Below are 57,671 nucleotides of genomic sequence, written 5' to 3' on the forward strand. Positions count from 1 at the left end.
TTATTACACAGGCATGGTGTTAGGGCTGCCTTTGCATTTTGTCTTGATGTCTCTGCTCGCGGAAGAGTTAGTGAAAGGCGTACTGACGACTTACCGTATTCAATCTAAACGTTGGATAAATAATATGGTTGAAGATGACCAATCGGTGACAGCGTAACCAAAAAGACATTAACGAACTCACACCAAAAGGGCTCACCCGTTATGCACGCGTGAGCCCTTTTTATGTGCGGAGAATGCTTGATTAGATGTCCGTAAATCGATGAATGATTTGGTTTGAACTGCCACGCCATTCGAGATTGAGGTCTTTCTTGTCTTGTTCAAACTTACCATCAATCAAAACATCGATGTATTGCACCACTTCCCTTTGCGCGTCATTCAGTTCCGTCAGCGTGTAGCCAGTCCAAACCCAAATGTCTTTACCTGGGCACTCCCCTCTCACCCTTTTCACTATCTTCAAAATATGAGGCACATTAGCAGGATGAAGCGGATCTCCACCCGACAACGACAAGCCACGGCGTTTGATACGCGTGTCGTTTAAGTCAGCGATGATTTTGTCTTCCGCTTCTTGCGTGAAAAGTACACCAGAATCCAAACGTTGCGTCGACTGGTTATAACAGCCACGGCACTGATGCACACAACCCGACACAAACAGCGTGCAGCGCGTACCCGGTCCGTTAACAACGTCAATTGGATAGTATTGGTGGTAATTCATAATGCGTCTCTGTGTTATCGCGAAAGAGAAAATCAACCTGTTTAAAGTTGATTTTCAAAGTGTTAAAACGAGTGGTAGTAAACCTTACAGGTGTTTAACTCGGCGCTTCACTTCTTCTTGCTTACCGAAGTTAAACGGGCGTGCATCTGGGCTACCTAGATAGCCACAGACTCGACGTGTTACTGATACTTTAGTTGAGTCATGGTTACCACAGCTTGGGCAAGTGAAGCCTTTGCTTGTACATTCAAACTCGCCGGTGTAACCACATTCGTAACACTCATCAATCGGAGTGTTGGTTCCGTAGTAAGGAACGCGGGTGTAACTGTAGTCCCACACGTTTTCTAGCGCTTCTACGTTACGTTGCATGTTCGGGAATTCACCGTAACAGATGAAGCCACCGCTTGAGATTTCTGGGTAAGGCATCTCGAAGTCGATCTTGTCGTAAGGGCTAACCTTCTTCTCAACATCCAAGTGGAAGCTGTTGGTGTAGTAACCTTTGTCTGTTACGCCTTCAATCAAACCAAACTCTTTGGTGTCGATGCGGCAGAAACGACTACATAGGTTTTCACTTGGTGTTGCGTACAAGCTAAAGCCATAGCCAGTTTCGTCAGCCCATTGATTCACCGCATCTTTTAGATGCTTGATGATAGCGACCGCTTTTTCACGCAAAACAGCGTCATCATAAACGTGCGCTTCTGTACCGAATAGCGCGTTAATTGTCTCGTGTACACCGATGTAACCAAGAGAAATAGACGCACGACCGTTCTTGAAGATATCTGCGATTGAGTCGTCTGCTTTCAAGCGAACACCACATGCGCCTTCCATGTATAGGATTGGGGCCACGCGTGCTTTCACGTTTTCAAGGCGAGAGATACGTGTCTCTAGTGCTTTACGAGCAAGACGTAGGCGGTCATTTAGAAGCTCGTAGAATTTCTCTTCGCTTCCGTTTGCACGGATAGCGATACGAGGAAGATTCAAGCTCACGACGCCAAGGTTGTTACGACCTTCGTGAATCAGCTCACCGTTTTCTTCGTAAGTACCAAGGAAGCTACGGCAACCCATTGGCGTTTTGAATGAACCCGTTACTTCCACTACTTTGTCGTAGTTAAGAATGTCTGGGTACATACGCTTAGACGCACACTCAAGCGCAAGTTGCTTGATGTCGTAGTTTGGATCTTCTGATTTGTGGTTCAAACCATCTTTGATGCCGAATACAAGTTTAGGGAATACCGCTGTTTTACGGTTCTTGCCTAGACCTGCAATACGATTCTTCAGAATCGATTTCTGGATAAGGCGGGATGCCCAGCTTGTACCAAGACCAAAACCGAACGTAACGAATGGGGTTTGACCGTTCGCTGTGTGCAGCGTGTTTACTTCGTATTCTAGAGATTGGAATGCGTCGTAACACTCTTTCTCAGTGCGCGCTTTTGCGAACTCTTCTGGCTCAGCAATGTTCCACTCTTTTGCAATCTCTAGGTGTTTCTCGTAGCTTGTGATTACGTACGGCTCTAGAACCTCATCAATACGGTTGATGGTTGTACCGCCGTAAATGTGGCTCGCGACTTGAGCAATGATTTGCGCTGTTACCGCTGTTGCAGTCGAAATTGATTTTGGCGTATCAATCTCAGCGTTACCCATTTTAAAACCATGCGTCAGCATGCCTTTAAGATCGATAAGCATACAGTTAAACATTGGGAAGAACGGTGCGTAGTCTAAATCGTGGTAGTGAATGTCACCCACGTCGTGCGCTTGAACCACATCGCGAGGAAGAATGTGCGTCTTCGCGTAGTGTTTCGCTACGATACCAGCCAACAAGTCACGTTGAGTCGGAATTACTTTGCCGTCTTTGTTCGCGTTCTCGTTGATTAGATCCAGATTACTTTCTTCAATCAAACCTTCGATTTCGCGAGTTAGTGCACTTTGCTTCTCACGAGCGATGTCGCGATCGTGGCGATATTCAATGTAAGAACGCGCTAGGGCTTTGTAAGGACCTTGCATGAGTTCATTTTCGACTAAGTCTTGAATCTCATGGATGTGAACTTCATCGTGTTCTCTTAACTGTAACTCGACAGCAAGAGCCACATTAAGAGCATAAATAGCGACATCCTTATCTTTGTTTTCCGCTGCTGCTTCAACTGCTGCTTGGATACGATCCCTGTTGAACGGAGCTCTTGATCCGTCGCGTTTGATTACGATTGGTTTCACTTTGTTCTCCTTACCCGAGCATACTCACAGAGTTATCCATAAACACACTATATGGGGTTATTTTTCATTCTAGTAACACAATATATTGTGGCGTATTTAACGAGAAGCACCACTCGAAAACATTGATTTTGATCAATAAAGATTGGCTAGCGAACAAGAAGAAATCGATCTTATTGGCGTTGATCTCAGTTGCGAAGAAAACCATGAAAATTGCAATATTGGTACTAAATCTACTTGCTATTTTTGGAGGTCTTGTAGGATAAAGGATGGAAAGGAATACGCTAAAAGATAGGAGTGCAACAGGCCAAAATGCGATCACTTTTTGTTACGTTAATATTACTTTTTAGTTCTCTTTCATTTGCTCAAAACTCCATCAATCTAACCAGTTGGAACATAGAGTGGTTATCTATAGATGGTGGAAAAGTGTCGAGAACACCACAAGATTTTGAAAAACTGACCCACTATGTGGATAAAACACAAGCCGACATTCTTGCTTTTCAAGAAGTCGAAAGCGTCGCTGCAATGCAAAAAGCCGTTGGCGATGACTTCACTATTTATCTTTCCGATCGTTCAAACGCCTCCAACCGACACCTTCAGTTTAACGACACCAACCAATACACAGGCTTTGCCGTGCGCAATGGCGTAAGCATATTAGACAAGCCAGACTTCTCTATCACACGAGGCAACAGCAAGCTGCGCTTCGCGAGCTACCTTGTTTTAAATCCAAACCAAGAAAACGAGACTCACCTACTCTCTGTACATCTGAAAGCGGGTTGCAGTGGCGCGTATCGTAATAACCGCGATTGTAAGATAGTGAAACAACAAGGACAGGCACTAGCTAAGTGGATAAAGGCGCGCGAGGACAACAAACAACATTATGTCGTGCTTGGCGACTTTAACCACAGCTTGGGTTATCAAGGAGATTGGTTGTGGGACGTGATATCGGACAATACTAGTGCAAAGCTAGTGACTAAAGACACTAAAGCGGAATGTAAAGTGCGTTCTAATCGTAATCCGAATAAAACCCACCAATTCCGCTCGGTGATAGACCACATTATTGTGAGTGGTGATTTAAAGGCGTCGTCTGGTGTTCAAACCGTTTTCAAAACACAAGATGTACTCGACTATAAACTGAGTGACCATTGCCCGGTTTCTACGACACTCACTTTTTAGCGTTTAAGTACTATTTTTAACGTTGAAGTACTTTCTTTATTGACGAACCACTCTTTTAGCGGTGAATGACCCAGCCAACATTGCCACTATAAAGAGCAGAACTTGTGTGTTGCCAGTGAAAAGGCTGGCAACCGCAGGACCAGGACACACACCCAGTAACCCCCAACCAATACCAAACAGTACAGCACCACCGACTAACTTTTTGTCTATCGCTTTAGAAGTTGGGCATACAATCTCATCACCAAACACAGATTCGCTTCTTGGCTTTATTAATAAAAGATAAGCTGGAACGAACACCGCAAGTGCTCCGCCCATTACAAAGGCTAAGCTTGGATCCCATGCTCCAGTAATATCGAGAAAGCCAATCACTTTTGCCGGTTCAGCCATACCAGAGACCACCATACCAATACCAAAGAGCACACCAGAAAATGCAACAACGGACATTTGCTTAATACTTTTCATTACATGAGTTTTCATAACGGCACTATTCCTCACGATACTAGCAAGACGGTTAACATGGCTGTGGCCATAAAAGTACACGTCGCGACCACAGAACGGATTGAGAAACGCCCTATCCCACAAATGCCATGACCACTAGTACAACCATTGCCGATACGCGTACCGACACCGACTAACAAGCCAGCAACGATAACTAAAACAACAGAACCGCTGTACTGTTCTGGTACATGCCCGCCAAGAACATAAACAGCAAACACGCCACCTAATACCATCGCAATTAAAAAAACAATGCGCCAAACGCGATCTGCGTTCTCAACGGCACCGTTTAAGATCCCACTGATCCCAGCAGTCTTGCCAGTAAATAGCATCAGTGTTATCGCTGATACGCCAACTATTATGCCGCCCAACAGCGACATCCAAGGAACTTCAAACATAGCAACCGCCAAACTAATTACTTACAGAAAACTTGCTTAAAGGCCTCAACCAGCGGACCAACTCTTTCATCAGAAATTGAATAAAATACCTGCTGAGAAACTTTTCTAGCTTTAATAATGTCGTGCTTTCTCAATACGGTGAGATGTTGTGAAAAAGCAGATTGGCTTAATGATGAACCTTCAAAAAGTTCACCGACCCCTTTCTCGCCTTCAATCAGCTTACACATCACGATTAGGCGCTCTGGATGAGCCATAATTTTAAGCAGCTCACTCGCTTCGGTCGCACTTTGTAGCATACTGTCGCCCATTCTTATGCCTCTTCATTACTACATTACATTTTATTAGATATTACTAATTAATATTATTAAGTCAATGCTAATGTAGATTAAATAACATTAGACTTAGCTAATTTATTTAAGTAAGGTGTAGGCGTTTTCGATCATTCAGCAGGAGAAATCCATGAGCAAAATCGTGATTATTGGTGGGGTTGCTGGCGGTGCATCTGCAGCAGCTCGCGCTCGTCGTCTTAGTGAAGACGCAGAAATCATTATGTTTGAACGCGGTCCATTTGTGTCATTAGTCAACTAGATGATGGACGACATTTAAAATAGTTTTACATTGCTCTTATTAACATCTTAAAAACAAACAAAAATTCACTTGTTTTTGAGTGTGTTATTGTTTGTTTTTTACTCGCTAAGTTGGAGTGTCTATATGACCAAAATTCTCATTGTCGGTGGTGTGGCTGGCGGTGCATCAGCAGCAGCCCGCGCTCGTCGTTTAAGTGAAAATGCAGAAATTATTATGTTCGAACGAGGTAGTTTCGTGTCTTTTGCTAACTGTGGCCTTCCCTATCACATCGGTGGCGACATCAAAGATCGCAGTAAATTATTGCTACAAACACCAGAAAGCTTTTTAGCGCGTTTCAACGTTGATGTTCGTGTAATGAATGAAGTGATATCGATAAACCGTCAAGACAAAACAGTGACAGTAAAAAATCTTCTTGATGGCTCAGAATATGAAGAAACATACGACTTCCTATTACTTAGCCCAGGTGCAGGCCCTATCGTTCCACCAATTCCTGGTCTGGATAATCCGTTGACTCACTCACTACGTAATATCCCTGATATGGATCGCATCATTAAAACGATCCAGATGAACAAACCAGAGCACGCCACGGTTGTAGGTGGCGGTTTCATTGGTTTAGAAGTAATGGAAGCCTTCCATCAACTGGGTATTAAAACCACTTTGCTTGAAATGGCAGAGCAAGTCATGACACCTGTTGACCGTGAAATGGCAGGTTTTGCTCACGCAGAAATCCGTGAAAAAGGGATCGACCTTAAATTGGGCGTTGCTCTTGAGTCTGTACAATTTATTCCAAATGAACATGTGGCTAGCGTAGATGCAGGTGAGAGTGAGAAACATCAAGACTTAGAAGGTGAATTGGAGCTTACGCTTAATAACGGTGAAAAACTAACCACCGATATCCTGATTATGGCTATTGGTGTTCGCCCAGAAACTAAATTAGCAAAAGAAGCGGGATTAGAAATTGGGACGCTTGGTGGTATCTACACTAATGAATACATGCAAACCAGCGATCCTTCAATTTACGCTGTTGGTGATGCAGTTGAAGAAAAAGATTTTGTCACTGGCGAGCAGACGCTTGTTCCTCTAGCGGGTCCAGCCAACCGTCAAGGTCGTATAGCAGCCGATAACATGCTTGGTCGTAGCGAGACTTATCAAGGTACACAAGGTACGGCGATTTGTAAGATCTTTGACCTTGCTGTGGCTTCAACGGGTAAAAATGAGAAACAGCTAAAACGCTCAGGCATTGAATACGAAAAAGTTTACGTACACACCGCAAGCCACGCGAGTTACTACCCTGGCGCTGAAATTGTTTCATTCAAAATGTTGTTCGATCCGAAATCAGGCAAGATTTTAGGTGCTCAAGCAGTTGGTAAAGACGGTATCGATAAGCGTATCGACGTTATGGCTGTTGCTCAGCGTGCAGGTATGACGGTTGAACAGCTACAACATCTAGAGTTGACTTACGCGCCCCCTTACGGCAGTGCAAAAGACGTAATAAACCAAGCTGCATTTGTCGCAAATAACATCATCAAAGGGGATGCGACAGCAATTCACTATGATGAAATGGATTCCTTAACCGAAGACCAGGTGCTACTTGATGTACGTAACCCAGGTGAACTTGAAAACGTTGGTTTTATTAAAGATGCAATCAACATTCCTGTCGACCAATTACGTCATCGTATGGACGAACTTCCAAAAGACAAAGAAATCGTGATTTATTGCCAAGTTGGGTTACGTGGTAACGTCGCGTACCGTCAATTAGTGAACTCAGGCTTTAAAGCTCGTAACTTGATTGGCGGTTATAGAACATATAAATTCGCTCATTTATAATTAGAAATGTAGAAAGCCGAGTAAGCCTCGGCTTTCTCTATAATACCAAGCAACACTACAGTTAAAATAGCATACGACTATCTACCAAATTTTACTATAAGTATCGCCCTAATTTACCTACCAGTTATTAAAACTACTCTTTTGATATGTTACCTTGTCACATGCATTTATTTACAATTGTGCAATTAACGACCTATTAATAAATAGGAGATCCACCTCTACTCTGTAAATTCAAGAGATAAAGTTCAAAACAATTAACTTTTTGAACTTAAGCAAGCTATATATTCTATTTGTAAGTTATCATTGAGCAGAGTGCTTAAGTCAGTAAAAAAATCTTGTTAAGCTCAGTTTTTACCAATCCAATTGGATTTACGCAATTTGATTAAATTTCTGATTTGGCCTTCGAGAAAAATAAAAACAAAAAATTAAGAGGAACAAATGCTTACTTTTAATACGTTAAAAGAACGTCACCGTCGTGAGCGAAATAGCTATTCGCAATCACTTTCTACTCGTGTGCATCGCTCTCTAAGTTGGCTAAAGAAAGCGGAAGCATGTGAAGATGATGATTCTACATTTACTTTCCTTTGGATAGCTTTCAACTCAGCTTACGCTCAAGATTTTGAACAAAAAGCAAACTACGGTGAGCGTGGCTTGTACCAAGAGTTTTTATCTCGCCTTGTTGAACTAGATTCTGATAACTTGTTAGCTGAAATTGTCTGGCAAAACTACTCAGGTGTAATACGAGCACTGCTCGATAACGAGTTTATTCTTGAAAGCTATTGGAGCTACCATGCGGGACGCATTAGTGAACAAGAATGGAAAGAAGCTCGCAGTAAAGCTAAGGTCGCAGCTAATACAGCACTTGGGCATAACAACACAGCGTCAGTGCTTTCTATCGTATTCTCACGCCTTTACACGCTGCGTAATCAAATAATTCACGGTGGTGCGACTTATAGCAGCTCTGCGAATAGACAGCAATTAAGAGATTGCACCGTGCTCTTGGAAAAGGTTCTACCAGTTATCATCAAGATTATGATGGATGGTAGTAGTGAGCTATGGGGTGACCCTGTTTATCCGTTTATTACTGAGCAATAATATAGATCGAAGCGACATTCTATGAATGTCGCTTTTCTATTTCTGAACATCCAGCTAAAGCTACAACTTCACGACAGATGGTTTAATAACTTTACCTGTCTTGGTATTAACGTAACCATGAAGCATAATCTGGGTGATAGAGCCACTTGTGTTGTGGCTAGAGCTATGTTTTATGTGACACTGAGTGTCAAACGAGTCCCCAGAGCTAACCTCTTGAAGTGCGAACATAGGATAAGCTAAGGTAAAACGCTTAAATAACAGATTGAATAGCGAAATCACATTAGCTATATCACCATTATTTCCGTTGACTGTTTCACTCTTCGCATAATCCCATAGATTAGAAATATTTTTCTCTTGAATCCCACAAGAAATCAAACCTTGAACTGTTGTATCTTTAAAGATTCCAGATAAAGACTGAAGTGTTTGCTCTGACAATCGGCTATATAACTCGAGAACTTGTAGATCATCACGGAAATTATTTCTGTAATACTCAAGCTTCTGGTTTAACTCGGTCACATCATTCTGTAACTGATTCTTCGTCTCTGCTAGTAGTTTAAGATCAGCCTGTAGTTTCACAACCAACAGATCCTTATCCCCATTTTGTTCAGAAAGTTGCTCAACCCTAACTCCAGCCTTTTCTTTAGCTTCTTTCTCCATACAAAGCAAAGACTTTAACTTATCAATAAATTGTTTCAAGTCTTCGTTCTCACTCTCAACCTTTTGTAGGCTCTCTTTCACACACTCTAATTCAGAATCATCAAAACTGGATACTTGTTCAGTTTCTAACGGTGGCTCTACGCAATCATTTTTTTCAACAACTATCTCACGCACCTTTGCTCGCACTTTTTCATCATCCAGAGCCTTTAATAAGGTTTGAATATTAATATCCATAGCACTTACCTACGTCCGTAATCTCTGGTTTTTTTTCGATAGAAAGCTTGAAGGCTCGTTCCATCTGAGAGTTCCTCCATCTCCGATGTGTCAACGGCTTTTATAGGTGCAGTATATGGAATTGGTGTTTCAATTTGGGGATAACTTGCTACAGCAGCCCCAGGAAAGATTAACTCTTCTGTAAGCCAACCAATTTCTTTTACAGAGTTAACAAAGCTATCTGAAATACTTATATCAGAGTCAACCTGGAAGCTCTTATCGTCCGAAATAATCACTAAAGCTAAGGTTTCATTATCAACGTACTCAATCTTATTCTTGAAAATATCCCAGAAGTTTTCTTGAGGAACAGCCATTTCACCAGCAAATAAAATAGGTTCAAGCTCACCGCCAATCACTCGGTTTGCTTGAACTCGATTCTTCTTTGCCTGAATGATAAAGTCAGACATTTAAAATTTTAACTCCATAACCTTGTCTTCGATTTGTTCAGTCGTAAGCTCAGGCTCAAGTTTTTGATATGCTTCAACTAGGGCGCTGGCATGCTTATGGCTCTCATCAATGCTCAACTCATCTTTTAAATACAAGCTGTAGTCATCAGTATTGAGGTTTTTCTCTTTATACGCCTTAATCGTACCAATAATTTCTTTCGCTTCTAAATCTAGTGCGGCAACTGTTGCCATAAATGATGGACTTACAACAGTATCAAGTTTCTCATTAATACCTTTTAAGGTGATAGAAGCACCAATAGATGATCTCGCCAATTTCTCGGCATCACTAAGGTTGTCGAATTTTTCTTTGTCAATCACCACATCATTTCTTAAGTGGTCGATATATTCACTTATTGAGGCAAAATCATCGGGAGTCTTCTCACTCAGCATTGCTTTCTCACCAAGTTCTTCCATGTTCTCTTCAGGACGGATAATACCTAGAGAAATACCCACATTTTTTACCGCCTCTCCTACTTTTTCAGCCAGGTTGACCCCTAAGCTAGCAATAGATGCCGCAACATTGGCAATCCCTGAGCCTATTTTCGATACAGCATCACCAATTGCACTACAGGCACTACTTACAAAACTGCTCACGCTACTCCAAAAACCCATAATTCCTAGCCTCTCACTTTGATATCTTTTCTGAATTCATCTCGCTGATACATTGAAATGCGAGTTTCGCTATCTTCATTTAAGCATGAGAGGAAGTCATACAATGTACCTTCTCGGGTCTCTTTATCTTTTGCACTACTTGGGTTATAGCAACATAAAGAAATATATTGATACATAAACTCCCAGCCAAACTTCTCCAAACATTGAATAAGTCTGCGTCTATCTTTTTCTTTGCCTAACGTGTCATACCAGGCTTCTGCAATTTCACCATGAAGAAACTTTTCCACGTCATCAGTAGAAGGCTCCTCTTCTAATAGCTCTAAGCCCTGAATTAAACCTGACTTATAATTCTTTGCATAGTAAGCAAGAGCAAGTTGACTAATGTCACTAGGAGACACATCTTTTTCATTGGTCGTACTAACAAGTTCTTTGATCTGAACTTGAAGCGGTTTGCTCATACCTGAACTGGATAATATCACTCGGCCAGGTTCAAGGTTGGATAGAAAGTCTTTCTGTTCATCAGAAAGAGCCATCGTATTACCCACAGCTTCTTTGTCATCTTTTGCGAAAAGCTTATGAATGATCTTTGTGTTGGTATTTTTTAACACTTCTGGTGTGAGTTTATTTGGAATTTGGTCTACGATAATGAGTGATTCACCATACTTACGAACCTCTGCCAACATATCGGCAAACGCTTCAACACCTTGTTTCTTATTCTGGCTATCTCCTGGTTCAAATTTCGATAACAATCGGTGCGCTTCTTCGATCAAAGTAATGTGACGGAACTTCTTTCCTTCACTCTGATACTCATAATAATTAGCTCTAATCGCTTCATTTAAGTTAGCTAGCACAAAACCCATAACAAGCGACTTTTCACTTGGATTGCGAATTTCTTCAAGCTCTAAAATCACATTTTTAGTCGCTAAGTCTTTAAAGTTAATAGAGCGAGGGGTATCTAGCATTAGCCCTTTTGAACCAATAAGTAAACCTTGCAATCTAGCCTTAATGGAGCCTATATAATCTTGTTTCAGCCTGTCATCAAATCCCTGTTCCATAACGACTTGTTCAGTCATAGCAATCAGGTCGCTCAAGGTAGGGAACGCATAAACACCTGGAGCGAACGGATCATCAAATCGCTTGTTCTTAGACGTCGCAATATTCCAACCTTTATTCTCGTAGCTTCTATAGATTGAAGTTTCTATTAACTGAGGTATTGCCGCTTCCATATCAAAAGCAGATTCGATACTTGCTTTGATCATATCAACACGAGAAGTAATGTTTTCGTGCGGAAAAAACTCAAAAGGATTCAACCTGAAGGGGGCAATATTATCGTTACCAAGAGTAAAAATAAGAATGTTTTTGTTCTTCTTGGTTAATACCCGATACTCTGTTTTTGCAGGTTCTATTACCAAGAATGGCATTTTTGCTGACTCAAGTAAACGATGACAAGTCGTTGTCTTACCACTACCCGTAACTCCAGCGATAAAGGTGTGCTTATCAAGCTCTCTCTTGTCTATATTGACATCGATATTTTGATGTAAACCACTTTTCACTAGATTACCTAGATAGAGTTGGTTTTCATTTTCGATCTCTGAACTCACATTCAAACCAAACTCGACTTCTTCTTTCAGTGTTAAGCCGACTATCTCTTTTTGAGGCAAACCTGCAACTACACTCAACTCATTAGTTGACAACCAATTACACAAATAACGATTAAATGGCTTTCTAGAAAAAAGTAAATCTAGTTGCTGTTCATTGCTAATACTTCCATCAAGCGAATCCTTATAATTTTTTTTAAGCATGGGGAATTGGAAATTCTTTACTGCATTTAGCTCATTTGGATTGGCTACGTTCTTAAACGTTAAAGGTGATTTATTTATGTCCTCACCAGAAAATATAGATCGAGCTGTATTCCCAAGTTTTAGTACACTTGCTATCGAGTCAGAAAAAAGGTAAACATTAGATAAATAAAGGCCTTTATTTTTTCCAACCTGTACGCGTTTCAATAATACCTCATCAATATAGGTAAGCCATTCTTGTATTGATTTATCACCATACTCTCGTGACTCGCTTGATGACCTGCCTTTTTGATTTGATGTATTGCTACCCACATTTTTAGCAATTGATTTTGAAGTCGTTGTCCCTTTAGTTTTCGCTTCAGAACCATTTTGATGTTTATGATGGTCAATTTCAGCAGCGCTTCGTGAGGTTTGCTCGCTGCTACCAGTTTTGTTTGTTCCAGTAGTTATTGTTACTGATTTCCCTGTATTCTTAGTAATACTAATTCCGTCATTTTCCCCTGTTGAGGTAGTGTCAGTTGATCCTTCCGACGTGCCTTGAGTCGTTGAAAAATTATCGCCATCCTGAACACTTTTTTTCGATAGAGGCAAAAGCTTGTTGTAAATACTATATAACTGGCTCTCTATCTGATTGATTTCTCGTAGAGATAGAGGATCTGCCATTACCATCAAGCAGAAATTATCACCATTCATAATATCAACTAGGCGGTCAACCCCTTGGAATTGTTCATTATCTTCATGAACACTCGGTACTCCGTCTAACTTTGCTATATGAGCATACGACTCTATGGTGCTTTTTACTACGACACGCTCTACTTTATCTAGGCGCCTTACAACACTACCTCTAAAGTTACCTTCGAGTGAGGGCTTTAGAATTGATTCGCCTATATCATCAACATCAAGAACTAATTCACCTTTGTATTTTTTATCCTTAGCTATACCAAATAAGAAATTGACCTTTTTACCATCACTTAACAGAACATAGATGAATATAACCCCTTCAATGCTGAGTGAACTCAATACATTCTCAAACGCTTCTTTTCTCGGCGAGTCTTCATCAAAGGTGACTTCTTTTATGTGATATAAAGTAAAGTCATGGTCATTAAGCCAGGTTGGTTTCTCTAAGTATTCTCTGGATTCAACTTTATGCTCTGCTGTTCGAATTAGTTCTGCTAACGCTTTGTCTGACATCATAAATCCTTAGCGTAAATCCATTACAGCATCTTCTGCTTCTTCCACACTCATCGTTGGATTGGCAGTCTGATAAGCATTAACGAATACATTACTATGTCGGTGAGTATCCTCAATACTCAAAGAATTACCCAAATACTTTTGAACATCATCTGAATTTAAACCACTTGATTCATAAGATTTCACAAGGGCAATAACGACTGTCGGATCGATATCAAGCTCACTGATAGCGTTTAAGAATGGAATCGAAACATCTGCTTCCAATGCTTGCTCCATACCTTTTACGGCAATTGCAACACCAACAGCTTGACGTGTTATTACATCAACAGCATCAGTGCTAAGGTTTTCTTCATCAATGATTACATCATTTCGCAAATAATCGATGTAATCATTGATCTGTTCGAAATCTTCTGGCGTCTTTTCCGCTGCCATTGCCTTCGCGCCAAGCTCGTCTGCACGTTCGTTAGGTTTTAATACATCAGCCACCAGGCTGATGGCCTCTACTGTATTTACAACTTTCGGCAAGTTTTTACCAACAACTTCAATGACCATCGGGGCATACTTGGCAATCATGGGACCAATGCTAGATGCAATCTTGGTAATTGTTGTAATAATACTTGGGATCAGGGTCGGAGGAACAATCATTCTTTTACCTTATAGCTCAATACGTTGAATTTCGTTTAGGTATTGCTCTTTAACAATATCTGCTTCATTTGCCACGACATACTCGATTGCGGTTGGTGATACTAACTTAATATAAACAAGAGCTTCTTCATTCGTTACATCAAGCTTAACTACTTTCTTTTTAATGCTACTGTCACCTATCGACATCTGACCAGTGCTTGAACTTGGCTGTTCCGTAAAGAAGATTTCAAACGTGTCATAATAAGCATCTATGAAGTCATACCACTGATTTAACTTCATCTCTCTATCGATTAGAGGCTTGAATTTTTTCTTACGACTTTCACCCAGGTAGTATTTGAAGCGAACATCTTCATCTGCAATGTTATGATCGACAACTTTTACGCTGCCACCATCACGAGACTCGATAAGACCAAATGCAACGCCAGTTTTACCCGTAGGCTTCTCAACATCATTCTTATCAGTCCCTAAAGGAGCAAACAACTCAAAACGGCTTTCATCTTCAGATACGCCCATGTCTTGGTGCTGTATAGCTATATGTTTTTTAAATAGAGTATTTACAAAGCTTGACTGACTAGAATTACCAGCAAGGAAAATTTTCACATTATCGATATCTGTTAATGTAAGCCGACTGTTACTAAATGCCAAGCGTAACGCATCAAAGAAATTCTCAACTCCTCGTTCAATACGATCTGACAAGATTTGATTCAGCTCTTCTAAATCAATATCTAGAGCAAAAGCAGAGTGTCGAACACCATTAATATCTGTCAACGTCACTGAAAGCTCACCAGACGCATCGAATGAAAAGTCCTCATGCTCTTCCCAGAATGGACGTAAAGCAATACAAAGTTGCTTGGTGTTCATTCTTGCTTCTTGGGAGTTACTTAGGAGCTGCTCACTGCCTGCAAACGCATCTCTTTCTGGATGTTTTTCAAACTGAATGCCTTTTTCAAGCAGAGCGCTCTTGTTCTTTTTAAATACTTCAAAAGCAAGAAGCTCCAATAGGTTTTCTCCTCCTAAGAACTTGTCACCACCCGCACCAAAGTGTTCAATCACGTAGTCAAAGCGTCTTTTATCTTTGCGATCTGTTGGTTCGCTGTAGATGCCAAAATCAAAGTCTGTCGTGCCACCACCGAAATCAAATACGCCATAAAACACACGCTCATCACCTTCTGGATCAAAACCGTACTGTTGTAAAGCAGTCAATGCATAAGCAGCAGGTTCACTTGCACCTTTAGTCACAGTGACCTGGTTAATCGTTCCTTCGCCAAGTTCAGCAGGAAGCGACTTCTTAAGGCCTTTTTCAAAACTCTCGATAATCTTGTCACGGATTGGCATTTCATACGTGACAGGGAAAGAGAGAATGTAATCCATGAAGATACCGTTATTGAGGTTATTAATATACAAACCTAGGTAATAGGCATAGATTTCAATTGGGTTGAAATCACCATCTTTTAACTCAAGAAATGGAGGTAAATCGATAACCTTTCCATTCTGACCTACGATCTTGAGTTTTCTATTTTTATCACCCGCCCACTGCTTAATTTCATCTAAGAACGTGTTGAATTTGCTTGACTCACTACCTTGCATGGAGTTTTGTGCAGTGTGAGATATTGTTAGATCTTTCCAACGTGTATAAGGTTTGTTTGCTTTAGCGTTATAGGCACTCGTAAAGGACTCTAGATTGATAAACTCCATGATGGTTGGGTTTTCATAGTGATGAGAAGCAATCTCTTTACTAAGGTCACCAGTACCAATACGCATCGGGTGAATATTGATGTTATCTTTCTGATATACAACTACTGTGCTTTTTGTACCGAAGTCAATTGATACCACACCATCATTAATGCTTGTTTTTGGATCTCGTGCAACTAGCTTGGTTGGTAAATCGACGGTAATAGAAGCACTAGTATCTATTTCATCTTGCCACAATGACCAATGACCCAACTCGGTATCATCAAGGATTTTCTTATGGTAAGGGCTAATATCAGCCCGTATTGTATCTTCAATAAGAAGCGAATTAACTACCTTCTGCGTTACTGCCCTACCTATTACTTCATCAGCAATATTTGTATACTTACTGAAAAGGCTCTTATCTCCAAGATGGAATATCTTTAATAGGGTTAGATAATCTTCATTATTTTTAAGCTCTACGAACTTAAAGCCGCGCTTGAGAATCTCAATAAATAGTTCTCTATTAGTCATTGCTTTAACATCAGACGATAGGAATGGAATTGGCATTCCAAACGCACACTCATGGAGCTTATTATGATCACACAGAAAACCCGAGACATGATCATTAAGATCATACAATGCGCGGTTATATTGATATGGCCTACCATTAAATGTTTCAAACGGAACACTACTTAGAGTAGTTAGACTTAACAACTCTTCTTTGTTTGGGATTGACCACTCATTGATTGGATCTAAAATTATGTTGTTTATGTCATCTTCAACATAACTTAATTCTGTCCCTGCATCATAATCCTTAAAGAAAGACGGCTCTGACTTTATAAACCAAAAGCCAAGTACCGACTTATCAAAATATATGTCATTATCTAAACTGACCCAGCGTTCTGCTGACATTTCGTTCTGAACAGACTTGTAGCAGCGATTGAGTAGTTCGAGTATAGGACTAAAAGACTTTGCTTTCTTTAGAAACAGTTCTATATCTCTTTTCAAAATTGCCTGAAATGTTCGATCAGTTTCATCGAATAAACCTAGCTTTTCTGACAGTTCAGGAGTTAATCCCCATTGAGATACAAGTTTAGTATTCATATTTGTTCTCGTTTTAGTTTTTTAAACAGTTAACAGATTAGTTATCGATACTTGTTAAGCACACATCCCAAATATTTTCATTGAAGCCATCTAACCAATGCTGGAGTTGCTTCGAACGAACTACTGTCGCAAACACGTTATAATGTTTGTCTGACTCAGTAATAGTTTGATCTGTGGACAATGGTGTTTCGGTAAGATGGAAACCAGCTTCCTTTGTGATAGAGAACGACAGAGAGCACTTCTCCCCTTCACCAAAACGAAACCTGCCATCAGCATCATACTGACTTAGCTTGAATGTTTTGGGGCGCTCAAATGTGAACGTCGAACTAGCCGCTTTTGTAATTCTATGAATGGCTAAACTACGCTCATTATCATATCCATCAAAACGACAAACAAGGTAAAGTCTATGCCCTTGTTGCGCTAACCCCAAGGGCATCACTATTCCTGACTTATGTTCTTGTCGAGCATTATAGTACTCGATGTTTAATAGACGATTATGATAAAGCGCGTTGCTAATTTCTTGAAAAACACAGGAGTCAATTTTAGGTGGAAGTAAAGGTTGAGTTTCACTAACAACAGCAACTTTTTTTAACCACTGACGCTCCTTACTATTGATTAAGCTAGGATTAAGTTGGTATTTAGCTTCTTGGAAGAACCCATCAAGTGACGAAAGTAAGTTAGCTGGTAGAAGATGCGTCAAATACTCTTGGGACAATGCCAACAGTAGCGCTTCTTGAGGTGTTAGGTTTTGTAACGCCAGACTTTCACTGTTTCTATCCCACCGATAACCATATGGCTTACTACGATCATCGCGCACAATATCAAAATGTTCGCAAAGCATCTCCAACGTCCGTTGGACACTTCGCAAATCACGTACTAAACCTATTTGACACAGTTGTTCATGTAGTTCTTTTGCTGTAGTTTGATGAAATTTAGGAATACGCTTCAAAATTTCAAACGCAATTACTAAAGATTCTTGGGTGCTTGCTCGCTTAGCCATCTGATCCAACTTGTATAGAATATGATGATTCAAAAGATATCCGACTCATTGTGAAGTTCGTGAACACTACGCGTGAAACGGATAAATTTCATACAACACATTGATTTTTTTATTTATAATTCTAAATATTAATACGCTTTTTGTTCTTTTTATGCAACTATGAGTTCGCCACTTCGCCTGGCAATTCAACAAAATGAAGAGTACATCAACTTCTGACATAATGTGTCGTATATAACCTGGCCAGGTCCCCTTAATCTAATTCAGTTAATATCGAGCAATGTGCATATATCCAAAAAAACGCTAAATGAAAAGCAAACCATTGCCATTTTAAAGGGAGCGAAAGAAGGTATTTCAGCCCGAGCGCTTTGCGGCAGGCTTTGAATCTAGGATGGTTTACATACGCTGCACTGGATGCCCTCTGAAGCTCGTCTAAAAGCACTAAAAGAGGAAATGCCAGACTCAAAAAGTTACTGGTTGAGAAACTGCTAGATGCTGAAGCCCCGAAGATTGCTCTCCACCAAAAGTACTGACCGCAGATGACAAGCTCAAGGTTGATAAAGTCCCCCTAAAAGATATCGCCCTTTCTAAGCAGATAGACTGTCTATTCTTCAGTATTCAACACGTATCAATACGTTATTAAACCACAAGCGAATTTACCTCTTGAACTATCATTAGGCGTAATGGTCAACAAACGAAGACAGAAAAAGTTACATGAACGCAAATCAATCAATATCTCGATATGGATTACAATAAGAATCACCTCCACATAGCTCAGGTTTAGATCAGCTCTCTATGCAAATTAAAATCTGTTATTGATACTTCTGTTGGATAATAAGCAAAACAAATACGACACATTACGACGTAGTACTATGTATTCTCAACGCCTGTGTTAAAACTGATGTTGGGTGAATGATGGTATTTGATTCTATTGAGAGACACGAAGACAGAGTTAACTCTCGCTACGAGAAAACACTGCAAGAAACGATTTTTCATTTAGAGCAGAAAAACAAAGAACTTATGCAAAAAATCACGCAACTTGAATCACGACTTAATCATGATTATCTAACAAAGCTTAAGAGCCGTGAAGCTGCCCTGAACGCTATAGATTCGTCTTTGAAAAACAATGAGATTCATACTATAGCAGTAGTATTTATGGATATGGATAATTTAAAATTAATCAATGATTATGGTGGTCATATCTTAGGTGATGAGGCGTTGAAACTCTTTGGTTCAACTTTAAAATTATTAGAAAAGCCTGCACACTGCATATCCCGTCTAGGAGGAGACGAATTTATTGCGATCTTACCAAATTACACAGAAAGTCAAGTACATGAATGGTGCTTGGCACTAGATGAATTACTTAAACAAACCAACCCACTGAGCTTCAATGCACAAAAAATCAAAGTTACAGTTTCAACAGGATATTATTTATACGACAAGCACTCTGATAACCCAACTAAAACCAGTCAGGATATGATTGAACTGGCTGATTCTTCTATGTATGTGTCTAAACGAGAAAAGTTTACAATAAGGAAAAGAACTCCAACAACACAGACGATTCAACATATAAACAAACCAATAACATATTAGGCCTCGGTTAATAAACTTATTATTATCTTATCAAGATAACATTAAAAATTATGATTTTTATACCTATATTCAACCAAAAATTAAACCATAAAATATAGACACCCATAAGAAAAACAATTTAATTTACAAAAAATAAATAGCATACTAAATAGTGCGTGAAAAATATAAATAGCATCTACTTTGTTATTTGAAAATTTAAAACAAATCACCTTTCATCATATTAAACAATCTAAATATTTATATTTATTAGTGCGATAGCTTTTAAAACAACCAACAAATTAAACCCTGGTTATATACAGTGAAGAATAAAAATAAATTATAATTTCATAGTATTTATGGTTATAATATAAGAAAAAAGAAATTAACAAGCGGATACTGCTCTTCCCTATTTGTTCCAAATAGCGAAGCTTGTAGTTTTAGCCTCCTGCTAGTCGGTTGCGCTAACATGCTTCGCAGTTATCGCTAAGTCGCACGCTGTTGCTCTACAGATAATAAAAATAAAATAATAATAAAAAGAGAAATAATAAAATGAAGCTTTCAGAAAAAGAAGACTTAAATAAAATAATAAGAGAAGTAGTAGCTAACACAAAAAGAGAAAATAAAGATAAGCTAATGGCGCTTATCGAGCAAACAGACTACAACTTAGAAGAATTACAATTTATTGTACCGTCTTTACTTCCGCAATTTTCAAACACATCAAAAATTACATTTAGTTCTCATGCGCATTTTTGCAACTTCATAGTAAAAAGTATTTACGCTAAAAATAATGCAGATAGCTTTAACGATGATGTTGTTACTGAATCACTTCGCATCCTCGATGCAGTGAAAAACGGATTCAAAGAAGAGCGCAAAGAAACTAAAGACTTATACAATATTGCATTAAAAACACATATAACAGCAGAACAGCACGAGCGCTTCATCGCTAACAAGAAAAGTTACAACTACCGATCTAACGCCGCTTTTCTTAGAGACGTAGCTTTAAATCAAGTCGAACCACGACCAAACAATAGCGAAGCGTATTCAAACTACTTTAAAGAAACTAAAGAGTTATCAAAAGCACTACAGGTACTTTCAGAAGACATTGAAGATGCTGACAGCGCTAAGATCGCTAAACTAAGTAAATGCATTAAAGAGCTTAAGAAGAGCGTTGACGCTACACGCAAGCTAGCAATAGATTCTCACTCATCAGCAACAGCTAAAATACTAGCTTTTAAATACTTATCTTCGCGTCAGTTAGATGAGATATGCAAACAAAAGATACTAGAAGAAGCTGAATTATAAAGCCTAAATTCCCTCCTTATTTTGAAGGAGGGTTTATCTACCTTTCCTATCCTTTCTCACTAACGATAATAATAAAGAGACAATAAATGGTATTTACAGAATTAGAATGCACAAGAAGTCAACAGACAGCCAGGGACGCACAGAACCTCGTTGAGTACGGCGCTAAACAAAAAGACGCAGACAACCTCGTGAAGTACGGCGCAGGTAAAACAAAACATGCTCCTGCATCAGAAGGACACTCATTCTTCATCTGCGCTAACGAAATCGAATCTATCCCAGTCAGCATGGGAGAACTAGCCACTGGTGCGGACTGGCACGATGCTATCACTGAACTGCAAAGCAGCTATAAGCACAACCCGATAGTCAAGCACCCTTTCCGCCACTTTGTCATCTCTATAGACGAAGGAGAGTACCTCACAGACAAGCAGTGGCGTAAAACAGTAAGAAAGACTATGAATCGTCTTGGTTACAAAAACGCACGCTACATCGCATTTAGACACGAAGATACTGATTCTCAACACGTACACATAACAGCATCAACACAAGATCTGGAAACAAACAAAGTGATATCAAATTGGATGGCTGTAGAAGCTGCTCAAGAAATCATGCGCGAACAAGAAAAAGAGTACGGATTAAGACAGCTAGAAAACTCAGCATCAGTACTAGCAAAAGGCGAAGCAGTCACTTCTGACAAGTACTCTCACTCAGTTAAGTTGATGATGAGACGCTTAGTTGAATCAAGCATTAAAGAGCTACCGATGCTCGTGCAATCCAGAGCAAACATGCTCAAGAAACTAGGTGTAAGCGATGAGCACACCACTAAGTCGAGCTTAGCTCTTTATCAAATAGCACTGCTAAAGAACGGCGTTGAGATAATACTTAAAGAAGACAGAAGCAACGAAAAATTCGTTGGTCTTGTTTACAAATACAATGACTTCATCATACCCGCTTCTAAGCTCAGGAGCGGTAACAAGTTCACTCTCGGCGGCTTGATAAAATCTGGTGTTCTAGTAAGTGATGCAAACATTGTAAGTAGCTATGACAATTCACAATTTGAAAATTTCGAAATCAGAGAAATATTTGAATCGCAAAAAGATTTTGCAGAGCAAAGATTTGAAACAGTAAGAAGAGATGCTGAAGCACATGCCAATAAAGTAAAGAAGCAAGCTGAAGAATGGGATAAGCACATGTTTAACTGCTTCATTATCTCATGCAGAAAGCAGTATCAAAAAGAGATAGAAAATGCGATTGATTTTTGGCTGTACCACGGTAAGCGCATCAACAAACGCAACAAAGCTTTCGTTCACACAATTTACGAACAAGAAAAGGGCATTTACTCTGCATCTAAAACGCTTAGTAAATTCTTCTATCATCTACTACTAATCTTCTTCGAACTGAACAAAAAAAATCACTGGGAATTAAAAATCACCCCAGTTGCTAAACACGAAGACCAAGAGCCAGCAATAGAACAAACCATTGAAAATATAGAAAAAGCGTATAAAAACGAAGGAGTTATTGCTGACAACAAAAAGCAGAACATAAGACGAAACATCAAGAAGAAACCAAAAGATATCGCTGAAAATACATATTAATTTAAAAAAGAGGGCTGAGGCTCTCTTTTTATTTTAACAAAATAAATAACAAATAATTTATTATTTAAAACCACCAAATTAAACAATAATGTTCAATATAGATAATTACATTATGATTGATATTATAAATTTAAATGATATGATTAAAATATAACAATAATAAATATAATAATAAAAAGATAATAATATGAGTATTTTTTAAAAAAATAAATAATGAACTAACTGATAACGTTACAGCTCCTGCGAAACAGAAAAAGTCTCCCCTCCCCCGCTTTCAGAAAAACAAAAGCGGCAAGATGCTTTACATCATTGTTAGAGATCCAGAGCTAACAAATTCGAGCGGCAACGCAACGCATGTAACATTAATAAAGCTACCAATAACAGCTCCTGCATGCCCTCGCTCAATAAAAGACTTAATTGCAAAGTTCGGTACTGAAGAAGCTAAATCAGGAAAGTACGAAATCACTGAGCACAACTTTGAAGAAATCATGTCTCACTTTAAACCAGCCAATTCGCTATACAAGAATTATAGAAAAGAAGAGCTGCATCAAAAGCGAGGTGTTGTTATCAACGAAGAGAAACACTCTCTTTGTGCAATAGCTGCGAAACTGCATGAAGCTGTAGAGATGTTTGACGAGCTAGAGAGTGAAGATGAGATTAATGCTGAAGAAGCGCAAGAGCTGCATCAAGCGCTTTACAGAATGACTTTAAGACTAAATGCAGCGAAGTTCCCTGCTGTTATGTTCAATGACTACGTACTCAGTCTCGGCGACAGCAATAACTTACAAGCTATAAAAGCGAAAAGAAAAAATATTGCATCAATCTCTGATGCATCAAGCTTAAAAAGATTTGCACCCTACGCTAGTACTTTAACGCCTTTCAATTATAAGCCCAAACCGAAAAAAGCAGGAGAAGATGCTCAAAAGCTAATCGCATACTTAGCGAAAGCAGAAGCAAACACAAACTAGAACCAACAGCCCCATCGGGGCTGTTTTCTTATTCTCACACGCTAAAGTTGCCTTTTACCCTTGACTGGGGGTAAAACTAAAACTACCCTCGATAGCGGGTAAATACGAGGAATTGTTATGTTGATAACATCGCCGAAGCAGTTAGCAATACATCTTCGTGATGAAAGAAGACACAAAAAGCTGTCTCAGACTAAAGTTGCTGATCCAGTTGGACTTAAGCAGGACACCGTTTCTAAGTTTGAACTTAATCCAGAAACCACCAGCATTCAGACATTGTTTCGTATCTTATCGTCGCTAAATCTTGAAATGCATATTGTTCAGAAAAGCGAAAGTATCTACCCGAAGTCGTATGATGATGACGGAGAGAAATGGTGAGTCAAGTCATTCCCACGCATGGGAATACACTGAAGTCGGCATGCTTAACGAAATCGAGTGCTGCCGAAACTCTAGCTCACAACTGGACAGAAGTGTGCTAGTGGATTTGCTAATTTAGCATTTAACGGATTATGTGGGGTACTGCAAACCTCTACCTATTGGCCAAATTCACTCATCTACTACTAGCCAAGCATCAGAATGCAACCTTCCCAGCAATAGCGACTTCGTTACGTTTATTGGAAAAAGCACACAATAACAAGTAAATTTTGATGGAGTAACCATCTGATTTACTTCTACTACTTGAGTGAAATTTGCTGTCCTTCTGGTAATATGAAAGAGCCTTTATTAAGAGGTCAAACTAGTCAATCTATAAAGTTCAAGTTGGTTCCTATGCAGAAAAAGTCAGTAACTAAGCCACCACTATATCAAGGCCACGCTCTTTCATTAAATCAACTTACGCCTGAGGACTTTGAAGACTTTACTTATCAATGCTTAATCATCTTGAGCGAGCATATCGGCCTCGAAATGCAAAGTGGCCGTCAGCCTGCTGCTGATCAAGGTTTTGATTGTGTTGCAAAAACTCTGGATACCAACAGTATCGTTTGCATACAGTGCAAACGATACTCAAGCACTAGCTTGAGTGTGGATCTTACGGCTAAAGAGATCATTAAAGCTGCATTAGATGCGGCAATCAACGGTTCAACAGTTGAGCAACACTACATTATCACTTCAGGAACAGTAGCTGGTAATTTAAGAATAGCTCTTAGGCAGGACAACTACACAGATATTAAATCTAAGTGTAAAGAAATCATTTCCAAAGGTGATTTTCAGCCTAGTTTGCTCAACAAAGTAAAAGAGCTAGGGTTATCAAGTTATACCTTAGTTTCCGACTACTTGGACAACATTAAAAAACTGATAGTTTGGTCTGGTACCGATTTTACAAATAACCTCTTAATCGTATGGGATAAGCTAACTAATATCATTGAAAAACACTATTCTGTTGAAAGAGTATTAAAAGATTCACCTACGCCTAACTTTAATACAGTAGAGTATTGTGAAAAAGTAGCTAATAAAGGAACTCGACTTGTCGGGCTTTGGTATAGCCATAGTAACCTACCGAATAATCTGGTTAGCAACACACGTGTAGAGACAATAGAAAACGGTTTCCTGTCAACCGAAGACATTGCTAATCTATTGAGAAGTGGAAACAACGTCGTTCTCTCATCATTGGGTGGCAGCGGTAAGTCTAGTACTTTAATCAACTTAGCTAGTACGCTAGTTAAAGATGCATTCGATATAGAATTTTTGCCTGTACTTATAAAATTAAGAAGTTACTCTAGAGGTAACTTAGAAAAATCCATCAATCAATCACTTGATATTTCTTATGGTTCATGGAGGAGTTTACCCTACAAATGTATATTACTTCTTGATGGATTAGACGAAATGATTCAAAGCGATACACAGGCTTTTTTTGACGAATTATCAGCAATAATTGGTAATAATTCTTTTATTCTATCATCAAGAAACACAGGTGTTTCCGTAGAAACTCTTGCTGAAAAGGTTGATTACTGTCTTGAGATCAAGCCTCTATCCTATCGGGATGTTGTAAATATTTCTTCAAAATCAATGCTAGAAAGTGAGCAAAGTGAATTTTGTAATCTATACAGAAACAAAATAGGAAGTGTTGGATTTAACTTTTTATTCTCTCCATTTGCTCTATCACTCTCGATTAAATACTACCAAGATCGTAGGAAATTGCCTGAAAATTTAAACGAAATTATTGAAAACTGGATTTCTTCTAAAGTTAAACTTGATAAGTGTAGGATCAAGAATGCATCTCTCATTGTAAATAAACTACCCTATTTTAAAGTGAAAGAAGCTTTTTCACTTGTTACATATAAAGCCATATTTCAAAAGGGCTTAACCTCTCTGTCAGAAGCTGATTATTGGGAGCTTTTGGGGGAAACATATAATGAGCTGACTAATCAAGGTTTATCTGTAGCGAAGATGTTGAGCTTTGAGTCATTCTTGGAGTTGCTTGAACAGCATGAAATATATGTCAAGGACAATGATGGTGTTTACTCCACGCCTCATAAGATAATCTCAGAATACTTAGCGTCGATTGAGTTAAGCAAAAACTGGAGAAGCCATAAAAATAGCTACCTACACTCTGAATATGATATTTGGTTATATTGCAGCACATTCATTAACAATGAAGAAAAACAAGAATTTATTGAATTTATGTTCGAATGCGATCTTTCACTAGCGACCAAGGTCGCTAAACAATATGGCGGGGATTTTATAGAGTTTGTTGAAGGAAGAATACTCGAACTAGAACAAAACTTTGAAGTAATAACTAGAAGTGATGCTATATATTCTCTTGGTATTTTGGGGACTCAAAAGTGTATTGAACGGCTCAAATCTAGTGAAGGTTTACTTGATCCTCATCACCAATATCAGCGACGAAGAGCGCTAGCGATCAATGGAGACCGTGACACACTGATTAGCATTCTCGCAGATAACGAGATCAAGGCACAGATGCCTATAAAGATATCAGGAGGTGAATATGAGATTTGGTTTCAGTGTCCTCCAACTCTTATTACTGAGATCGCTAGAGAGCGTCTGAATACTTGGAAAAATGATCAAACCACTCCTGTTTGTATGAGCCTAAGAACCTTGAGAATTTTTGGTGATAATTCTGATATTTCTAACATCAAACTTATATTGCAGGAAACATCAAAGGAGCAAGAGTTTAATGATGCTGTCGCAACTCTTTACAGTATAGATAATGAATGTCTGATAGAGTCGCTAGAACTATTGGCAGAACCTTCAAATGACAAGTCATATTGGGCAAAGAAAAACCTCACAGCACTTAATTTTAATTGCAATATTGATGATGAGATCACTTTTTTTATTGAGCAAGGGCTGAAGTCTCAAGAAGAACTAAATGACCAGAGCTATATGTATGGAATGCATAGCTTCGTTGAGTTCATCTGCAAGAATAAAATAACTGATGAACATATTGAAAAGCTCATTAGTGCGTATAGAAAACTAACTTTTTCAAGTGATTTTTATTATTGCAATCTATTTTGGTATATCGCTAATTCCACTAAATCTGATAAATTTATGCCCTTGGTAGAGTCCGCTTATTTGCGAAATAATTCTTCGGAGATAAATAATGCTATCGCTTATCTAGCAAAGCTTGACTCTCTTGATATAAGTCAAAAGTTAAAAAACAAGATAGACGATTATTTTAAATCACTAGATAGAGAACTAAAAGGCATTTATCACAACTACATCCACTACTACTTTAAACATGGTTCAAAAGATTTAGCAAAGAGCTTGCTTATTGACGAATTTAATAGCACATTTGGTAATCTTGATCCCCAAACGATAACTAGAGAACAATATATTTCATTTGATTTCCCTAATGCCTCAATTTTTAACATACTATCTAAATACGTGAGTGACATTGATTTCTCCATAGAGATGTCACTAAAGTTCCTGTTAGTATGCAGTGAACACATGGCTGATATAGCCTTGTCAAAATATAGCATATTAAATAAAATAGATAGAACCACACTAGACAATTATGCAGAACAAATAAAAGATGATTCTGTTAGAGTTTCTGAAGTAAGTTACTTGCTTAAAAATAATTTATCAAGCATGCCTTTAATACAACTGGAAAAGTATCTACCATACTTTCTTTCCCACCATATGTACTATCCGACATTAGAGGCTTTATATAATAAATATTGGAATGATAATTTAGCCCGTTCCTTTCTAACGAGCTTTATCACACATAACTGGAGTGATGTCTCTGCTCAAATGTTTGATAAATACATCAACTTCTTTTTGACCTTATTTACTAAGGAGCAGTTAGAGGAGTTTGAAAGTCAACGCACTACGGATGTGAACGTTTATATCGAAAGGATCTACAGAATTTGGCTTGGCTCATACAAGGTACACTACCAAAAACTGTAGAGACCTTTGATTCAGTCCTTGCTTTTTGCATGGCATTACTCAAAGTATTGCAAAAGCCTCATGTGCAAGTTTGGGGAGCGATTAGTGCTGACAAGCTTTGGGGTAGATCCGAACTAGCATAGAAATTAGTTCAACATCGGACAGAGTTGAGTTTCGAAAAATTTAACATTAGCAATTCAGATATTACTACTGGTATGCAAAGCGTAATCGCTTTTGGCTAACTCCATTATTTACTTCCTATACACTATTTCTACGAAGGTCCATTCGTTCGGTTTTGTATGGTAACCAGACAAATAATGGCAATAGGTATGCTTGGGATATACTTTGACTGCCCTATTCATCCACCTCAATGCAAAAAATAAAAATAATATTAAACAGTTAGTTAATCTGTATTCGATTGACATTCATGGTGGTTACCAAAAGTTAACTAATTGAACTAGAAATGTAGGTAACCATAATAAACCGCAAGAGAGCAACATCGTTGGTCACTCTCTAAAACAGTCAATCATTAAAGGGTTAATTATCATGAGTAACGTTCTAGTCATTAACGCGCACGAGCCATCTCCATTTTCTGAAGGTAAGCTAAATGCCGCTTTGGTTGAGAAAGCTCGCACCAAGTTAGAATCAAAGGGTCACGAAGTTCGCGTAGTTACGATGCAAGACGACATCGTGGTTGATGAACAACTGGCGCATTTTGAGTGGGCAGACCGAGTCATTCTTCAGTCACCAGTCAACTGGATGACGATCCCTTGGTCTTTTAAGAAATACATGGATGATGTATTTACCGCTGGTATGGGTGGTGCGTTATGTGCATTTGATGGTCGGACACCAGAGGAACCAAAGAAAAATTACGGCACTGGCGGTACTTGTACAAATACGAAATACATGCTGTCTTTCACATTCAATGCACCAGAAGAGTCATTTAATGACGATAGCGAGTACCTATTCCAAGGTCGTAGTGTTGATGACTTGATGTTCCACATGCATGCCAACTTCCGCTTCTTTGGCATGTCTGCACTGCCTACTTTCGCTTGCTATGATGTCATGAAAAACGCCGATATTGAAAACGACTTCGCTCGCTTTGAAGCCCACCTAGACGCCAACTTCTAAGGAAATTGTCATGAGCACTGAATTTACTTACTACAATGCAAAAACGGCCCCTGAAGAGTCTAAATCGCTGGTAGAACAGTCGCAAAAGGGCTTCGGTATGCTGCCAAACCTGCACGCCGTTCTTGCTGAAGCACCAGCAACTTACGAAGCATATAATACTGCCTTTGATCTGTTTATGAAGAACACGACATTAAGCCCACTAGAGCAGCAAGTGGTCTTTATGACCGCAAACTTTGAAAATAACTGTCATTACTGTGTTCCTGGTCATACTTGGATGATGAAAGCGGGCAAAATGCCAGATGAAGTGATTGAAGCGTTGCGTGAAGGTACAGCTATCCCTGATACAAAACTGCAAGCACTGCATGATTTTACCAAGGCTCTGCTTGATGACCGTGGTCATATTGGTGATCAAAGACTGCAAGCATTTCTGGGCGCTGGCTTTACCAAACGTCAAGCACTGGAAGTTCTGACGGGGTTGTCTGCAAAGCTTATCTCAAACTTCACCAACGCATTGGCACATACTGAACCAGATGCGCCATTCCAAAAGTTTGCGTGGACGCACCCTAGCGAGCGTTAATCTAAACAAGTAGTAATCAAAAGCCAGTCAAAGCACTGTTACCATATGGTTACAGTGCTTTGCGTAAGGAGCCATTTTGAACAACACAGTTAAAATCGACATCATTAGTGATATCGTCTGCCCTTGGTGCATCATTGGCTACAACCATTTAAAAGCTGCGATTAACGAGCTTGGAATTGAAGATCGCATCGATATCGAGTGGCAACCGTTTGAATTGAATCCTGACATGCCTGCTGAAGGTGAAAATCTTCGTGAACACGTTTCACGCAAATATGGCAGCACAGTAGAAGAAAGTAAAAATGCGCGTATTCGCATCGCTGGCATCGGTGCTGAACATGGCTTCGAGTTTAACTACTTTGATGACATGAAGATGGTGAACACGTTTGACGCACACATTCTACTTGATTACGCCAAAGGCTTTGGCAAGCAAACTGAACTAAAGATACGTTTGTTTACGGCTTTTTTCAGTGAACAGAAAGACATCTCTGACCGTGAAGTTCTAAAGCAAGAACTTACCTCTGTCGGTCTTGATGCTGAAGAAGGCATGTGGTGGTTAGATGATGTTCAGCGACGCGGTGCGATACGTACTACAGAGAAGCAATGGCAGACAATGGGGATTTCAAGCGTACCAACGGTGATTTTTAACCGTGAATCTGGCGTTTCTGGTGCGCATCCCGTTGAAGGTTATAAACAGTTCTTGGCTGAGCTGATAGCTAAAGCAGATGCAGATGCAGATGCAGAATAGGTCATTTCCCTTTGTTCTCACACCACTGTTCACGAGAAATTGGATGAGTGGTGTGAGAACAAAACCGAAAGCAAATTCAAAGCAGTGGAACGATCGTTCCCAGTTGTTACTTATCAGGTACTGAGTTTCTTAACTAGGTTACTAAAAGTAGACTAATTGCAACTCGCCTCATCCTGTCTTACTTTTTACGACTCAGTCGTCAGATAAATCCAAGGAGCTGAGATGGCATACTCACAAAAACTCAAAGCGGGTGACACTTTCCCTACATTAGAGGCAACAACACTGGATGGGAAGAAAGTCAGGCTAGGCCAGCCTCAAGGCGATGAAACATGGCAAGCGGTGTTTGTCTATCGTGGTAAACATTGCCCACTTTGTACCAAATATCTCAATGAAATAGAGACTTATAAACAGACCTTTAGTGATGCAGGCGTGGATATTCTAGCTGTCTCTGGGGATTCGAAACAACAGTTAGAGCAACACCTGGAAAAGCTCGATATCAGTTTTCCAATCGCCTATGGTCTTACTGAGCAACAAATGAAGACTCTGGGACTTTATATATCGCTACCACGCTCTGAAGCCGAAACCGACCATAACTTTGCGGAGCCAGGACTATTTGTCGTCAATGAACACGGTAATTTGCATGTGGTTGATCTATCAAACAACCCATTTGTAAGACCAGAGTTAAGGGCGCTGACACGTGGTTTAGCTTGGATTCGAAATCCAGAGAACCACTACCCTATTCGTGGGACACTAGACTACTGAGTCTCCAGACCAAAATATGAACAGGGCAACCACATATGGTTGCCCTGTCACACAGTTCGAGTAGAGATTGTTACTCCAACTATTTAAGCTGTACATTGTTGCTTTCAGACCATTTTCTCAATTCTTCAAGAATCGTTAGAGCACTTTTGCCAAACTCAGTCAGTTCGTAACTTACGGCTAATGGCTTCTCATTGAGTACGCAGCGTATCACCATATTTTCACTCTCTAGCTCTTTTAAGCGCTGGTCTACCATCTTCTTACTTGCACCGCCCAACATTCTTGAAAGATCATTAAATCTCACAGGGCCATCTTTCAGATGGTAGATTATTGAGCCTTTCCATTTTGACCCCAAGATCCGCATACCTTTTTCTATCGCACAAGGCTCCTTACAGGCATCAACAACACTTTTACGCCCTTTGGCGTCAACTTCAACTTTTGCTTTCATACAGCCTCGCCAATCCAGAAACTAGATAGCTGTAGTTTCACTCGATGACATGAAACCACAGTGCTTTGACCTATGTACCACGTCATAGTAATACTAGAGAACAATCGAATTAAATTCACCTTAGTCATCCATCTTGCATGCTCACTACGAGAACTAAGTAACCTTTGGGTTATATCAGTATCGCCGTTTTATCTACCAAAGACGTACTTAGCTTTCCTTCTGAGAATAACGGTAACCCATAAGCATTGATGATAGGGGCGTTACTCATTATTAGTGACTCCGCAAATAGAGTGAATATATAAGTGAACGCTACGCCATCGGTTCTTAGTGGTATATGTTAGTTACCTAAAGGTTGAATGCAATTAGTATACTTTTAGTAACCTAGTTCAGGTATGGGCGGGCGTAACTAAATAATTATGCCTCAATAAATAAGCTTTATTGTTAGTTTTTCTGTAGCCAAATCGACTTAGCTTTCTCATCAAAACACCAAAATGCAACTGATTTTATTGCAATAATATGTTAGTGAATGTGCTAATTAAGCAAGTTGTGATCTAACTCAAGTTTGGCAAAGTCTGATGGATACAAGGTCAAATAATAACGCCATCTACTAACTAAACTGCTCGAGTTATTTCGAAGTAGTTGATTCTGAAGTGACTATGCTAGGTTTTATAATCTCTCTAAGACGTTGATCTTTTAGATATAAACTCCAATCTCGCTTCTAGCTATATTACTAGCAGAACGGCACTAAGACCTAACAGTGACTAACCAGCGGGTGTGTAAAGTCGAGTATGAATTGCGACACTTTAGTTCAGTCTAAATCTTCTTTACTCGCGCTTTTTCTCATAGTACATATTCTCGTCGGCTTTAGTTATCACTGATTCTAAAGAAAAGTCTGTTCCTTCAATAATATACTTACCTATGGAGGTCCCTACCTGCACCTTACCTGTATCTGTATTTATTGGGTCAGTGAGTGTACTCTTAATCCTCAATATCACATCTTCTGTGTAGTATTCCGCTTCAGTATTGCTATTCCCAACGCTTCCCAGAAATATGACAAACTCATCTCCGCCATATCTTGAGACTAGATCGGAGGCTCTCACGCTGCTTTTAATACGTTCACCTACTTTACGTAATATGTGATCGCCTACTGCATGACCATGCTCATCATTTATTTGCTTGAAATCGTTCAAGTCAATAAATAGCAAAGCTGAGAAAGAGTTTTCACTAATCCTCTTCTTTAGGTCTCGTTGTACACTTTCTATCAGTCCACGCCTATTGAGCAGCTGGGTTAGTTCATCCATTCGAGCTTGCTGATGAGCCTTCTTTTCAAGTTCCTTTTGCTTTGTAATATCAGTAGAAATACCTAAGATACCAACAACTTCATTAGAGGATTCCGAGCTATAAATTGGTGATTTCATCTCAAGATAAATCCGTTGCTTACCATCTGTACCATTAATGAATACCTCTTCCCTACTCGTTTCCCCTTTGATTACCTTAGCATCGATGTGTTTTATGAACTCAACGGTATCCTCTGGTAAAAAATCCGAATCTCTTATTTGCCCCAGTTTTTTCTTATCGACTCTCATTAACTCTAGGCTTAAGTTATTCGCATAGATATATCTAGATTTCGTATCTTTGATGAACACATATGTCTCAAGCTGATCAAGAGACTCAATAAGATCATTAAGGTTTACCCCCAACCTTCCTAATTGAAGATACATTATGGCCTCCAGCAAGCAGAATACTGCAAAATATTTTACGCATATGACAATTGTTTGTTATGTTCATTAGCTTATTGAATCACATTGAGAGTGTTAATTTTAGCAATACTAAAGAGGTATGAAACATACAACTTAATAGTAGTACTAAAGACCGTAAAGTGACGGACTTTTTGGGGTAGTTATTTGATCTATCAGACAATCTGCGTATCGAGTCTATAGGTCTAGATACAATAGTTGACAATCCAGAAAAGCTACTAGTAAGAGATGACATTAATAAACAGCACCGCCTATGGTATGAACAACTTATTGCTGAAGCGAGTAAAATAGAATTAACCTTTACTCATGGGTCCGCAGTCAAATTAATCAACATGTACTTAAAATCAGCTTTGGTTTACGCGGATATGATTCGCACGTAAAGGTCGCTGACTTGTACACACCCATCTTAACCGCTCTTACAAATCAAATTGAAAAATAGAGGCTAAAATCACAAAGCTCATCGATACCACACTTGAATATCAGACTAAAAATGAGCTACTCCAAAACGCCTGGGGTCGGTAAAATACTGGCCGCATCAATAATTAGTACTTAGTCACATCACGAATAAGCAAGCCTCTAGCTTGATTGGAGTTGCACCTATCGTTAGACGTTACAAAGGAAAGCGCATGATACAAGACAGTCGGACGCAAGTTAGAACTGTTATGTGTATTGCAATGATGTCAGCCATCCAGTGTAACCCTGTTTTTAAGACTACTTATGATCGATTACTTGCGGCAGGACATACCAAAACGCTGCGACATTGTTATCATGCACCTCTAACTCCAAACGCGCCCACTTTACCTAAAGCATTGTGCCATAAACACTAAACCTGCTTAAAGTGACGGCGCCAAGCGTTGTGAATCACCCTTTAATTTAGTGTTAGTTGCGTTCTGACCACTCCGACCGTAAAACTCCATATTTGACGGAGTCATAGTACTCCCCCTTGTAGTAACGAACTTTTCTAAGTCTTGCTTCTTGCTGAAAACCCAGTTTCAAAGCCAAAGACATCATTCGAGGATTACCCGACCAAGTAGTTAAACCAACCCTCTCGATTTCTTTAGTTTCGAACAAGTACGATACCCACAAAGGTAGAGCAAGCGCAGCAATTCCCTTACCCCAATACTGTGCATCGTAAATAACTACACCAGCTTCAAGCCAACGCGTTTCTTCACATTCCCAGTAGTAACTAACCGTTCCAACAGGAATATCGTTAACAGTGATCAATTGTAAGTCTAACCCTGCAAGTAAACGCTGAAATGATGAACTTTCAAACTGTTCTAGTGTTGGGTGAGAATATGGAAAGTAAGGACCATTGAACTTCATCCATTCATCATTTGAAATAACCAAAGAATGGAGAGGTTTCAGTTCGTCTTCCTTGGCAGGCCTAATATCTACTTTCATATCTTCCTCAATACTTCACGATTCTTTGAAGCAAACTAACGCCCAATTAAGGTGCGAAGCACGCTACCACAACACTTAATTTGACTACTATAAACACTGAACTAAACCCAAAATACCACGCGTTACGAATCCTTATGTAACAACTTGTTATACAACTTGGATTCAAGTACGAAGTGCGACACCCCTGAAATTTAAAACAGTGAGATGTGCTATTCATAAGTTTTACTCCCGCCAAGAAGTGAAAAACCATGAATTACACACCTCACTGAGAATGAAAGGTATATGATGTCCGCACTTAGAAAGCAAGGCATTAGTGTCGTCAACATCGCTAAAGAGCTAGGGCGTCACAAGAGCACTATCTACCGAGAATTTAAACGCAACTCTCGATGCAACGCCTATCGCCCTAACCCTTCCTATCAGCCTGCTAGAGCGCAACAAAGAGCTAGAACCAGGTTGAGCCGATCACGGCGTAACAAGCGCTATACCAAGCACGATTTCAAAATTATTGACGCGCTTATAATGCTCGATTGGAGTCCTGACCAAATCGTTGGGTATTGCCGTTTGCATGGCTATCCAGTGATGAGCCATGAGCTTATTTACCAGCACATTTGGACCGATAAATCCAACGGAGGCATGCTCTGGAAACATTTACGTCAATCACCAAAACAGAGACGTAAGCGCTACAACGCCAAAGATAGCAGGGGGAGAATTGCCGCTAAAAGGCACATAACAGAACGACCAAAACAAGCTGTGTTACGCCTAGAACCTGGACATTAGGAAATAGATACCGTGATCGGTCGTGGAACTAACACTGCATTGTCACTCTCGTTGACAGAATGACTGGCTACACCTATATCGGATAGCTAGATGACCGAACAACTGCATCACTCAACGCGAGAATGACAGAGATCGTTACACGTTCAAACTTACCATTTAGAACTATCACTGCTGATAATGGTACAGAATTTAACCAATATCAGGAGATAGAAAACAAGCATAAATGCTTGTTTTACTTCGCAACGCCCTACCACTCTTGGGAGCGAGGGACTAATGAGAATACAAATGGACTCATACGCCAATATTTACCTAAGAAAACCTCAATGGCTCATGTGACACAAAGACTGTGCAGCCAGATAGCGTATAAACTGAATAACAGACCACGCCAAAGGCTTGGTTACAAGACACCAACGGAGTATATTTATGAGCAGCTACTCTAAGTGTCGCACTTCAAACTTGATACTAAGCAAAAACCTACAGCACATAGATTACTCACTAAGTCCTAGTAAATATAACTTAATATCAATCACTTTGACTTCTTTCGTTTAGTCCACTCATCTGAGGCATACCCCATTGTCAAACCTCTGGCATTGCTAATCCAATTCATGAGTTCACGAGCTAACTTAAATTTCTCACCAAATTTAGATTTGAAATATCTACGAACATTCTGAGTCGTTTTATAGCTATCTGTAATTATTAAGCTGTCATCAACATGATTTTTTATACCAATTAACCTTGTCCATGGTTTTTAAACCTTCTTTTGTATAACGCCTTCTACATAGCTTTTAGCCACTTTTCATACTCCTATAGCGTAACATTTTTAATACAACATCAACGTGTAATCAATAGGTTAATGAAAGTAGATAGAGATTAGATTTGCATGATGTCATTTTTTCAAAAATCACGCACCTCAAGCTCCTTCTGATAACTTTGGGTAGGGAGCATTATGAGTTACATGAGTTTTTAAGTTAACAGTCATTAGCTTTGTGAAAAGTTTGGTTATACGACATAGACCCTCAAACACGTGTTTGGTGGAAAAATAAGTCAACAATTAGCTCATCGACCTACGATGACTACGCGGTTGTATGTGTTTGTAGCCATTTGAATATATCAAACGACTTTTAGGAGGTGCTAAAGATGATCATACTAGTCTAACGCTTACAGTATACTGTTATAGTTATCGTTAAAGATATGCAGGAAAAGTTAGCATTAACATCGCTTCTACAGAAAGCACAACACCTTAGCACAGAGCTACATACACAAAGCGATACATTTTGTGGCTAATAGTTATAAAGCAGGAGAAGTTGTAGAAAAATATCAAGTTCAATGAAAAGAAAGATTCAGTAAATGCTCCAAACTAAAGACTGATATTTAATGTGCAGCACCTGGCCGAATTGCTATCGGTAAATGATGATGTGACCACCCAACGTAAACCTTACGACAGTGGTCGTTCGTTATGAATGATGTTCAGTGAGCAATGCGGCGCCGTAGCTAAGTTAAGAAAGTGTAAGAGAACAAATGGATAATCCTAGCCTGATGCAATTCATGAACTGTAGGCGTATTAAAGACTTGCTGCTAACCATTCGAACTTGATTATCAACATTGACGAAACGATCAGTGCTTCACTTTCCAAGTATCTGCCCTACACAAGCGGTCAAAAACTGTAATGAGAGTGACGGGCAGAATTGAACTTTTCTTGAAATTAATCATATGTCGTACTGATAGGTATTTGGCGCTTGCTTTCTATGCTAGTCAATAGATAATAAACTCTTAGTTATAAATCGACCAGTTAAAGTTTAATAAGGACAGTACCAATCATAAAAAATACGTTTAAACTATTTGTCTTTAAACTTTATTTTATACATATCTTTGTCCGCCTTTTTTATAACTTCATTAAGATGACAACTGTGTTTAGAATATACAGAAACTCCCATGCTGAAATCAATATTTAATTCAGATGAAAGTCCATCGATAGAGAAAGGCTTAGATAATATATTGGTAATTTTACACTTTATAGCGTCTATTTGATATTCTTCTTTATATGAATCCGCTAGCTTAAATAGAATTATAAATTCGTCCCCACCAACACGGAAACACATATCGCATTCTCGAACACTTTCTATAAGTCTAGAGGAGACACCTTTAAGTAATAAATCTCCCACATTATGTCCATAGGTATCGTTAACAACCTTAAAATCATCAAGATCTAAATAAGTCACTATGTATGAAGAAGAACTGAACAACAAATCAGAACTTTTGTTAACAATACGATCCAATTCGTGCCTATTAAATAACCCAGTCAGAGGGTCTTTGAAGGCCTTAACGTGAAGATCCTCAATTAGTTTCTCAGTGCTAGTAACATCAAAAATGGTTGCAATCGCACAGTCCATTCCATCAAAATAGATATTTGCTATTGAAATTCTTGCTCTAAAAAACTCACCATTTGAACGTACACACAGGATTGTTCCTCTAGAAGTCATATTTCTACTTTGACATTTGTTGGATATAAAATCATCAACTTTTTTATGGTGCTGTTTAGCAAAGTAACTGGGAATTATAACGTCCAATTTTTCATTAAAAATTTCGTTTTTATTAAATCCAAACAATTTTAAAAAATAGGTATTTGCAAATACAATATTAGAATATTTATCTACAATTATATTTGCGTCAGAAAGACAGTTTAAGAAATCTGAAATGTGTTCGGTTGCATTCACTCTACATATACCTTATCAAACCAAAGGATATCTAACCAAAGTGACCCAATGAAAGCGATAAAGATAAATTATATATTTAATACAACATATATCCATTTCTTTATGTATATTTGTGATCTAAGCACGCTCAAAGAAAAATTAAAATTTTAATATATTTAAACAAATTTTAAAAATTTACAAATATGTGAAACAAGAGTTAAATCGTAGTGTGATTGATGCCTATGATAACAATTTTATGCACAACATAGACACCATGTCATCAATTGAATTTAATTAAACATTTCGTACGCGATTGACTTAACCAAACTCTGCACGGAGTTCTTCATCTCATCTTTGGCGTCATTGTGGTTACCACAGCCAAAAGGGGGTTGCGGGTCATACTCTAAGAGTAACTCTAGACTTTCAACTGACTTAATATCCCCAGATAACTCAGCTAAAAGTTCCAGAGAAAAATCCAATCCAGATGTGATGCCTCCACCACTTATCCTATTACGATCCTTTACAACTCTCTGATTTAAGTACGTTAACTTGGGATATTTATTTAAAGCTTCTTTGTATGCCCAATGAGTAGTTACTTTATAACCATCTAGTAACCCCGTTTCTGCTAGGATTAAAGAGCCAGTACAAACAGATGTTATGTACTTTGCTTGACTGCCTATTTTTGTCAGAAAATCTATGACTTCATTATCTCTGATTTGCTCTATCGGGTTTGCAGAGCCAGGAACAATTAATACATCAACATGGGGAAGATCATGAACACTATAGTTAGGTAAGAGCTTAACATTTGCATCTGAAGAAACAGGTTGAATACTTTTTGAAAAAGTAAAAACATTAACTAATCCACTTACAGCTAAAACTTGTAACGGAGCATATGCATCAAGCATGGTAACACCAGGGTAAATATATATTCCAACATTCAGATTCTTACTTAACTTTTCCATTATCAATGCCTCAATAAAATGATTGAGAAGCCATTTTAGTCTTTTATAAATCAAACACTAGAAACTAAAGAGTCAAACTGTTCGATCTGGGACTATTTTTAACAATAGTCCCAAACCGTTAATGTTAATATTGACTACAAATTTCAACACACTATCCTATTCAATAATATAGGAGTAAACCTAATGTATAGAAACAAAAGTTGCAAACGAATTCTAGTTGCTTTTCGAGATTTATTATTAGTAAAAGATTATTGTGAAATCTCTGTATTGGAAATAATATCTAAAGCAGATGTTAGTAAAAGTACATTTTATAGATACTATAATGGAAAGCTCTGTGTTTTTATTGAAATGCATAAACTGTTGTTTCAAAAATTATTTACACAAATGAATACTAAAGAAGCTTGGCTGAGTAGCCTACCACAACAATCTTTCATTAATATGGCTAGCTTGGCGTCAAGGCGGAATGGAATAGGTCGTTCTATGGTTTACAAAATGGGTGATGATTGGTCAATTGCTTCAAGGTTAATCAGAGATTGTTTATCAAGTGAAGTGGAAAATCAATTATTAAAAGTATTTGGAAAAGATTCTTGGATAATACCTATCGAGCAAGTAGCAGGTTCTATTGCGGCATTACACATTGATTGCATAACACAATTAGGATTAAAATCAGGCCCATCTTCGGCAGAACAAGAGCTATCATATCTACAATTTTTCACGCAATCTATTATAAACTCATCCTTGAGTTAGTTGAGTAAATAGAAAGCCACCATAATATGGTGGCTTTCTATTTATAGGTCTCGTTCAGAAGAAGAGAATTTTATTTTTTCTATATTTTCTAATAAGACAACACCATCACCATTATCTCGATTATCAGAAATAGAGTATTTTCCATCCCTTAATTTAGTAATTGTATAATTTGACTCATCACCTGAGAAGATAACTGTATTTTTACCTTTATTACCAACAATTTTATTTCCGAGTTTATTTACAATAACATTTACATTATTGCTGCCAGTTAGTGTAATATTCTTCAGATATTGTGAGTGGTGTGTATAAGGCAACTTAGTGTCAAACTTTAAACTAAACGTTCCTTCAAAGCTCTTAGAAACTCTTGCATTATAGGTAAGGTATGGGTGAAGTAATTTCTGTACAGCTTTTAAGCCCAACGGATCAAGAGTAGACATTTCTGCTCTTGTCTTAGCTGTATAAATGCCCCACATACCGCCTTTGAATTTCTCTTCTAAATGTTTTCTTCTTTCTTCTAGGAGAGCTAGTTCTGTCGCATCTAACAGGTCAGTTAATGTGGATGTTTCAGTATCAGCCACATCAGTACTTCCTTCGATACTTACACTAGCAATCTCTTTTTGTCCCCAAGCTCCCCACAAGCCATAATAGGAATCAACAACAGCTGCATAGTATTCTTGAGACAGGCTGTTCTCTTTAGTCAGCTCTTGTATCCATGCCTGATTATCTTCTCCGAGGCCCCAGATTTTTCCTGTAAGAGCGTTGACTTGAGCACTTCTTAACTCTGCTTGATAACCTGGTAATGCGCCCAAAAACTTTTCATTTTGATCCACGCCAATACCGTAGTCATGGACAAGATGCAATATTTCTTCAAAGGTAGCATCTCTATGTTCATAATTTTGTTCGATGTACCAGCTACCACCCTCGACTTGGATTTCCTCCTTGTATAGAGGTTGACCATCAAGTTTTGCCGCTGGGTTAGATCCGTCATCTTTGCCATTAAGCAGTAATAGTTTGGCGTTATTTTCTGCCATCTTATTCGCGATTTCTGATTTATTATCCCCATACTCAGAACCATCAAAGTTGGTTAAGTAATGCGATAATACATTCCTTGCTCTAATTATTTGTTCATCCGTCAACTCGTCTTGGGCTAATATCGGTATTCTTTTTCCGTTTGGAGTTTTAACCTCTGTATAGCGGTCAAATCCTAACTGTAAAGAGTAAGTTTTAGCTAGCTCTTTAGGTACCGTTGTTATACCTAAAAAACTAGATTCCTCAGTGACTATTTCATACTTAACAATTTCATCAAGCGTCAAGTAATGCATGGAGCTTGACTTAGCTGAGTTCAATGTGAACCAGTAAAAATCAGAGTTAATGCCCATATCTTGGTAATAAGACGTGAAAATATCGTGTGAGCTGTGTGATGATGGGTACTCACGACCATCTTTCACCCCGTCACTCCATGAATGTACACCAAGTTTAGCTCCAGCAGACCAACTTCTTGAAGCACCAGCAAGATATAAATCAACGCCCCCAGAAGTCACATGGCTGTTACTATCTACAACCGTCTTCATCTTCTTACTTCTAATTAACCGTCCAAGCTTTAAGTTAGCATCATCATCAATAGAGCCAGAAATATCCCTCAAATACAGCCGATTTACCGATGGATTTTTAGATAACATGTTATTGAATGTCGAAGTTGAACCATCGCATGAAACACCATCGATGATTGCTGTTTTACCTTGAACTTCGAACTGCAAAGGAGTCATTCCCGTGACAGTAGTTGAGCACTCAGAAATAAAAACATTTTTAGCGGCGGGTTTATGCGTAACATCTTTATCAGTGTTTTTCTCACTACTCGAATTACAGCCCGTTAACGCAGTGACGATCGCTAGGTAAGATAACGCTAATGTAGTACTTTTCAATGAATCATTCCTTATATGAACAAAGCCTTTACTTTACTATATAGACATTAATGATAACTTGATTACTAGACTAAGATTACGAGTGCTTACAACTCTAAAAAAATTTTACAAAAGTCATAAATTAGGAAAAAAATGGCCACCTGAGATTAATAAGGTGGCCTTTTCAATAAGAGAGTTATCAAACACAACAGCTACAGTTGCGCTTGTACTTTTCCATCTTACCAATACCAGGATTGAAGGTATTGGTCGGGTCAAGCTCATGATAGAATTTCTGAAGTGAGTTATCAGCTTCGTACAGATGTCCTACATTATGCTCTGCTGGATATTTTGCTCCCCGTGCATTAAGGTGTTTTAACATCAACTTTTTCATCAATTTTGTATCAGTACCCTTTTTGAAAATGTAATCTTGATGAAAAACGTGGCACATAAAATGACCGTAATACAGCGAGTGGATAAGGTTCTTACTAATCTCTTCGGGTAAATTTTCCAACCATTCCTCGTCATTTCTTCTCAACGCAATATCTAAAGCAACTATATCTTCTACATCTTTACGGTGGATCGTTTCATAACGTATAGCCGCTCCTGCTGCTGCAAATCGATGTAAATAAGCTTTTTTACCTTCTTCTGGTGTACACTCAAAGAAATCACAATCTCGCTTTTCTCCCCAGACTTCACGAAGATAGATTTGTGCTTCTCTGATTCCAGCTTCACTCATTTTAAGAACTAAGTGATGTTCGTACTTATCACGGAAATCCAACATCCTTTCTGGCAGATGCTGAGGAAATAATTTACTTGCATAATACATGACTGCATCGGGAAGATATTTGCTAACGAATGGAACGCGATCCAAGATATTTTCAACTTTGGCTTTCAATGCAAACATCTTGGGCAATCTATCAGTACCTAGCAAATCGATTGATAAAAATACGTCTTTGCCATACTTTTCTGCAATATTAAAAATATCTCGATGCATATATTCAGCCATTTCTGGCAAGTTTTCAAAATTCGTCAAGATGTCTCTTCTAAGTTTAGTCAGTTGTGAAGGATCATTTGTACCAACGTAAAATACTTGCTCCTTTTCTGGAACAGGATAACTATCAACACGAACTGCAAATACACCTATTTTACCAGCACAACCACTTGCCTCGAATAAACGACGTTCGTCAGCATTAAATCTAGACGGGATCTCTGAAGTGACATCTCGCACACATTGATCATATTCCTTGTCGGAAGCCATCCTCTCATCGTATTGAATCTGAGTAGAATCAAAATTACCTAACTCAAGATTTCGAAGAATTTCTTCTGGCGTATCACCTAAACCATCGATGCCGAGATGATTTACAAGATGCAATTTACCGTGTTTATCTACTTGACCATAAATTGCAAGCTCTGTATAGGCAGGACCTCGCTTGACCAAAGCGCCACCCGAGTTATTTGCAACACCACCAATAACTGTTGCTCCGATTGTAGATGAACCGATGACAGAGTGTGGTGCTCTATTTACAGATTTAAGTTTCTTTTCTAATGAATACAAACTTGTTCCTGGAAAGCATAATGCTTGCCTGCCCCCATCTAACAACTGAACCTGATTTATTCTTGTAACATTTATTACAACAACATCCCTATCATAATCATTTCCACTAGGAGCAGAGCCTTCTGTAAGTCCTGTTTTAGCAGCTTGCATGATTATAATACAGTTATTATTCACACATGCCTGGATTACTCGCCATTGCTCAACGAGTGAATTTGGAAAAACAATTGCTATTGCTTTTCCGCATCCAGAACGAAATCCTGAACGGAAATATTTGGTTTTATTAGAATCAGTAAGAACATTATCATTTCCGACAATAGATACAAATTCATCGATTATTTTTTTATTATTCATCATCATTTCTCACTTTATGTAGGGATTTGGAAATATAAACTCTTCGGAAAATCAAATCTATTGTAAGTGAATGAAATTAAAGACAACAAGTCCAAACAAACAATAAATAACTTAACTTTCAGATACTTAAATGAATGAGACAAAAAAGAAAAACACTGTTTCTAATTAGAAACAATAAGTTCAAAGTTCAAACTTCATAATTAAGCACTTATATGATTTATATGGGTTTTATATTGTTAACAATTATTAATTAATTGAAAATATATTACACAAATAATTTTTCCGAGATATATACACCATGTTTTATATGTGTAGTAATGAATCATTTAAGGTATTATTTTTACGCTTTTAATTAAGCAAATTTTGATAATACCCCTTACAAAAAATCCAAAATGTGAATGCTTAATTTCAAGGTTGAAATTAAGCATCGGAGTATAATAATGATATCCCTACTTATATCCATCATTCCTATCGCTTTTCTGATATGGATGATGACAAAGAAAAATGCGGTACCTTTACATATAGCACTACCGCTTACAGCTTTTATGGTTGCTCTAATCCAGTTTTTTCACTTTGATGCTGACATGATCACAATCAGTGCATATAGCGTCTCTGGCATGCTATCAGCTACAACTCCGATTTCGATAGTAGCAGGTGCAATATTATTAAATAGGTTGCTCTACTATACTGGCTCTGAAAGAACAATTAAGGTTTGGTTAGAGTCCATTAGTCGAAATGAGGTTGCCCAACTAATGATAATTGGCTGGGCTTTTGCTTTTATGATAGAGGGAGCTTCTGGGTTTGGTACGCCAGCAGCTATAGCAGCACCTATTCTTGTTGGCTTAGGTTTTTCTCCAATAAAAGTAGTTCTTTTTACACTGACGATGAATTCCGTTCCAGTATCTTTCGGAGCTGTAGGTACTCCGACTTGGTTTGGTTTTTCAAACTTAGGATTGTCCGAAGAAGATATTATTCAAACAGCACAGTTTTCTGCATTAATTCACCTAGTTTCTGCATTTATAATCCCTCTAATTGCACTTAAGTTTGTTGTACCTTGGGAGAAGATTAAATCAAACTATAAGTTTATATTGGCAAGTACTCTTTCCTGTACGATCCCATACTATCATATTGCACAGTGGAACTATGAGTTCCCAGCGTTAATTGGAGGTGCAATTGGACTTTTACTAACAATTTTTATAGCAAAAAAAGAGTTAGGATTAGAAAAAAAATCGGATACAAGTAGTAAGATTTCAAATAGTAATCTTGTTAGTAATTTTGAGATTTTGAAAGCAATATCTCCTACTTTATTGTTGATCTTTATTCTAATTATTACTCGTGTTAAACAGTTTAGTATCAAACAATTATTACTCGATGATACATCAATGCTTAATTTATCATTAGGATTGATAGGTGATTTAAGCATCAGTCAGGCGTTTATAATTAAAGTTAGCAATATTCTTGGAACAAGCGCTTCTTGGTCATATAAATTGCTTTACGTTCCAGCTTTAATACCGTTCGTTTTGGTAGTTGTTATTTCCATATTTATATTTAATATATCTTCAACCAGTTTGAGAAGAATATGCAGTGATACTACTGACAGAATTAAGTATCCATTTATTGCTCTTGTTGGGGCGCTAATAATGGTGAAGTTGATGATGCTTGGTGGAAGTAAATCTCCAATAATGACTATTGGGACGGCGTTTTCAGAGTTTACTGGAGAGAACTGGCAATATCTAGCATCATATTTGGGAGCATTAGGAGCGTTTTTCTCTGGTTCAGCTACGGTGTCAAACTTAACATTTGGAGGAATACAACAAAGTATTGCTATAAATGTAGGTCTTGAAGAGTCAAAAGTTCTTGCTCTTCAATCTGTCGGAGGAGCTATGGGTAATATGATATGTATAAATAACATAATTGCTGTATCTACAATATTAGGAATATCCAGACAAGAAGGCTATATATTGAAAAGAACTATCGTTCCTATGACTATTTATGGCTTAGTTGCAGCATTAATGAGCTACTTTATATAATATTAACGAGACTTTCGAGTCTCGTTTTAAAAATGGGAGTTTCTTTGACTAAATTTATCATATATATGTTCAATTAATAACTCAACTTTCTCTGATTGAGTTCTTGATTTGGGATAAATTGCATATATACCTATCTCTTTGGCTGTATCATACTTAAATATTTCAACTAAACTCCCATTTTTTATATCGTCATAAATAAGAATTCTTGGAACATATACTATCCCATTACCCCAAATAGCAAGATTTCGTAAAACAGAAGAGTTGTTAGAAGAAAAAGTACTATTGACCTCAACTTCATATCTTTTCTTAGCGTTTTTAAAACTCCAAATGTTTGCTCCACCTTCCTGAAAAGAATACGTCAAACATTTATGCCTATTGAGTTCACTTGGAGAATCTGGTAGTCCATGTTTAGCTATATACATAGGAGACAAGCAAGTAGTCCATTGTGCATCAACCAACTTTCTCACATTAAACGAAGAATCAGGATATGAACCTGTTCTGACTGCTAAATCAAATCCGTTATCTTCGATGTCTACATATTTATTATCCAAATCCATATCTATTTTTATTTTAGGAAACTTATTATTAAACTCGTATATAATCTCAGGAAAAATTAATTCACCTGATATAGTCGGAACAGTTAATTTAATAGTACCTGATAAGTTTTGTTCCAGTCCATTCAGTGCCTCGTCTGCTTTTTTTGCCGCATCATATACTTTCTTCGCTCCTACAAAGAGCTTGCTACCTGCCTCCGTTAAGAAAAGTTTTCTAGTAGTTCTATATAAAAGCTGAACGCCAACCTCCTCTTCCATTCGAAATACAATTTTACTAACAGCTGATTTAGCAATCCCTAACTTTATGGCAGCCTGACTAAAAGACCTACTTGTTACGACACAATAAAACACTATGAAATCAAACGAATTCTTCATAAAATACCTTCATCAAGTAGACATACATTTTAAATTTCACTCATACACTATTTAACAGGAATGTTAAGTTCAAAAGCAGTTTCTAAAGCATCACTTTTAACTAAGCTTAAGGTTCCTTCCATAGAATTAGCCGCAGATTTTGCAATTGCAAGCCCTAAGCCAAATCCACCCGACTTTGATGCTCGACTATCATCTAATCGAGAGAAAGGCATAAATAACTCTTCTCTTTTATTATCTTCAATTGGAGGCCCATCATTTTTGATAGTGATCCTAATGAATCCACCTTTAGTCTTAACTTCTACATGTACATGATTACATGAATATCTAATCGCGTTTGAAATTAAATTATCCAATGCAAGTCTCAAAAGTATAGGAGAACAAAATAATGTTAGTTCGTCATCAGACTCTAACTTAACTTTTTTATCGCAATTATCCCAAAAGTTCAGCCTTTCTTTAACTAAAGCTATAACATTACATGCTTCTTTATTGTTTTTTTGACATTTACTAAGATTATTTAGTTTAGAAAGAAGAACAACTTTATCACTTAAATCCGTTAAGTCATCAATATATCTATCAATATCATCAAGTAAATCTTTTATATCTTTATCTATTTTTCCCTTTCTTATTATTCCTACAGCTAATTGAATTTTACTAAGAGGTGTTCTTACTTCATGTGGTACTGCTTGTGCAAAGATCTGGCTTCTTGTAAAGCTACCAGATATCTCCTCTGCCATTTCATTGAAGTACAAAGCCAATTTATTTAATGGCTTAGGTATGTTTTCATTAGCTCTTACGGATAGTTCTCCTTTCCCAAACTTTTTTTGTACAAGGGTTAGATTTTCAATTTGCTTTTGAAGTTGATAAGTTGGGTAATACAGTAAAACTCCTATAACAATTAGAATAACTGAGCAAACTAGTAAAGGTACAAGAACCTCTGGATCTTTATATATTGGAGTTGTGGATAAAGCCTCTTCACTTAGTTTTAAAGGTGGTCGATCACTAATTAAAAGAAAACCATTTTCAATTCCAATTTCATAAATCGCAAACAGAGTTTCAGAATATTTTTCAAAGATATCAATTCCTTTTACGTTTGATAGATAAGTTAGATGCCCTAAATTATCCTCGTCTAATTTTGAAACCCACTTCACATCGAAGTGTTGGTAAGGCATTGGATTTTTGGAATCTTCAAAATAGCTCTCGAACGATACGCTATCTTGTTCTAATTGATTTTTAATAGTATTAAATACATATTTTGTATCTCTATGAAAATCTACTAACTCATCATTACTGAGGTATTCAGTAGTGAGGAAGAGAGTGAATCCTACACTGGTAAATAGCGACAAGATCATACTTATATAGATTCTTGTAAACATTGGAGGAAGAAAGTTATTCATCGATCATCATGTACCCTTTGTTTCTTATGGTCAAAATGTACCTGTGTGGAGAACTGTTATCCTGTAACTTTTTTCTTAAAGTAGATATTCTCATATCTATGGAGCGATCATTGTATCCATGCTCTACCCCTCTCAATGATCTACAACATTCTTCTCTAGTCACTACTTTTCCTACGTTACTCATGAGTAGGAGTAACATTTCGAATTCTGCATTCGATAAGTAAATTCTATTCCCTCTAAAGATAAGCCGTCTTGAATGCGGCTCTAACTCAATATCTCGTACTTTTAGCGGTGTTTCTTTTCCATTTAAGGGCAAATCTTTGGGTAGTGCTCTTCTTATCAATGCTTCAATTCTAGCTACTAACACATGTGGCTTAACTGGTTTTGAGATAAAGTCATCTGCCCCAAGCCTCAATAAAGCTACCTCATTCAAGTCATCGGAACACGCAGTCAAAATCAATATAGCTCCATCATAGAAACACCTAGCTTTTTGACATACTTCACTACCATTTAACCCAGGTAGCATAAGGTCCAAAATCAAAACATCAGGGGCATTTTCTTCAATTTCTTTTAATGCATCCTCTCCCCGATCAAAGGTATCAACCTCAAACCCCTCTGTAGTTAAGTACATCTTTATCAATCGAGCGATTTCATGATCATCTTCAACTAACAATACTTTCTTTGTACTCATGTTGTTCACTATTTCATATGATAAACTCATAATTATAGGCTATTTAATAAAGACCATTCATTTCTCTTACATATGCTTACATAAATGAAAAATGATTACTTTTGTTTACTTATAATCGGCCACTTCTCAGTTACTATTGATATCTAATTCAATAGAATTCACAACCATGAAGTGAATTATCATAGATATAGGTTTTTATGTTTATAAAAACAATTAAATTATTAATTGTACTGGGAATTATTTTTGTTACTGGTTGCTCGACAATTAAGGATTCTAGAAGCTCGATCAATGAAAAGAAAACACACCAGTACTCTGTCAGTATTGAAACCCTATGGATTGATACTATAAAAATAATTAACAATTCTGATCTTCAACTTGTTTACGAAGATAAGCCTAACGGAAATATACTGGCTCAAACACCTATAAATGCATTCAGTTGGGGAGAGAATGTATTTATAAATTTATATGGAAATCAGAATGAATCATTTATTAGAATTTCTTGTAAAAGAGCAATTGCAACTAATATAACATCTACGGACTGGGAAAGTTTTATCATAAAAAAACTAGATAATAAACTCAATCAATCAAAACTTGGAAATTAAAATGAAGATAAAGTCTATTTTATTGGTAGTACCATTACTTACTGCACTATCTGCGTCGGCTAACGAAAGTGACTTCTATATTGGTGCTGGCCTAGGCACAGGCGGTATAGATACTGATATAGCTAAAGATATACCTATTCCAATGACTATTGATTCAGAAGGTACACCTATCTTTATCAATGCAGGGTATAAGCTAAACCCTTATGTTTCCTTCGAAACCAAGCTACAAAAGCATGGTGATATTTCTTTTAAATCTCCCCTTGCCAAAAATGAGTATAAATGGAGTCCGAAGTCATTATCATTTAATGCTAATGTATCTTACCCGATTACAGAATTCTTATCTCCTTTCGTTTCTGTAGGTGTAGGCTATATCTCTTTAGATGAGAACCAGGATTCCATTGATAAAGATACTGGTGCAACTTTTACCTATGGTCTTGGGCTAGAGTTTACTCCTGATTTCTTAGGTCCAGTTTCGTTCAATGTTGCATATCATGCCGAACAATTCGATTTAGAATCAAAAGCGAATAACAAAGACTACTCCGTAACACTAGATACTTATAGTGTAAATATTAAATACAATTTCTAAAAAAATCTCCCTACAATATTCTTGTAGGGAGTTAAAATATTTTCTTTATAAATTTATATATCTTATTGACAACTCTTTGTTATGATTCCACTCACAATTTATTATTAATTATTATCGAATAGGAACACTCATGTGATAAGCTGCATATAGTTTTAAAGACAAATATAAAAATGAGGTACTAGAGATCATGACAAAAGAATTTGAAAAAAATCTACTTAATATCCGTAGTTTAAGAGTATTTTCTCGCGATTTATCTTTAATTCAGCTTGAAGAAGCTCTAAGTAAATTTTCAAAGGTTGTAGAAGAACGCCGTACAGAAGAAGACAAGATAAAGATTGAACTAGAGAAAAAACAAGAAAAACTTGAGGAAATTGCTAAACAGATTCGTGAGCAAGGACTCGATGCTAATGCCGTAATTTCTGCCCTATCTTCCCAACAGCAAGCCAAAAGCAAGAATAAACGACAACCTTTGCCAGCCAAATATAAATACGTCAATGAAAATGGATTTGAAAAGACTTGGACTGGACAAGGACGTACACCTAAAGTGATACAATTGGCGCTGGACTCAGGTGCCACTTTAGACGACTTCGCTATTTAAATACCCTTATCATTTAGACTTTTATTTCTGATGATATCTATAGTTGACTTTAAAATAGAATCAGCGATTGGGGGAAGGATTGTTGTAGACTAAACGTATTCATAGTTCTTCATGAAAAACTATATCTGCATATATCAATTTCTTTTATTTCTTGTTTTCAAACCTTCCCTTATCGCATGCTGCAAAAATACTTGAAGTTGTGTTCGATAAACTCAACTCCTCAGCGATAATTTCTTGTTTGTCACTATCAACAGCGATATGTCGTTTTAGCCAAACTCTACTCTAACCATCCACGCCATGCTTTTTGATTTTACATTCACCTTCACCACAAACCTTGAGATTTATGGTATCAATGGCTAAGTGTCTTATGACATCAGAGGTTTGAGTGAAATTTCAACCTGTTTGGCTCCGCGCGATTGATACGAGTGTAATGTAGGCACTGCAATGGAACAAGAGCAATCGTCAATAGAGAGTTACTTAATCCTTGTAGAGTTCGAAACGGCATCGAGAAGATATATTTCATCTTCAACACTATCGTGGATGCCAGATCACAGAAGTAACGAGGTCTTCCACACTTATTTTGTTTGCTTTGTTTCCCTTCTTTTATCTCTTGTTCATCAATCTAGAAGGTGAGCGAACCACGATTGATGAAGGCTTTATTGTTCTGTTTCCAGTTGCTTTTTCTAACGAAGTTTAGCCATTTTAAATCTAGTTGAGGGGGGCGGAGCTTTGATCTTATTATTCGGGCTAGACGGTTATCATACGGGGTTATGACCTGCTTACAAATGAGCTTTACCAAGTCATCCTCTGAAAGTAACTATATGGCTCAATGGAAGAGTTGCAGATAGATCTGAACTAATGGATGGACTACTATGACAATCATCGTACTCATCTAGGGAAAACCTGCCGTGGCAGAACGCCAATGGAGACATTAGAAGATGGAAAAGCAATATGGGCTGAAAAGAATCTAACCTAGACATAATCTGACAGACACCGATTCAAAAGTGGTTAACGGTCAGATCAGGCCTAAGCTAGTATAACTTAGTGAAATGAATCAATCGTACTCTTCTTCACTATCAAACACTTTGGTACGATTGATTATGCGATCGCCGTTTGCTTCAGAGTCAATTGCTACCAGCAAAACCTTATCTCCATCTGCTTCTGTGTATTTCTCTAAATGAAAGCCGCCCACGATTCCACAACCACCAGCACTTGTATAAGATTCATTTAGCTTCAACCCACAACTTTCCGTTAACAGTACATTAAGAGTGCATTCTTCATAAAAAACTTGCTCGGCTATAGCGACGACCTCTTCAAAGAATCTGCTCATTAGGTTTTCGTCAAAGATACCTAATTCCTCAGTATCTTTGTAATTACCCCAAAGGCGGTTATCATGACTGATATCGCAAGAATGAATTTGACAGTAACAATCAAACTTACCATCCACTAACTGAACCGAAAACTCACCTTCCCTCTTGACAGCATCACTCTCAACACTCGCCCATACCAATGCTTCGTAGCTTTCGTATACATTTTTTCAATGTTACTAAATCTAACTTCAATCCTACTCATGCTACGTATCATCTTTTTGCAGTTCCAAAGCTTGAGTCTAGCGTTTCAAACTGAGAAGCCATACGAGTAACCACTGAATCAGGGACACCATGTATGTTCTGATAATTCCCCTTCATTTCAATGACCTCAAAGACTAGACCCATTTCATTCGCTAGGTTTTGATAGAATTTCATTTCCCAGTTTTTCACGAACGTGTTAGCAACAACAACATTGAAACCAGCTTTCAAGAGACGCTTAGTTTCAAGCTTACACCAGTTATGAGCATCCTTAATATATGCACTATCGTGTTGATATCGACCATCTTTATCGATGAAAAACTTATCAGCCTCGACCAACTTTGCATCTAAAGCTTTAGCGTGCGTTGACTTTCCAGAGCCTGGGATACCTCGCACCAGAATAAGTTTTTGCTCCTTAATCACCATCTTATACCTCACCTTGTTTGAAAATTGACGATACAAATAATGGTTCTTTCGTCGTCAACATGGCACGAGGAACGCGATCGAATAAAAGATCTTCATTCAGAGTCTTGACCTTTTCTACAAGGTCTGCTTTAACTTGTTTGATCAGCCCTTGTACCTTGGGGCTAAATGAATCGAGGATTTGAGATGTTAGTTTGTCACTATAAATTGGGCTGCCAATGACTAATTCAGATGTAAATGATACCTTTTGGCCTTCGGCGGAAAAACTCAACGCAGCGATGTCTCCATAATCGTGTAGAAGAAGAACTTCATCACCATTAAGAGTGTGAACTGCGTACTGACCATCTCGCATTGCTTGTCGTACTGTCAATGAGATAACATTAAATTCACTAATTTCGAACAAAAACTCTGGAGCATTCAGGTATCCAGAAAAAAGTTGAGTAATAAGTTGTCTATGGCTGGCAAATGATGGATGCAGCGCTACGTCGCTAATGCCGTTATATTCATCAGCGTTACAAATAGCAACTAGCTCTAAATCCATAAAGAGTCTTATCTGGTACTGACCTGATACATCATCATCAAGTGGAATACCGTCGTAAGATGTGACTATGAGATGAGCGTCGGAAGACTTAAATAGAGAGTCTAATCTATCCCAATCAAGATCTAGGTAGAAAGAAGTGAATTGTTTTTCTGTGTTAAATGTATCCATGATGGACTCCAATTAATAATACAAACTCATTGTTGAGCTTGATAACTTAGTTCAAACGCCAAATCTTCTGGCTAATTTTTAGCCGTTTTGGCACGTATCTTTCAATGCTGCTTCAAGTACTTTTTAGAAACACACATCGAACTTATTATTTTATTATCTAAGTTGTTATATTATTATTGAGTCCATTGAGTTTCCTCACTGGAACGCTATAGAAGCTACCACCACATCCAACACAAAGTCAACAGAAAAAACCATTTATTAAAGCGAGACGTTTCAAAATAGTATTTTTTGCTTACGTTTATGTATAATTAAAGCATAAGCATTGATCATATTAGTGGAAAAGCCTTAGGCCTAGATCATTCAGAGAGAGTGATACTGGAGACTTCGGGAGCAAGGTTACTCTAGAAAAAGCAGTATGATGAATCATACTGCCCTGTCTATCTTAAGCTTAAGCTGCAAGTCCCTTTCAAACTAACAAATCAATTATTGAGATTGCATGCATTTGCTCTTGTCCGTGAATACAAACTTCGTATTCACGGTCATCGATTAAGCATATTACATCCAAGTTTTCTCGATTACTCTTAACGTGAGATGCATAAATGCTAAAAATAAACCTATTCTCACAACCATCAGAAGTCAGGAATTTTCCTATCAGAGCGCTACTTTTTTCTGAATTTGAAAATTTTATTGCATCGAAGCTTTTCAAAATCCAAGAGGGTTTTGATTTTAAAAACGTGACTGCTAATGACACAGAGGAGTGAGGGATCATCTCCAACCTATCATTCACTTTCAACTTTGACATCACACCATAAGCAGGTATATTCACGTTTAATAAAGTAGTACCGTGACTCATGTTTCTGTTTTGATAATCAAAATCAGTTTTTATATCTTCAAAATATAATTGGTAAACATCGTAATCAATCGTAATGTCTCGCCCATTGTCGCGCTCGATTATGTAGTTACCAATTTCTGTACTCAAAGACTTCTTGCTAAATCGCTCGAGAAGTTTCACCAAATTTACATCACTTATTCTCATATCCGACACCTTCGCTATTCCATCAACCATCATTAAACAACATTTAATCAACTCTTGATTAAACTGAGAACCTCTCGGGTTCTGTCTCAGTAACATCCTCTCCGTTGGTGTAAGTTGATAAACAAATCTAAGCGCACAAAAGTAATACACTTCTGAATATCCATACATAGCGGCTCCCCTACCTAGCAACACAGCTTCTTCTCGTGCCAAGAACCCAATTCGGCAGTTGTTACAATTTTTAAATGCGGCTTATATTCCCACTTGGTTACTTCTTCTGACAAAGGGATAAGGAAATCATCCACTTGACAGAATATATAGTCGACACCTTTAACATGATGGCTTTGTAAATCAGAAGTTCTATTTATGAATAAGCAAGAAAAATGAGAACCACTCTTGGTGATTAACCCAAACTTAAACGCAGAAAAACAATCATCATCAACAATGAGTTTGTTATTATGATATAGCAAGATATGCTTAATCTCATTTACAGCAGAAAGTTCTCCGCGAAGAGCATTTCCTTGTAAATACAAGTAATTAGTATCAAGGTAGTTCTGCCTAACATAGCTTTCTAACTCATTATATTCGGTTATGTTTGAGATATATTTTGAGAGACTGCAACTAATCTCAAAATCTAAGTCCATGTCTGGCTTTCTATTTAATAGTGCCAATTGTACTGATTTTATTAATGGAATATCACATATATATTCTTTAGGATTAATATTATTAATCACACCGATGTTATTAATAATATTAGATATGTGTACATCAAGATTTGACGAGGTTAAAGGGTGACTAGATAGATCGAATTCAGTAATGTCAGAATTATACATAATGTCCTCCACAGACAATCAGAATTAAGTAGATTTAAACTTTGCTTTAAGCAGTTTTATTTTTCTTAAGACTATTATTATCTATGAGAACACCGATATCAGAGCGATACATTTAGTGTCTAGTTAGCGATGAGAGACCAAATTGCCAGCCAACTTATTAATACATTAATCACTTCATAGCAAAGAGTCAATGTTTTATTTAAAATTATATCTGAAATACTAATCACTTTATTTGTTCTAGTTCTCTGTACTTGGTAACTGAGAGCGAAATAAGCTTTTCAATCGTACTGCTGTCTAGAGAATGCGTATTAATCCTTTTTGTACGCGTGGGAGTGATATAAAGCGGTACTAAGAAGCACCACTTTTCCTGTTCTAGACCCTCTCTTACCGTACTGTATAAAAACTGATTATATAACTAATACATTAAATCATTCGTAACCAGTTACAAGCTTCAGTGAGGCGTTACGCAACCATATTTTGTACTCTATTGCTAGAGGTGACACCGATACTCTAGCTTTTTGCTCCTTTCCTCCGTATCTTCCAAGCACAAACCCAAGCTTAGTCAGCAGTGCTTTTAAATAACTTGTAGCTTTGTAAGTTTGCTCCGTTTTATCTAAGTTTGGGAATTTCCATTGTGGTGGGAAATAGAGGTCAAGGCCATCACCATCCATCTTTCTTAATACGTCGGCTACAGAAGATTTAAATAAGAAGTGATTCGACTTTTCTTCTTCGAAGTTATAACCTTCAAATACTACGAGATAAATCATATTCGCTATGTATTCTTTCTGCCTTGAATAAATACCGATCTTTAGAAGACTCGATTTGTCCAACACAAACGGGAGGTGGGCAAATAACTCTCTATCGAAGTTATCATCAAACTTTACATGCTCTACAGTGATTTTGTCTAAGTTGTAGAGCATTTTGATTTCAAACTTTCTTATCTCTGCTAAATCTATTGACGATAGTGCATTACAACGTTGTTTAGTGGCAAATTTCGTCGGTGTAATCTCAACGGCTTTCACGATTGCAATTTGCTGTCTGGCTTTGAATTCAGCATCAAACTGCCTTTTGTGTGTAGAAACGACAGTATGCTGCTGCATAGAGTTTTTACAAGAGGCTTCAAAGCCAAGCTTTTCTAGTGTAAATCGTATTGATAGAGCTAGATGCTCATTAAGCTCTCGCTTTTGCCTTTCGAATTTCAACCTTTCTGTATAACGTTGCCCGAGATGTGAGTGACGGTGATTTTCAAGACAGTCGCTAAATTGGTTAATATTACGAAAGCTTTTCAATTCGCCACACCAAAAGTTATATTCTTTTGCACATCGAAATCGCCGCGAGAAATTAACTAACTCTCTTGGTATCAAAGTGGATTCACAGATGACATTCACTGTTTTGCTATAGTTTTCAATAATAGAAAAGCCAGCACCTAAGCATGGCGAAGCAATAATAGCTTTGTACTTTGTCACTTCTCGATTCGGATTTTTTAGGAATGCTTTCTGAGCTGGCATATCTCGATTATCACTATGCAGCACAAGAACACCGTCATTTAAAGCTTTCGTTTCGCAATCTAAGCCCAGATGATTTTGATAGCCTAGCTCACCAACAAATCGTTTCAGCGTTTGAAGATTATCAAACAGAAACACTTTATCCCGTTCTAATACATCTCGAACGTGCTTCGGATTTAAAAGTTCCTTTTTGTTCAAGATCGTTGCGTTAAGGCCTTTATATGGGTTTTCTTCGCACTCAATTACTGACAGTTCCCCGCGAATCTGCTTGAGAAAAGCTAATGAGTTATCAGTAAGATCAGCGTCAGCTACTATTACCCTTGGTACTGTTTTTAAAATATGAACTAGTGCCTCAAACACTCTATCTGCTTGCATCGTTCGACTGTTCTCGCTACATACGAGAGTCTTAAAGACCTTCTCAAACTCATCGATTAGTAAAGTATGTGATGAGCATATCTTCTCGAAGATATGGGGTTTCCAAATGCTATTAATTACACTCCCCATGCTGTTGGCTTGCCCTAACTTCATTAGATCTTGCTCTTGATAGGAAGCACAGCTTGCTTCCAGACAAAATTGCTCCACTAACGAAATCAAATGCGAAATATAAGTCACATTTTTATCTGCCGAAGCGCTACGAGCAATAGGAGTATATACATAGCTTGTTTTACCCACTCCTGTCGCAGCGATAATTGCCGTGGTTGACGGGAGTTGAGATAGTTCTAAACCTCTCAAGCTGTCTACTCGCTGATAGTTATCAGATGAATTGATTTTAAAGTCACGCTCTACAGCCTCTTTAACCCTTTCTATCTTGCGCTCAAGACATCGAATGAAAGGTGCTTTCAAACTATCATCCTGAATATATGCTGCTGCACACTGTTTAGCACAAGAAAAAACAAACGGAATTTTTCTGATCGCTATCTTCGCTGCTAGCTGAGCAAGGTTTCCAGAGCGCGTTAACTCAAATGCTTTACATAAGTACTCAAGCTTTGCATTTTTAGGATGCGGGAGGGACTCCGAAATTGACAAATCAAACACAGAACAACCTAGCCCTAAGTAATTCTCTTGTAATATCCTGACTGCGTCTTTGCGAAAATTTTGGCTGTCAATAGCAATGGTTACACGATAGTTTGCATATCGATAATATTCACAAACTTTCTGGAGGTTTTTTTTATCTAAAGGGGTTACGATTGTTGCTGTTTCTGACTGGAAATTGATTTTGCCTGATGCCTTAACAACGATACTTTTCGTTTGTCTTTCTTGCTCAACTAAATGAGCAAAATTATGATTTTTAGCTACTAGTTTCATT

General features: G+C 37.9%; 47 protein-coding genes and 6 pseudogenes (1 of these 53 only partly in view). 23 read left to right on the plus strand and 30 right to left on the minus strand.

Going from position 1 to position 57,671, the window contains the following annotated elements; genetic code table 11:
- Nucleotides 1-157: the end of an MATE family efflux transporter gene (locus R7Q46_RS00270; protein WP_213871120.1), read on the plus strand. It extends 1,229 nt beyond the left edge of the window; only the last 157 of its 1,386 coding nucleotides appear in the window; its start codon lies beyond the left edge, outside the window; it ends in the stop codon at nt 155-157.
- Nucleotides 158-241: 84 nt separating this feature from the next.
- Here the strand turns inward: R7Q46_RS00270 and nrdG are convergent, their stop codons facing one another.
- Both nrdG and nrdD read right to left on the minus strand, forming a co-directional pair.
- Nucleotides 242-712, minus strand: coding sequence for an anaerobic ribonucleoside-triphosphate reductase-activating protein (gene nrdG, locus R7Q46_RS00275; protein WP_213871121.1), 471 nt, complete (start codon nt 710-712; stop codon nt 242-244).
- 84 nt (nt 713-796) lie between these two features.
- Nucleotides 797-2,917: an anaerobic ribonucleoside-triphosphate reductase gene (gene nrdD, locus R7Q46_RS00280; RefSeq protein WP_213871122.1), complete on the minus strand. Its 2,121-nt coding sequence runs from the start codon at nt 2,915-2,917 to the stop codon at nt 797-799.
- Between the two features lie 309 nt (nt 2,918-3,226).
- Between nrdD and R7Q46_RS00285 the strand changes: the two genes are divergently transcribed.
- Nucleotides 3,227-4,090 (plus strand): endonuclease/exonuclease/phosphatase family protein, encoded by an 864-nt coding sequence (locus tag R7Q46_RS00285; RefSeq protein WP_213871123.1) that lies wholly within the window; start codon nt 3,227-3,229, stop codon nt 4,088-4,090.
- 36 nt (nt 4,091-4,126) lie between these two features.
- Here R7Q46_RS00285 and R7Q46_RS00290 read toward each other — a convergent pair whose 3' ends face one another.
- Genes R7Q46_RS00290 through R7Q46_RS00300 form a run of 3 tightly spaced genes read right to left on the minus strand, consistent with a single transcriptional unit; the run spans nt 4,127 to nt 5,291 of the window.
- Nucleotides 4,127-4,567, minus strand: coding sequence for a YeeE/YedE family protein (locus tag R7Q46_RS00290; RefSeq protein ID WP_031781165.1), 441 nt, complete (start codon nt 4,565-4,567; stop codon nt 4,127-4,129).
- A 14-nt stretch (nt 4,568-4,581) separates the two neighbouring features.
- A complete protein-coding gene (locus R7Q46_RS00295; protein ID WP_372058356.1) occupies nt 4,582-4,995 on the minus strand; it encodes a YeeE/YedE family protein in 414 nt (137 codons plus the stop codon).
- A 5-nt stretch (nt 4,996-5,000) separates the two neighbouring features.
- Nucleotides 5,001-5,291: an ArsR/SmtB family transcription factor gene (locus R7Q46_RS00300; RefSeq protein ID WP_005376206.1), complete on the minus strand. Its 291-nt coding sequence runs from the start codon at nt 5,289-5,291 to the stop codon at nt 5,001-5,003.
- A gap of 151 nt (nt 5,292-5,442) precedes the next feature.
- Here R7Q46_RS00300 and R7Q46_RS00305 point away from each other — a divergent pair.
- The 3 genes and pseudogenes from R7Q46_RS00305 to R7Q46_RS00315 all read left to right on the plus strand — a co-directional run.
- A pseudogene (locus tag R7Q46_RS00305) lies at nt 5,443-5,568 on the plus strand (pyridine nucleotide-disulfide oxidoreductase); the annotation flags it as partial.
- Nucleotides 5,569-5,694: 126 nt separating this feature from the next.
- A complete protein-coding gene (locus R7Q46_RS00310) occupies nt 5,695-7,398 on the plus strand; it encodes an FAD-dependent oxidoreductase (RefSeq protein WP_318077194.1) in 1,704 nt (567 codons plus the stop codon).
- A 438-nt stretch (nt 7,399-7,836) separates the two neighbouring features.
- A complete protein-coding gene (locus R7Q46_RS00315) occupies nt 7,837-8,493 on the plus strand; it encodes a HEPN domain-containing protein (RefSeq protein ID WP_025499129.1) in 657 nt (218 codons plus the stop codon).
- Between the two features lie 60 nt (nt 8,494-8,553).
- On the opposite strand, the gene R7Q46_RS00320 is transcribed toward R7Q46_RS00315, so the two are convergent.
- The 7 genes from R7Q46_RS00320 to R7Q46_RS00350 are packed head-to-tail and all read right to left on the minus strand — an operon-like array spanning nt 8,554 to nt 17,891.
- On the minus strand, nt 8,554-9,384 hold the full coding sequence (locus tag R7Q46_RS00320) for a hypothetical protein (protein WP_046875439.1): 831 nt from the start codon (nt 9,382-9,384) through the stop codon (nt 8,554-8,556).
- A 5-nt stretch (nt 9,385-9,389) separates the two neighbouring features.
- Nucleotides 9,390-9,830, minus strand: a complete 441-nt coding sequence (locus tag R7Q46_RS00325; RefSeq protein WP_046875438.1) for a hypothetical protein — start codon at nt 9,828-9,830, stop codon at nt 9,390-9,392.
- Entirely contained in the window at nt 9,831-10,481 is a 651-nt protein-coding gene (locus tag R7Q46_RS00330; protein ID WP_046875437.1) for a hypothetical protein, read from the minus strand.
- Between the two features lie 5 nt (nt 10,482-10,486).
- On the minus strand, nt 10,487-13,474 hold the full coding sequence (locus R7Q46_RS00335) for an ATP-binding protein (protein ID WP_240312159.1): 2,988 nt from the start codon (nt 13,472-13,474) through the stop codon (nt 10,487-10,489).
- Nucleotides 13,475-13,480: 6 nt separating this feature from the next.
- Complete coding sequence (locus R7Q46_RS00340) at nt 13,481-14,116, minus strand: hypothetical protein (protein ID WP_080936791.1); 636 nt, start codon at nt 14,114-14,116, stop codon at nt 13,481-13,483.
- 9 nt (nt 14,117-14,125) lie between these two features.
- The gene (locus R7Q46_RS00345; RefSeq protein ID WP_318077195.1) at nt 14,126-16,891 is read right to left on the minus strand and encodes a molecular chaperone DnaK; all 2,766 of its coding nucleotides are present in this window, start codon (nt 16,889-16,891) and stop codon (nt 14,126-14,128) included.
- Between the two features lie 37 nt (nt 16,892-16,928).
- Complete coding sequence (locus R7Q46_RS00350; protein WP_318077196.1) at nt 16,929-17,891, minus strand: helix-turn-helix transcriptional regulator; 963 nt, start codon at nt 17,889-17,891, stop codon at nt 16,929-16,931.
- Between the two features lie 909 nt (nt 17,892-18,800).
- Here R7Q46_RS00350 and R7Q46_RS00355 point away from each other — a divergent pair.
- The 10 genes from R7Q46_RS00355 (at nt 18,801) to R7Q46_RS00400 (ending at nt 30,875) form a co-directional block, all read left to right on the plus strand.
- Nucleotides 18,801-19,481 carry a GGDEF domain-containing protein gene (locus tag R7Q46_RS00355; RefSeq protein ID WP_318077197.1) on the plus strand — a complete coding sequence of 227 codons (681 nt, stop codon included), beginning with the start codon at nt 18,801-18,803 and terminating at the stop codon, nt 19,479-19,481.
- Nucleotides 19,482-20,009: 528 nt separating this feature from the next.
- Nucleotides 20,010-20,762, plus strand: coding sequence for a chromosome partitioning protein ParA (locus R7Q46_RS00360; RefSeq protein ID WP_318077198.1), 753 nt, complete (start codon nt 20,010-20,012; stop codon nt 20,760-20,762).
- Between the two features lie 86 nt (nt 20,763-20,848).
- Nucleotides 20,849-22,354 carry a relaxase/mobilization nuclease domain-containing protein gene (locus R7Q46_RS00365; RefSeq protein WP_318077199.1) on the plus strand — a complete coding sequence of 502 codons (1,506 nt, stop codon included), beginning with the start codon at nt 20,849-20,851 and terminating at the stop codon, nt 22,352-22,354.
- Between the two features lie 296 nt (nt 22,355-22,650).
- The gene (locus R7Q46_RS00370) at nt 22,651-23,322 is read left to right on the plus strand and encodes a hypothetical protein (RefSeq protein WP_318077200.1); all 672 of its coding nucleotides are present in this window, start codon (nt 22,651-22,653) and stop codon (nt 23,320-23,322) included.
- 117 nt (nt 23,323-23,439) lie between these two features.
- Complete coding sequence (locus tag R7Q46_RS00375; protein WP_031778283.1) at nt 23,440-23,697, plus strand: helix-turn-helix domain-containing protein; 258 nt, start codon at nt 23,440-23,442, stop codon at nt 23,695-23,697.
- A 330-nt stretch (nt 23,698-24,027) separates the two neighbouring features.
- The gene (locus R7Q46_RS00380; protein WP_318077201.1) at nt 24,028-27,681 is read left to right on the plus strand and encodes a hypothetical protein; all 3,654 of its coding nucleotides are present in this window, start codon (nt 24,028-24,030) and stop codon (nt 27,679-27,681) included.
- A 525-nt stretch (nt 27,682-28,206) separates the two neighbouring features.
- Nucleotides 28,207-28,791 (plus strand): NAD(P)H-dependent oxidoreductase, encoded by a 585-nt coding sequence (locus R7Q46_RS00385; protein ID WP_046875431.1) that lies wholly within the window; start codon nt 28,207-28,209, stop codon nt 28,789-28,791.
- 10 nt (nt 28,792-28,801) lie between these two features.
- Entirely contained in the window at nt 28,802-29,368 is a 567-nt protein-coding gene (locus tag R7Q46_RS00390; protein WP_318077202.1) for a carboxymuconolactone decarboxylase family protein, read from the plus strand.
- Nucleotides 29,369-29,444: 76 nt separating this feature from the next.
- Nucleotides 29,445-30,113 (plus strand): DsbA family oxidoreductase, encoded by a 669-nt coding sequence (locus tag R7Q46_RS00395; protein ID WP_318077203.1) that lies wholly within the window; start codon nt 29,445-29,447, stop codon nt 30,111-30,113.
- A 222-nt stretch (nt 30,114-30,335) separates the two neighbouring features.
- Nucleotides 30,336-30,875: a peroxiredoxin family protein gene (locus tag R7Q46_RS00400; protein ID WP_318077204.1), complete on the plus strand. Its 540-nt coding sequence runs from the start codon at nt 30,336-30,338 to the stop codon at nt 30,873-30,875.
- Nucleotides 30,876-30,954: 79 nt separating this feature from the next.
- On the opposite strand, the gene R7Q46_RS00405 is transcribed toward R7Q46_RS00400, so the two are convergent.
- Entirely contained in the window at nt 30,955-31,320 is a 366-nt protein-coding gene (locus tag R7Q46_RS00405; protein ID WP_031501609.1) for a winged helix-turn-helix transcriptional regulator, read from the minus strand.
- A gap of 824 nt (nt 31,321-32,144) precedes the next feature.
- Entirely contained in the window at nt 32,145-33,041 is an 897-nt protein-coding gene (locus R7Q46_RS00410; RefSeq protein ID WP_318077205.1) for a GGDEF domain-containing protein, read from the minus strand.
- Nucleotides 33,042-33,477: 436 nt separating this feature from the next.
- Between R7Q46_RS00410 and R7Q46_RS00415 the strand changes: the two are divergent.
- A pseudogene (locus tag R7Q46_RS00415) lies at nt 33,478-33,826 on the plus strand (transposase); the annotation flags it as partial.
- 130 nt (nt 33,827-33,956) lie between these two features.
- On the opposite strand, the gene R7Q46_RS00420 reads toward R7Q46_RS00415, so the two are convergent.
- Complete coding sequence (locus R7Q46_RS00420; protein WP_046875426.1) at nt 33,957-34,478, minus strand: GNAT family N-acetyltransferase; 522 nt, start codon at nt 34,476-34,478, stop codon at nt 33,957-33,959.
- A 282-nt stretch (nt 34,479-34,760) separates the two neighbouring features.
- On the opposite strand from R7Q46_RS00420, the pseudogene R7Q46_RS00425 reads away from it, so the two are divergent.
- Nucleotides 34,761-35,695, plus strand: a pseudogene (locus tag R7Q46_RS00425) (IS30 family transposase).
- A gap of 86 nt (nt 35,696-35,781) precedes the next feature.
- Here the strand turns inward: R7Q46_RS00425 and R7Q46_RS00430 are convergent.
- The 3 genes and pseudogenes from R7Q46_RS00430 to R7Q46_RS00440 form a co-directional block, all read right to left on the minus strand.
- A pseudogene (locus R7Q46_RS00430) lies at nt 35,782-35,998 on the minus strand (DUF6434 domain-containing protein).
- Between the two features lie 1,092 nt (nt 35,999-37,090).
- Complete coding sequence (locus R7Q46_RS00435; RefSeq protein WP_318077206.1) at nt 37,091-37,969, minus strand: sensor domain-containing diguanylate cyclase; 879 nt, start codon at nt 37,967-37,969, stop codon at nt 37,091-37,093.
- Nucleotides 37,970-38,238: 269 nt separating this feature from the next.
- Nucleotides 38,239-38,910 carry a DJ-1/PfpI family protein gene (locus R7Q46_RS00440; RefSeq protein ID WP_258452880.1) on the minus strand — a complete coding sequence of 224 codons (672 nt, stop codon included), beginning with the start codon at nt 38,908-38,910 and terminating at the stop codon, nt 38,239-38,241.
- A gap of 183 nt (nt 38,911-39,093) precedes the next feature.
- Between R7Q46_RS00440 and R7Q46_RS00445 the strand changes: the two genes are divergently transcribed.
- Complete coding sequence (locus tag R7Q46_RS00445) at nt 39,094-39,657, plus strand: TetR/AcrR family transcriptional regulator (protein WP_262628443.1); 564 nt, start codon at nt 39,094-39,096, stop codon at nt 39,655-39,657.
- Between the two features lie 41 nt (nt 39,658-39,698).
- On the opposite strand, the gene R7Q46_RS00450 is transcribed toward R7Q46_RS00445, so the two are convergent.
- On the minus strand, nt 39,699-41,579 hold the full coding sequence (locus tag R7Q46_RS00450; protein ID WP_318077207.1) for a hypothetical protein: 1,881 nt from the start codon (nt 41,577-41,579) through the stop codon (nt 39,699-39,701).
- Nucleotides 41,580-41,757: 178 nt separating this feature from the next.
- Nucleotides 41,758-43,464: a D-lactate dehydrogenase gene (gene dld, locus R7Q46_RS00455; RefSeq protein ID WP_318077297.1), complete on the minus strand. Its 1,707-nt coding sequence runs from the start codon at nt 43,462-43,464 to the stop codon at nt 41,758-41,760.
- Between the two features lie 440 nt (nt 43,465-43,904).
- Here dld and R7Q46_RS00460 point away from each other — a divergent pair, with 440 nt between their 5' ends.
- The gene (locus R7Q46_RS00460; protein WP_318077208.1) at nt 43,905-45,494 is read left to right on the plus strand and encodes an L-lactate permease; all 1,590 of its coding nucleotides are present in this window, start codon (nt 43,905-43,907) and stop codon (nt 45,492-45,494) included.
- Nucleotides 45,495-45,520: 26 nt separating this feature from the next.
- Here R7Q46_RS00460 and R7Q46_RS00465 read toward each other — a convergent pair whose 3' ends face one another.
- Genes R7Q46_RS00465 through R7Q46_RS00475 form a run of 3 tightly spaced genes read right to left on the minus strand, consistent with a single transcriptional unit; the run spans nt 45,521 to nt 48,508 of the window.
- Nucleotides 45,521-46,423: a LysR family transcriptional regulator gene (locus tag R7Q46_RS00465; RefSeq protein ID WP_318077209.1), complete on the minus strand. Its 903-nt coding sequence runs from the start codon at nt 46,421-46,423 to the stop codon at nt 45,521-45,523.
- Nucleotides 46,424-46,470: 47 nt separating this feature from the next.
- Nucleotides 46,471-47,817, minus strand: coding sequence for a HAMP domain-containing sensor histidine kinase (locus R7Q46_RS00470; protein ID WP_318077210.1), 1,347 nt, complete (start codon nt 47,815-47,817; stop codon nt 46,471-46,473).
- Nucleotides 47,810-48,508, minus strand: a complete 699-nt coding sequence (locus R7Q46_RS00475) for a response regulator transcription factor (protein WP_318077211.1) — start codon at nt 48,506-48,508, stop codon at nt 47,810-47,812. Before R7Q46_RS00475 ends, R7Q46_RS00470 begins: the two co-directional genes overlap by 8 nt.
- 197 nt (nt 48,509-48,705) lie before the next feature.
- Here R7Q46_RS00475 and R7Q46_RS00480 point away from each other — a divergent pair, with 197 nt between their 5' ends.
- The 3 genes from R7Q46_RS00480 to R7Q46_RS00490 all read left to right on the plus strand — a co-directional run bounded on the left by R7Q46_RS00480 (nt 48,706) and on the right by R7Q46_RS00490 (nt 50,294).
- Nucleotides 48,706-49,110: a hypothetical protein gene (locus R7Q46_RS00480; RefSeq protein ID WP_046875420.1), complete on the plus strand. Its 405-nt coding sequence runs from the start codon at nt 48,706-48,708 to the stop codon at nt 49,108-49,110.
- Nucleotide 49,111: 1 nt separating this feature from the next.
- Complete coding sequence (locus R7Q46_RS00485; RefSeq protein ID WP_025510136.1) at nt 49,112-49,696, plus strand: porin family protein; 585 nt, start codon at nt 49,112-49,114, stop codon at nt 49,694-49,696.
- Between the two features lie 187 nt (nt 49,697-49,883).
- Nucleotides 49,884-50,294 (plus strand): H-NS family nucleoid-associated regulatory protein, encoded by a 411-nt coding sequence (locus tag R7Q46_RS00490; protein ID WP_318077212.1) that lies wholly within the window; start codon nt 49,884-49,886, stop codon nt 50,292-50,294.
- A gap of 195 nt (nt 50,295-50,489) precedes the next feature.
- On the opposite strand, the pseudogene R7Q46_RS00495 reads toward R7Q46_RS00490, so the two are convergent.
- Nucleotides 50,490-51,033 (minus strand): annotated as a pseudogene (locus R7Q46_RS00495) (transposase); the annotation flags it as partial.
- Nucleotides 51,034-51,111: 78 nt separating this feature from the next.
- Here R7Q46_RS00495 and R7Q46_RS00500 point away from each other — a divergent pair.
- Nucleotides 51,112-51,270, plus strand: a pseudogene (locus R7Q46_RS00500) (IS481 family transposase); the annotation flags it as partial.
- Between the two features lie 78 nt (nt 51,271-51,348).
- Here R7Q46_RS00500 and R7Q46_RS00505 read toward each other — a convergent pair.
- From R7Q46_RS00505 to R7Q46_RS00530, 6 genes are all read right to left on the minus strand, one after another.
- The gene (locus R7Q46_RS00505) at nt 51,349-51,741 is read right to left on the minus strand and encodes a hypothetical protein (protein ID WP_318077213.1); all 393 of its coding nucleotides are present in this window, start codon (nt 51,739-51,741) and stop codon (nt 51,349-51,351) included.
- Nucleotides 51,742-51,874: 133 nt separating this feature from the next.
- Nucleotides 51,875-52,288, minus strand: coding sequence for an AAA family ATPase (locus R7Q46_RS00510; protein WP_411978760.1), 414 nt, complete (start codon nt 52,286-52,288; stop codon nt 51,875-51,877).
- 1 nt (nt 52,289) lies between these two features.
- Nucleotides 52,290-52,994, minus strand: a complete 705-nt coding sequence (locus R7Q46_RS00515) for a hypothetical protein (protein WP_318077214.1) — start codon at nt 52,992-52,994, stop codon at nt 52,290-52,292.
- A gap of 466 nt (nt 52,995-53,460) precedes the next feature.
- Nucleotides 53,461-54,240 carry a hypothetical protein gene (locus R7Q46_RS00520; protein ID WP_318077215.1) on the minus strand — a complete coding sequence of 260 codons (780 nt, stop codon included), beginning with the start codon at nt 54,238-54,240 and terminating at the stop codon, nt 53,461-53,463.
- Nucleotides 54,213-54,860 (minus strand): hypothetical protein, encoded by a 648-nt coding sequence (locus R7Q46_RS00525; RefSeq protein WP_318077216.1) that lies wholly within the window; start codon nt 54,858-54,860, stop codon nt 54,213-54,215. Before R7Q46_RS00525 ends, R7Q46_RS00520 begins: the two co-directional genes overlap by 28 nt.
- A gap of 428 nt (nt 54,861-55,288) precedes the next feature.
- On the minus strand, nt 55,289-57,670 hold the full coding sequence (locus tag R7Q46_RS00530; RefSeq protein ID WP_318077217.1) for a hypothetical protein: 2,382 nt from the start codon (nt 57,668-57,670) through the stop codon (nt 55,289-55,291).
- Between the last annotated feature and the right edge of the window lies 1 nt (nt 57,671).

Source organism: Vibrio sp. 811 (assembly GCF_033339195.1).

Coding starts and splice junctions, on each gene's coding strand:
- R7Q46_RS00310 (WP_318077194.1), top strand. CDS start 5,695: ATGACCAAAATTCTCATTGTCGGTGGTGTGGCTGGCGGTGCATCAGCA.
- R7Q46_RS00320 (WP_046875439.1), bottom strand. CDS start 9,384: ATGGATATTAATATTCAAACCTTATTAAAGGCTCTGGATGATGAAAAA.
- R7Q46_RS00355 (WP_318077197.1), top strand. CDS start 18,801: ATGATGGTATTTGATTCTATTGAGAGACACGAAGACAGAGTTAACTCT.
- R7Q46_RS00465 (WP_318077209.1), bottom strand. CDS start 46,423: ATGAAGAATTCGTTTGATTTCATAGTGTTTTATTGTGTCGTAACAAGT.
- R7Q46_RS00290 (WP_031781165.1), bottom strand. CDS start 4,567: ATGAAAACTCATGTAATGAAAAGTATTAAGCAAATGTCCGTTGTTGCA.
- R7Q46_RS00515 (WP_318077214.1), bottom strand. CDS start 52,994: ATGGATACATTTAACACAGAAAAACAATTCACTTCTTTCTACCTAGAT.
- R7Q46_RS00525 (WP_318077216.1), bottom strand. CDS start 54,860: ATGTATAATTCTGACATTACTGAATTCGATCTATCTAGTCACCCTTTA.
- R7Q46_RS00335 (WP_240312159.1), bottom strand. CDS start 13,474: ATGATGTCAGACAAAGCGTTAGCAGAACTAATTCGAACAGCAGAGCAT.
- R7Q46_RS00330 (WP_046875437.1), bottom strand. CDS start 10,481: ATGGGTTTTTGGAGTAGCGTGAGCAGTTTTGTAAGTAGTGCCTGTAGT.
- R7Q46_RS00480 (WP_046875420.1), top strand. CDS start 48,706: ATGTTTATAAAAACAATTAAATTATTAATTGTACTGGGAATTATTTTT.
- R7Q46_RS00410 (WP_318077205.1), bottom strand. CDS start 33,041: ATGTATCTTCAATTAGGAAGGTTGGGGGTAAACCTTAATGATCTTATT.
- R7Q46_RS00420 (WP_046875426.1), bottom strand. CDS start 34,478: ATGAAAGTAGATATTAGGCCTGCCAAGGAAGACGAACTGAAACCTCTC.
- R7Q46_RS00380 (WP_318077201.1), top strand. CDS start 24,028: ATGAAAGAGCCTTTATTAAGAGGTCAAACTAGTCAATCTATAAAGTTC.
- R7Q46_RS00440 (WP_258452880.1), bottom strand. CDS start 38,910: ATGGAAAAGTTAAGTAAGAATCTGAATGTTGGAATATATATTTACCCT.
- R7Q46_RS00285 (WP_213871123.1), top strand. CDS start 3,227: ATGCGATCACTTTTTGTTACGTTAATATTACTTTTTAGTTCTCTTTCA.
- R7Q46_RS00365 (WP_318077199.1), top strand. CDS start 20,849: ATGGTATTTACAGAATTAGAATGCACAAGAAGTCAACAGACAGCCAGG.
- R7Q46_RS00485 (WP_025510136.1), top strand. CDS start 49,112: ATGAAGATAAAGTCTATTTTATTGGTAGTACCATTACTTACTGCACTA.
- R7Q46_RS00340 (WP_080936791.1), bottom strand. CDS start 14,116: ATGATTGTTCCTCCGACCCTGATCCCAAGTATTATTACAACAATTACC.
- R7Q46_RS00350 (WP_318077196.1), bottom strand. CDS start 17,891: ATGGCTAAGCGAGCAAGCACCCAAGAATCTTTAGTAATTGCGTTTGAA.
- R7Q46_RS00345 (WP_318077195.1), bottom strand. CDS start 16,891: ATGAATACTAAACTTGTATCTCAATGGGGATTAACTCCTGAACTGTCA.
- dld (WP_318077297.1), bottom strand. CDS start 43,464: ATGAATAATAAAAAAATAATCGATGAATTTGTATCTATTGTCGGAAAT.
- R7Q46_RS00325 (WP_046875438.1), bottom strand. CDS start 9,830: ATGTCTGACTTTATCATTCAGGCAAAGAAGAATCGAGTTCAAGCAAAC.
- R7Q46_RS00460 (WP_318077208.1), top strand. CDS start 43,905: ATGATATCCCTACTTATATCCATCATTCCTATCGCTTTTCTGATATGG.
- R7Q46_RS00400 (WP_318077204.1), top strand. CDS start 30,336: ATGGCATACTCACAAAAACTCAAAGCGGGTGACACTTTCCCTACATTA.
- R7Q46_RS00475 (WP_318077211.1), bottom strand. CDS start 48,508: ATGAGTACAAAGAAAGTATTGTTAGTTGAAGATGATCATGAAATCGCT.
- R7Q46_RS00360 (WP_318077198.1), top strand. CDS start 20,010: ATGAAGCTTTCAGAAAAAGAAGACTTAAATAAAATAATAAGAGAAGTA.
- R7Q46_RS00510 (WP_411978760.1), bottom strand. CDS start 52,288: ATGGTGATTAAGGAGCAAAAACTTATTCTGGTGCGAGGTATCCCAGGC.
- R7Q46_RS00470 (WP_318077210.1), bottom strand. CDS start 47,817: ATGAATAACTTTCTTCCTCCAATGTTTACAAGAATCTATATAAGTATG.
- nrdG (WP_213871121.1), bottom strand. CDS start 712: ATGAATTACCACCAATACTATCCAATTGACGTTGTTAACGGACCGGGT.
- R7Q46_RS00370 (WP_318077200.1), top strand. CDS start 22,651: ATGCTTTACATCATTGTTAGAGATCCAGAGCTAACAAATTCGAGCGGC.
- R7Q46_RS00530 (WP_318077217.1), bottom strand. CDS start 57,670: ATGAAACTAGTAGCTAAAAATCATAATTTTGCTCATTTAGTTGAGCAA.
- R7Q46_RS00300 (WP_005376206.1), bottom strand. CDS start 5,291: ATGGGCGACAGTATGCTACAAAGTGCGACCGAAGCGAGTGAGCTGCTT.
- R7Q46_RS00405 (WP_031501609.1), bottom strand. CDS start 31,320: ATGAAAGCAAAAGTTGAAGTTGACGCCAAAGGGCGTAAAAGTGTTGTT.
- R7Q46_RS00385 (WP_046875431.1), top strand. CDS start 28,207: ATGAGTAACGTTCTAGTCATTAACGCGCACGAGCCATCTCCATTTTCT.
- R7Q46_RS00390 (WP_318077202.1), top strand. CDS start 28,802: ATGAGCACTGAATTTACTTACTACAATGCAAAAACGGCCCCTGAAGAG.
- R7Q46_RS00490 (WP_318077212.1), top strand. CDS start 49,884: ATGACAAAAGAATTTGAAAAAAATCTACTTAATATCCGTAGTTTAAGA.
- R7Q46_RS00315 (WP_025499129.1), top strand. CDS start 7,837: ATGCTTACTTTTAATACGTTAAAAGAACGTCACCGTCGTGAGCGAAAT.
- R7Q46_RS00375 (WP_031778283.1), top strand. CDS start 23,440: ATGTTGATAACATCGCCGAAGCAGTTAGCAATACATCTTCGTGATGAA.
- R7Q46_RS00445 (WP_262628443.1), top strand. CDS start 39,094: ATGTATAGAAACAAAAGTTGCAAACGAATTCTAGTTGCTTTTCGAGAT.